Below are 45,750 nucleotides of genomic sequence, written 5' to 3'. Positions count from 1 at the left end.
CGAGATATGGTTCAGTCCAAAAGGGTAATAATTGTTGGTATCGATAATTTCAGGAACGCCTGTGCTGCTTTTGGCAAAACTTACCCTGGTATTTCCAAGATGGTCCTTATACTGGTAAATATAGCGGTTTTCCGTGAAACTGTAATAACCTTCCGCAGTCGCTGCAAAATCAAGCTTCCACTCCGGAGTAATTCCGGGATTGAAGATACCTTTATAAGCCTGTTGTTCATAGGCACTTTCTGTTCTGCACTCAAGGCAGATTCCGCCTCCTTCGGTGTAGCTGTACTGGAAGCCGTCCAGATAGTCTGTGATACGGGTGGTGACTGATCCTCTTGGCGGTGCGCTGGAATAGGTTTTACGCAGCTTGGTTCCGTCTGCACGGTAAAGATAGCTTATCGTACTGTTCAGCAGCTGCTCAAATCCGTTGGTCTGCTGCATGCTGTACCCGTTGGAAAGGTTCAGGAAATTATAAGTGATAGACTGTATTCCTTTGTCCGGCATATCTACCATGTTCCCGTTCAGGTCATAAGTAATAGTGTTATTTCCTCCTTCATAGCCGGTGTCATTCAGTGCATTCTCTGTTACTTTGGTCAAACGGTTTCCGGTATAGTCGTATACCAGATCATCTACCTGCGTAGCCGTTGTTCCGGATACAGGAAAAGCATTTCTTTTTAAGGTTTTAATATTTCCGTTCAGGTCATAGGTCAGGTACTCGTTATAATAATTGTTAAACGGGGTGGTGGAAGCAGGTTCAGAATACACCGCATCTTTCAGTCTGTTCAGCCCGTCATAGGTATAGGTATATCTTTTCTGAACGTTTTCCGAAGCATTCTGCCAGTCTATTTCGGCAATACTACCGTTGTATTTTCCTGAACCGACATTGCTATATTCCGGATTGTTATATTTAATTCCGTATCCGAATAATTTTCCATTCAGATTAACAGGGTCATTAATCTTAATAAGGGAACCTCTGATGTTATAAGCATAATCTATACTTTGTAGAGAGTTGGCTAACTCTGTTCCGCCTACCTTTTTTCTCTTCAGCTGAGATAATTCATTGTATTCATTCTGGGACAGAATTTCAATTGGATTATTATCAACCTGATGCCTGTGTACCAGCAGCCTGTTTTGATTGTCGTACTCATATGATTGATTGATAACTCTTTCTGCATCAGTTGCTAATCTTTTGTGATAGACTTTACTCTGAATTCTAATGCCTGCAAAATCCAATTTTGTTTCTGTTTTCGTATATCCTCCCAAATGATTGATCGTATGGCTTCCTATAATTCTTGATTTAGCATCATACCAGGTCCAGTTATAGGTCCAGTTATCATCATCAATATTCTTCACATAAGATGCCGTAGGAAGATTTTTGGTATTTTGGGAAGCGCTCATATTATCCCCAATGACATCCTGTTCGAAAATAGCAGTGGGTTTTGCAGGACTGCCCGGAGGGTAAGTATCATAGTAATTGACGCTGAGAATTACCGGTGTTTCACCATTGAAATAGTTTTCCGTATAATAAACTGTAGTGCCACTTCTGGAAAAACCCGTTGTATTCCTTTGTTCTGTGATTATCAGGTTTTTCAGATTATTTTGTCTTGCAGCCCTGTCTCCTCCGGTTAAAAACCCGGTGTAAATTGGTCTTCCAAGCTCATCATACTTGGTCATTAGCCATTGATTGTTTTGCTCCATCTTGGTATCACGGGAAAGAATAAGCCTGTCGGCTTTATCATACACCATGTATTCCCAATCTTTGCCGGGAAGTTTCTTTTCTACGAGTCTACCCAAACTGTCATAACGATACTGGTAGCAAAGGTTATCCAATGCACTCTGATCTACTGTGGTTTTTGCGGCCAATGGCGTAATGACAAAAACCTGCATCCCCAAATCATTGTAAACATAGTAAGTATCAACATTCTGTGTACCATCGTTTTTTCGTAAAAGAACAGTTTGCCCGGCTGTGTTCTTAAATTCAATGGTCGTATTATTATCATTATCTACCGATGTGGTTTTCATCAGTTGATTAGCTCCGTAGGTTCCACTTTCAACCAGTTCCGAATAAGTAGCTTCATTACTCCAGGCATTAGTAGCCATATATTTTTTCACCTCACCGGCACTATTTGCACTATACGCTATCTGTACAGGATGCTGTGCCCAGTCATTTCCTAAAGGAGTAATCTTGTCAACCCTGCTTAAGGGAGAATTTTCAAACTTTTTTTCGGAATAGATTTTCTCCTGCCCGAATACAGCAGGGGCATTGGCCAGCGGATTTGAATAAAAAGCCCCATTCTGTGTGCTGTTTTGCGGAATCGGAAGATATTCTTTTGCGAGCCTTCCAAATTCATCATATTCTATATAATTAACGATATCTTTTCCGGATGGGGTAGCTTTAATAGCTATGGTTTGTTTTGTTCTTCCCAATCCGTCAAAATATTGTATGGCTTCAGATTTTTTTATACAGTCAGCGTCCAGACAGGTTTTGGTATATACATAGTTTTCAGCTGTCGTAGCATTCAGGGTCTGTGCATAAGAGTACCCCGTTATCCATAGAAGGCTGAATATGTTTAAAATTCTTTTCATTGGTATTAGTGTTTGTAGTTATACTGGTATTCCTGAAGCGTTTTCCCTTCAGGATCCATTGTTTTTATTAATCTGTTGACAGTATCATATACATATGTGATTTTTGCTCCATTGCCAGAAATTGACTGTGTGATTCCAATTAAAGGATCATAAGTATAAACGGAAATTGGTTTAGACTGTAATGCCGGATCTTTGCGTAGATTCTCCAATGCCTGCAACAGTGAGGCTTCATTTGCCGGATTATCGGCATCGTTATTAGAGGCTGTTATAGCAGTAAGTACTGATGGCAGAGCAGATATTTGATTGTAAGTAACTCCTGTAATTTGTGCAATAGGCTGGGTCTGGTAATATCCCCAGATTGTAGTGGTAGGAATACCATTTTTTCCTGTTATTTCCACCAGATTGCCTTTATTGTCATATTTATTAAATGTCATTATCGTAACAGGAGCCAGGTTTTTCAAGTCATAGGTAACCACAGAGGAAGGATTGAGGTGATCAGCAGAATCATATTTCGTTTCTCCTTTGCTGGTGATGCTTCCGTTTATTTTGGTTTCTAAGAGAAGGGGAACAGAAAGCATATTGGCATTGATCAAACGGGTATTTGATAGATCAGAAGGGTATTTTATACTTTTTTCAGTAATTTTTCCTTCGGGAGAAATATTCTTTGTATAAGCCGGTTGAAAATTGGAAGCGTTAAAAACTGTTTCAGAATGATCTTCCAAACTGCTTCCGTTGGCATAAAATGTTTTAGATGTTGTTGTAGTTGATTTTAGCCATGCACTTTTAGATTTGTAAACCCCACAGATCATATATTCCTGTACCCCATTAATTTCATCAATCACGTAGTCTGTACTTTCACTGAAAAGCATCTGATTCTGCTGATTATACATCTCTTTTTTCGTCAAAAGGCCTGTGGAAGTAATATTATAGTAGGGTTTATAGAAGTTGACAGTACTTGTATAGTCATCCGGAGTCTTAAAATAATACCGGCTGTAGCCCAGATTCCCCGAGGTTCCCTCATATATTTCTCTAACATTTCTATATAATATTGTTTCATTGAGATTTCCTGCTTCTTCATTGCATACTTCACCGAAAAACAAATTACCACCCGACCCGCTGTTATCAAATAAATCATATTGATAAGACATCGCTTTTTTAACCGTATTATCTGCATCATAATATTTTATTTTGGCAATGCGGGCTCCTGTTTTTGACTGAGCAGTATTCTTGTATGGAGCAGATAAGTTTGTGATTATATAATTCTGAATACTTCCATTACCGTTTCCACTGATCTGGAAGGTATAGGTTCCCGGAATCAAATCAAAATATTTCACATTTTCTGAACAGCCATTGGTAACTCCTACAACCTCGCTTCCTGATGATCTTAATAATTTATAGGTTGGCGGAATAATGATATTGCCATGGATATTGATGATTTCGTAAACCTCATCAATCAAAAGCTTTACAAAAAATCTTTTTGTTGCTGAAACCTGGAATGTGTAGCTTCTGCTGTTATTTGTATTATAACTGACTGTATTGGCAATACTTAAATACTGTAAAGCCGGATCGGAAATCTGGTTTGTATTAAGTTGGAGATTACTTTTATTCTCATACACTTCACTGGCTTCAAAGTTATAAACGACATATCCGCCTTCTGGTAAAGTCATTTTCTTGAGTAATCCTAATGTGTAGGTTTTGGGATTAGTTTTTGAATTGTCAGGACACAGAAAGTTTCCATATTCATTAGGGTTTGGAGATGCCCCATAGTTCGTTTCTGAGCCCACGTCATCATATGTGAATTGTCTCCTTTCAATTGGGGCTTCATTTCTGTCTAGTTTTAAAACTGATTGCAGAGTTCTTTTTCCCTGATTGACATTGGTTGGATAAGCAGAACTGGAAAAACTCTCATAATCTAATATATATTTCGTAATAAGATGAGAGGATATATCCCATAGACTAAGACTTCTGATAACGTAAGGATCGTCATCAGTAATTCCTTTATATATATTTTCAAAGGCGATTTTTCCATAAGATGTAGTAATACTTTCCATTTTACAGTTCTGATACAGAAGTATATTGCTGGTATCGCTTACATTTTTGCTGTTTTTCTGATAGCTGAAAGTGGCTATTGTAATATTATTTTCATCAATAATCTTTGTTAAGTAGAATGCAGATTTATAATTAAAGCCCTTAGAGCTTGTATCATACCTTGCTATACTGTAATCCTCAAATACATATTTAAATCCTTTGCTGTCAGTTATTTTAAAAGAGTTTAGAATAAGCGTTGCTGTATTGGAATCTCTTGTATATTCTATTTTAACATTTGTTCCTGATATATTGCTTAAGGTAAAAGTATTGTTAATGGTATCTCTGACAAATTTGAACTTTCCTGAATTACCAGGTAAATCATAGTAATAAATATCATCAAATAAATTCTTTTTATAACTTGATTTTGAAGCGTCATAATTAAACTCATCTATTGAACCATTAATTATTCTTGAAATAACTGCACCACCTTTAAACAAAGACCAGCCAAGACCCACTTCACTGGCTGGTTTATCTTGCCCTGTATTGTAAGGATGATAACTTAGTGAGGTAGTAATTTCAAAGTCCTTATTTCCTGTTGGCAATGACAATAAAGGGATTCCAATGCTGGGAACTCCAGTAGACAAAGAGACAGGGGTATTTACATACGATGAGAAGGATGAAGCTGAAGGCACAGGTTGGGCGGTATCCCCGTAGTTCCTTTCTATCTGAGATTTTCCCAAATTAAAAATCAGGAAAATAAAAATTAAAATAATTTTCTTAAACATGGTTTTTATTTCTTAATTAACTTAGCATTCGCCGTTTTATTGTTATCCGTTTTTACAGTCACCAGATAAGCTCCCTGAACCAATGCCTGGGTATTAATCTTTGTCACTTTGTTCTTAGTTTTAATACTCTGAAGCTGTCTTCCGCTCATATCATACAAACGAATATCTGCTTCTTTGAAACCCTGTCCTGAGCCTGTCGAAGGATCAAAACCTATTTCCACATAAGCATAATCTGACACAGGATTCGGATAGATCTTGATATCGTATTTTTCAATCAGCTGATCAATCTGCTTGTCTCCCAGTTTTACAATCTTCCAGTTTTCTTTACCCAGTTCTTCAGCGCTGGTTCCAGCCAGAATAATTGATCCGTCTCTGTTCAGTTTTAAATCGGAAAGTCTTTCTTCCTTCTTTCTGGATTCACCTTTGACATGTTTTCCCCACTGCTCGTTTCCATTTGGATCAAGATAGAGCATCCAGAAGGTTTCATCATCAGTTTCTATTCTTCCTTCTGCCTGCGTATAGCCACCCAATAAAATTCCTTTGGATGATTTGTCATCTGCAGAGTGGAGAACACTCATTCCCATTAAAATGTCTCTGTTTTTGAAATTGTAAGATTTCTGCCACTGTTCATCGCCTCTTTCGTTTAAAGCAATCAGCCAAAGGTCTGTTCCTTCCTCTAATCCGACGGTTTTGTTTCCTGATCTTTCCGATCTGGATTCCCCACCAACTATAAATCCATTGGAAGTTAAGGCCAGCGTTCTGATATGATCATCTCCTTTACCTCCAAAGTTCTTTTCCCATTCTATTTTTCCGTTTTTGTCCAGCTTAACAATCCAGTAATCGCCTTCACCGAAATTTTCAGTTTGTTTCGAGGTACGGGATACGGGGTTCGGGCTTTGAACTTCTGATACAGAACCCGCATCTTGCACCCCGGAACCTTTGTCAGATCCCGAAACACGGACCTCGGAACTTCTGGAATAGATTCCCAGTAATGCTCCACCGTCTCTCGTTGGAATCATCTTCTCTACTTCGTCTAACCCTTTTCCTCCTAAAATTAATTGGGAGAGTTCTTTTCCGTCTTTATCCAGTTTTGTGATTAAAACATCTTTGGAACCATAGCCTTTGGATGAGTTTTGAACATTACCGGCCACAAAGAATCCTAAATCAGTAGTTTGGATAACAGCTCTTGCTTCTTCATCATAAGAACTTCCCAAGGTCTTCTGCCATAATTCATCCCCAAATTCATTGATTCTGATCAGCCAGATATCTGAGCCTCCTTTGGAATCTTCTTTTTTATCCAGTCCTTTTCCTGAATAAGAAGTTCCTGTCAAAAGAAATCCGCCATCCTGAGTGGTAACAGTGGCTGACAGATAATCGTGGTTTTGCCCTGAGAAATATTTTTCCCAAACTTCCTGCCCCTGCTGGTTTAGTTTTACCAAATGAAAATCGTAACCGTTGTTTTGCTTACTGCCTGAAGCCTGTTGCTTATTGCTTTGAATAGAACTTCCTGTGATCAAATACTGCTGATCAATGGTTGTGGTAACCTGACTTAGAAAATCCTGAGTAGAGGATTGGATGTCTTTCTGCCATACCACTTCCTGCGCAGATGCGCCCAATGCTGTGCATAGAATGAATGCACTGAGAGAGATTTTTTTCATTCCTGTGTTTATTTAAGTTGACATTGTTATTATGATAGATCATGGTTAGATCCTGTTCTTTTTAATCCTTATCCGTTTCTGAGAATCAGCTCCCTTTATAGGATAAAGAATATTTCAAATATAATATTCTTTGATGCAAAAAATAGTGTATTTCATATGCATAAAAATTCATCTGAATTTGTACATACGAAATTGATTTTTAAATATTTAGAAATAATTGAAGAATATACACCGAATGGATATAATCGAATAAAAATTTCATAGTTATTGTTTTTTAGCTATAATGGACCTGTTTATAAAAACCTAGCAAATTTAACATTTTTTAACATTATTATGTGAATATTGCTTTAACTTAATACAAAAATATTCTCTCAAAGCGACAGAACATGTCGTATTACAAATACATTTTCACCACCGCAAAAAAATATAGTATTGAAACATGACTGTGTGTGATAAAAAGTATCAATACATTGAAAATTTTAATATTTTCGGTATGAATTAACAGGTCGCTCCTCCGGAACTTTATGGGTTACAGGGCTTCATTTTTTCTATTAACAGCAGATCCCGATGGAAGCTAACGGTCTACAGGACTTATCTGTTTTAAAATTATAGTTCCGAAGTAGCGACCTGCCAATTATGCGTTACATTGAAATGCTGAAAAAGGAAATCCGGCAAAAAGATGCAGCAATAGAAGCTCTGAAAAAAGAATTGAAGAGTTAGGGAAATAGTAAATCCTTCGACAGGCTCAGGATGACATCGATAATACTAACGGTTTACAGAGGTGAGAAATCGGGTTTATAATTAGCTGAATTAGCCTATTAATTCTTTAGCCTGTGCCAGCGCAGCTTCCGTAATTTTACTTCCGGAAAGAAGCTGGGCAATCTCGTTCAGTTTTTCTTCACTGCTCAAAGGAATAATAGTAGATTGTGTTCTGCCGGAAATATCCTGTTTTACAACTTTGTAATTATCATTTCCTTTAGCTGCGACCTGTGCAAGGTGGGAAATAACAATCAATTGCATGTCTTCGGACATTTCGCGCATCAGATTTCCGATCTCTTCAGCTACTTTTCCTGAAACCCCGGTGTCTATTTCGTCAAGAATCAAGGTTGGAAGTTCATCGCTTTCTGCAATAATCTTCTTTACGGCAAGCATTACTCTTGATCTTTCTCCTCCGGAAATGGCCGTTTGGATCGGCTTTAAAGGGAAACCTGAATTGGCCTGAAACAACAGCTGGATATTTTCTTTTCCAAACGGGTTGAATTCATCTGCATCGTGTAATTCTATATCCACTTTTGCCTTTTCGAGACCTAGCTTTTTAAGAAGTCCTTCTGCTTTTTTAATAAAAACAGGAACATTCTTATGTCTGTTCTTTGAAAGTTTTGCAGCAAGGCTCTGAAGTGTTTTTTCTTTTTGAGAGATATTTTCTTCTGTTTCTTCAATCTGTAATTCCAGATCTGAAGCTCCTTTCTGATCTCCAGCCAGCTGATTTCTGATCTCAATCAGTTCATTAAGATCTGAAACATTATGTTTAAGGAATAAGGCGTTGATTTTATTATTAAGATCGGTAAGGTAGACCAGGTTTTCAGGATTAATTTCCACTCTTTCCGCTTCATGTTCCAGTTCGGAAATGATGTCTTTAAGCTCTACAAAAGTGGTTTCCAGCCTTTCATCCAGCTCTGCGAAACTCGTAGAAACTTCGGAAATTTTTGACAGTTTGTTGGTCGCTTCGTTAAAGAATGACAGAATTCCTATTTCCTCCTGATGAAATCTGGATAGAATCTGCCCTACATTCTCGGAGATCATTCCCGCATTTTCCTGAATGGAAAGCTGGTTCTGAACATCTTCAAAATCAACATCATCAAGCTTCAGCTCTTCAAGTTCGTTCAGTAAAAATTCTTTATAATCACTTTCTTTATTAGATTCTGAAAGTTGGGTCTTTAATTTTTTCAACAACAATTTCAGCGTTTGAAACTCAGAAAATTCCTGTTGATACTCTTCAATGATTTTTTTATTTTCAGAAAGTCCGTCTATAATTTTAAACTGATATTCTGAAGTAAAAAGATTGGATGTTTCGAATTGGGAATGGATATCGATCAGTTGTGAGGAAAGCTCTCTAAGAATATCCAGCGTTACCGGCACATCGTTGATAAATGCCCGCGATTTCCCCGAAGGAAGTATTTCTCTCCGGATAATAGTCTGAAGTTCGTAGTCCAGGTCGTTCTCAATAAAGAATTTTTTAAACTGGTTATTGAGGGAAAACTCGGTTTCCACCACACTTTTTTCTTCAGCTTTGGCGATCGATTTTACATCTGCTCTTTCACCTAAAATAAGCCTGAGAGCACCTAAGATGATCGATTTACCCGCCCCCGTTTCTCCGGTAATGACCTGTAAACCATTCTTCAATGATACTTCAAGGGTATCAATCAGGGCAAAGTTTTTAATGTAAATTCTCGAAAGCATTGATAATCCGGGTTATAATCCAATTTGAGTTTGAACTGTAAAAATAAGTTTTTTTTCCATTCTTCTCCGATTAAATTAAAGCATAATTAACAGGCAGTAATGGTTGTTAGTGAAGGAACAAAATGTTTTTTTGTTGACTCTTGAATAATCAACCGCCCATCCTCAATGTATCCACCACTTTTTAGACCTTCCATTTATTCCACTTATTATCTATATTCTTCGGTGAGAGGATGATCATTGTTTGCTTAAGATCATTAAGAATCAGCCCTCCATTATTTCCTGAATTGAAAATATTGAAAATTTCATCGCTTTTGGTGTCCATGAAAAGATTAAAGAAGAAAGCCTGCTGGAAGTTATTCTCATACATTTTTAATTGCATCAGTGCATCGAAAATGACTTTTTTCCCGGCAGTCTGATCCTGGTTGAAAAGATTATCCAATCCTGCTCTGTGATAGGTATAAATAGTGGAACGTAACTGATTCCAGTTAGGGTTCATAATTTCGTTGATTAAAATAGAACGGCTTCTCGGCTCGTTGATAGTATTCCAGCCTTCATAGTTCCTGTTTTGGGAATTCTGGGCAATCTGCTGCGCTTTCGCATACCATTGTGATCCTCCCATAGACTGGAAGCTATCTGCATCCAGACCCAAAACAACATAAATATAGAAACTGATCACATCCGTAAGATTCTTACCGGAGAACTGTCTTTCATTAAAAATAAGACTCTCATTCTCAATATATTCAAAACCAAATCTCTGATCCTGAAGATTAATTAAAGGAGATTCGTAGGTTGTATTGTACACAGGTCTTACTGCCTGAATCACAATCGTTCCTTTGAATTTATTCACATCTCTTTCCGTAATAACAATAGAAAAAGCACATTTTATTTTTTCAAAATTCTGAAGTCTTTTACCGGTCCAGCTGGTGTTATTGATAAAATCCCTGAGACTTTTCTCCAACGCTTTATAGGCCTGCTGGTTACTTCCTCCCAGCTGATTGGCGTTTACCTGCACCGTCGCCAGAAGCTCCTGAGAAAAACTTTGGGTGTATAGAAATAACAGAAAAAATAAACTTATAATTTTTTTCATTGTCTATTAAAAATTGAGAACGGAAATTTATTAAAATTATTTTAAAAGTTGAGTCTCAACAAAATTGAGAATATCTTTCGCTACATCATCCTTGGATTTCAGATTGAATTCCTTCTTCTCTGTTCTGGTAAATATTTTGATTTTATTGGTATCATTTTTAAAACCGGCTCCTTCATCACGCAGAGAGTTCAGAACAATCATATCCAGGTTTTTCTTTTCAAGTTTTCCTTTGGCATTTTCTTCTTCATTTTGAGTTTCCAGCGCAAATCCTACCAAAAACTGATGGGTTTTCTTTTCACCCATTGTTTTAAGAATATCGGGATTCTTAACCAGCTCTATCGTCAGGTTTTCATCGTTTTTCTTGATTTTCTCCTTAGCCACTTCTTTGGGAGCATAATCCGCTACTGCCGCACTAGCAATTCCGATGTCTATTGTGTCGTAAAATTCAAATACTTTGGCCAGCATTTCTTTTGCTGAAGTCACCTTATGAAGTTCAACATGAGGATCGTTGAGGGTTTGCACGCTTGGCCCTGAAATCAGGATTACTTTTGCTCCTCTTTTTGAAGCTTCTTCAGCCAGAGAAAATCCCATTTTACCGGATGAATGGTTTCCGATGAATCTTACAGGATCTATTGCTTCATAGGTAGGTCCTGCAGTGATTAAAACTGTTTTTCCTTCAAGGCTTCGGGATTGGATATCCGAATTAAAATAATGCTCAACAGCATTAAAAATTGTTGCCGGCTCTGCCATTCTCCCCTGCCCGATCAGTCCACTGGCAAGCTCTCCGTTTTCCGCAGGAATAATAATATGTCCGAAGCTTTCCGCCTGCTCCAGATTTTTTTGGGTAGAAGGGTGTGCATACATATCAAGGTCCATCGCAGGAGCAATGAATACCGGACATTTTGCAGACATATAGGTTGCAATAACGAGATTATCACACATCCCGTGAACCATTTTAGACAATGTATTGGCCGTACATGGGGCAACAATCATAACATCTGCCCAAAGAGCCATTTCCACATGGCTGTTCCATGTTCCGTTATCACTGTAAAAATCCGAATACACCGGTTTTTTGGATAATGTAGACAGACTTAGTTTCGTCACAAAGTTTTCTGCATCAGGAGTCATAATAACCTGTACTTCGGCACCTTTTTTCACAAAATCCCTGATCAGAAAATGGATTTTATATGCCGCAATTCCTCCGGAGACAGCGATAAGTATTTTTTTACCGGAAACACTCATTAAGTTCTAATTTTTTGAAACACTAAAGTACTTATTTTTTCCCACACAATGAGGTTTTAAAACAACAAAGGTCATAAAAGAAGTGAATTCCTTTATGACCTTGATTTATTAAAATACAGAAGATTACTTTCTTTCTTCTGTTTTTCTGAAATAAACATCTCCGTTTAACCATTCTTCAATAGCAATTGAAGTTGGCTTTGGAAGCTTTTCGTAATGTTTAGAGATCTCAATTTGTTCTCTGTTTTCGAAAACCTCTTCTAATGTAGAATTGTGAACGGCAAATTCATCCAATTTGTTGTGAAGTTCCGTACGGATCTCCGCATTAATCTGCTCTGCTCTCTTTCCCATGATAACAATAGCTTCATAGATTGAACCTACTTTATCTTCAATCTTATCTTTATCGTAAGTAATTGTATTTACTTCTGCTTTTGTATCTTTTACACTCATTTTGAGAAAATTATTTTTATTTTAAGATGGCAAATTTACGAATTATCTTTGAATTTTGAAAGTCGCTGCCGGCGGAGGTGTTTTAAGTGCTGCACTGTCCCTCTGTAACTGCATTGCTTTCTTTTCATTACTGATCTGATCTTTGATCTGCTGGTCAGCTTTATCCTTATCAGCCAGTTTTTCAGCTTCTTTTTTCTGTCTTGCTGTTAAAGCCGCCATTCTGGCTTCAGTTTGTTTTTTAACAACTGCGAAGTTTTGTTTTTCTTTTTCCAGTTTTTCTCTGAGATCTGATGCCGTTTTAGAATATTCTGTATTTGGAAGCTCTTTCTCTACAAGTTTTGTATACGTAAGCGCGCTTTCAATTCGTTCATCTTTAAGGTTATAAACAGACTTCATCGCCAGTTCATAACGTGCTTTCATGATATAATCATAAATTTTTGAACGAAGCTTTGTACTTGGAAAATCTTCCAGAACATTATCAAATGCTACGTTTGCTGCTTTATACTCACCCATTTTGTAGTATTGTCTTGCATTTTCATAAGCTTTAAATTCCAGCTTATAAGACAATTCATCAATTAACTGGCTGATATTCTTAGATCTTTCAGAGTTGGGATAATTGTTCAGGAATTCCTGAAGCTCATTAATAGCCAATTCTGTACTCGACTGATCCAGGTTATAGTCCATAGAACCTTCATAGTAGCATAAAGCAGACATATATGCTGCTTCTTCTGCTCTCGGGTCTTTTGGAAAACTTACTGCAAAATTCTTAAACTGGTGTCCTGCCAGCTTATAACTTTTGTCGTAATAGTTGGCATAAGCTGTATTGAAACCTACGTTAGGAAAATCATCTGTTCCCGCCACAAGATTGGCAAGTCTGTCGTAAAGAGCCAATGCATTTTTCCATTTTTTCTTGGCAAAATTTTCATTAGCTGCCTTTAAGATAAATTCTTTATCAGCACTTCTCATTGCTCTCTCCTGCTGACTTACACAAGATGTAATCACCGCTACAGCAAAAAGACCTAAAATATATTTTTTCATATATAAAATTCAACAGTTTTCGGATTATACAGCCGATTTACTAATTTGCAAAAATATAACTTTTTTGCCAATAGATTTTTTTTTATGAATATTTAACGTAATTTTAGTCTGCAGCGTATCCCAAAATCGCAAAAACACTTAATAAAAGATTCATTCTCACCTTTTTCTCAGCTTCTTTGGCATAGGTTTCCTCATTTTTGCTCGGAACATAGAGCTCATAGAAATTTTTATTCCTGATGACAAATAAAGTGGATCCGATAATCATGGTAAGAATATCTTCAGGTTTGGGTGTAAAAGTAAAAACACCTGATGCAACACCTTTCTTAATAACTTCATCCAGTTTTTTCACAAATAGCTGATAGAAATCCAGCAGTTCATCTTTAAGATTCTCCGTATGACGAAGCTCCTGGGTTACAAAACCATGGAAATAATTATACTTGAAAAGCTGAGAAACGATGTACTTGATCATTTCCCGCAGCTGCATCTCAGGTTTACCTTCTTTGATGGTATCCGCAAATTCTGAAAAATTCTCTCTTGTTTTCAATACTCTGTACTGATAGAGATAAGACATCATTTTCTCTTTAGAACCGAAGTAATAAGAGATCATGGCGACGTTGATATTCGCTTTAGAACAAATATCTCTTACAGAAGTTCCCTCATATCCTTTCTTCGCGATAAGCTCTTCTGCAATATCCAGTATGTGAATCTGTTTTTCTGTAAATTTTTTTTTCATGAAGTGTACTTTGAGTAAAGTTAAGAAATTTTTAACACATTTATAAACGATCGTTTAATAATTTTAGATTAAATCTGAAATTGCTTACTTTTGAATATGGAATTTTTTGATTTTCATCATCATAAGAAATATATCAGAAACGGAATTTACAATCTGAACATAGAACAAATTCCTCCTGATTCTCCTTATTCTATCGGAATTCATCCCCAGGATATTGATGTTACCCATCTCGAACAACAGTTTTCATGGATGGAAAACACGATGTTTCAAAACTGTTTTGCTATTGGTGAGTGTGGTTTGGATTCTTTGGTTTCTATTGATCAGAAAATCCAGGAAGAAGTTTTTTTAAGACAGATAAAGATAGCCAATGAAGTCAAAAAACCTATGATCATTCATTGTGTCAGAAAATTTTATGAGGTTATTTCTTTGGGGAAGAAGGCCGAACAGCCCATGATCATTCATGGTTTTAATAAAAAACGTCAAATTGCAGAAGATCTTCTTGCCAATAATTTTTACCTGAGTTTTGGAAAAGCTGTTTTGGATAATTTATCTTTGCAGGATATTTTGAAAAACACTCCACTCAACAAAATCTTTTTAGAAACTGACAATGAAGACTTTAAGATCGGAGAATTGTACCTTAAAGTTTCGGAAATAAAAGAAATTTCTCTGGAGCAACTTAATGAACAAATTTTAGAAAATTTACATACAATAAAAAATGGATAAATACTGGCTGGAAAGGACTGAACTTTTGATAAAGGAAGATGGATTGGATAAGCTCATCAAGGCCAATGTGCTTGTGGTAGGCTTAGGAGGAGTAGGTTCTTTTGCCGCAGAATTTCTTGCCAGAGCCGGCGTAGGAAATATGACCATCGTGGATGGAGACACCGTAGATATTACAAATATCAACAGACAGCTTCCTGCCTTACATTCTACTGTTGGCAAACATAAAGTAGAGGTTGTAGCTGAAAGGCTCCTTGATATCAATCCACAACTTAATTTAATCAGGATCAATGAGTTCCTGAATCCTGAGAGAATGGATGAAATCCTTGATTCCGGAAAGTTTGATTATGTACTTGACTGTATTGACAGTGTAACCCCGAAAATCTGTTTAATAAAAGCTGCCAGAAGAAGAAAGATCAAGATTGTAAGTTCTATGGGAGCCGGAGGAAAAACAGATCCGAGCATGGTGATGGTAAGGGATATCAGTAAAACCCACAACTGTTTCCTTGCAAAGCAGGTAAGAAAAAGGCTTAAGAAAGAAAAAATCAATAAAGGAATCAGATGTGTATTCTCCAATGAAATTCAAAAGGAGGAAAGCTTAAAAATGACTGACGGAAGCAATTTCAAAAAATCATTTTATGGCACCATCAGCTTTATTCCTGCAATTTTCGGATTGTATGCAGCCGCTGAAGTGATTAATCATTTAGTGAAAAAGATGAAAGATTAATGCAGAACTTCAAATATCCCAGAGCAGAAAAGCTCAAAAAAAACACGGAAATCAGTTTGCTTTTTGAAAAAGGTAAATGGAGAACGAGTGGAAATCTGAGAATTATTATTCTGAAAGACAAACCCACCCTTCCTGTAGAAGCTCCAAGATTTGGCGTTTCCGTTTCTAAAAGATATTTCAAAAGAGCTGTCCACAGAAATCGTATCAAAAGGCTATTGAGAGAATGCTATCGTCTGAACAAAGATCTGTTTAGGCAAGCCTTTGGAGAAAAAACCATGGCGATGCTGTTTTGGGTTTCTCCTGAGATGCCTCCTAAATTCCAGGATGTGGAGGCACAGTTTATCAAGCTTTGTGAAGCTCAGAAAAAGTAATCATCTATTCCCATGAAATAATATAGAACTGTGAGGCATTTTCTTACAGTTCTTTTTATTTCCTACAGATCGCATAGATTTTCACAGATAAAATCTTCTTCTTACTTTCTGGCAAATCACAAATAGTAAAGCTCAAAACCTCGTTCCCCGCATCCCGTATCTGGAACTCTAAAATCAACAACGCTCCAAATATCATATAGTTTTTGTATTTTTAGGGAAAACAATAAATCTGAAAATTAATATGTTAGACAATGTTCCCTATTTTTCTTATATAATCAGTGCTTTTATCGGTATTGGACTGGCGGCAGCTACAGGCTTCCGGGTATTTCTCCCTATGTTTGTTGTAAGCCTTGCCTCTTATTTTAACTGGATTCCGATGAGTGAGCATTTTGAATGGCTTGCGGGTCTCCCTACGCTTATTACAACAGGAATAGCTACTGTTATTGAGATCCTCGCTTACTATATCCCTTTTGTTGATCATTTACTGGATACTGTTTCCATACCTATGGCAACTGTTGCTGGTTCCATATTATTTGCCAGTCAGTTTGCTGAACTTGGAACTTTTCCACAATGGGCACTGGCATTGATTGCCGGAGGAGGTACGGCTGCTACGATCAGTTCCGGATTTGCAGGAATAAGGGCTGCTTCCACTGCTACTACCGGAGGTTTGGGAAATTCCATGGTAGGCACAACGGAGACGGCAGGTGCCGGTATAATGTCTGTTCTTGCGATGGCAGCACCGGTTATCGCCGCAATATTTGCCATCATTACATTAATTGTTGTTATCGTATTTGGACGAAAGGCCTGGAAAAAAATAAGAAGCAGTAAAAGTAGTTCTCAGAAATTATAAAATAAAAAGGTACTGTTTTTATCAGTACCTTTTTATTTTTAGTTTTTACTTCTGAAGTCCTTGATATCCTGAATTTTGGATTCAAAATATTCTTTTTTCTCAGGACTCTTTTTGATTAATATTTCAAACGCCTTTATTGCCTTTGTATAGAGTTTCTGTTCAAAATAAAGATTAGCTAATGTCTCCGTCATCAAATGCGAGATATCATCATTCTTTTCTTTTACAACATAGGTACTTTCTTCCTTTAGCTGACTGATTCTGGGATTGTTCTCGATAAAGGTTTCTATAGCCTTTTCTTTGATTTCGGCTTTGTCCTTTACGATTTCTTCTGTTCTGTCAATCTTAAGCCAGCTCTGCCATGTATTGATAAAACCCGGAACATTACTGTCTATTGATGATTGAGTGGTATTTTTCATAGTAACCTCCTGTACTTTTTCTACAGGTTCCTGTTTCTTTTCTTCAACCTTAAGGGTAGAAATATCGGTTCCAAAGAAAGAAACATTCATTACAGGAACATCTTCTTTTACTGTTTCTGTTTCCGTTTTTTCTTCCTGAGCTGATTCAACCGGAGCAGAATGATCTTTTTCAACTTCAGAATTTTCTGCTATTGGTAAAGCTTCTTCCTGAGCAGTTTCTTCAATAATTTCATTTGTCTCACCTGATTTTGACTCCCCGGTAGTCACTTCCGGCTCTGCAACAGTTGCAGCTTCTGTTTCCTGAGTTTTAATTTCAGGGGTTGATGCTTTTTCTGCTTTACTGATCAATGAATCGGGTAAATGGGATTCCACACTCATTGGCTTCCATGCAGTCTGCACTTGAGGTATTTCCTGTATTTCTTCTTCTTCTTCTGCAATTTCTGATGTAATATTCTCGACTACAGACGGTTGAGCTTCAACAATTTCTTCCTTTACAGGCTCTTTTTTTATTTCTTCAGGTTTTTCTTCACTGGTTGACCAGAAATGGAAACTTTGGGTATCAGCGAAGCTAATTTCATGATCTTCAGAAGCTTCCGGCTCTACTTTTTCTTCCTGAACAACAGGCTTAGCCTCCTTCATTTTCTTTTCAACTTCTTCAATAAGGCGTCTCATCTCCTCCTCATGCTTATTTACACTGGATTGAGATACTTCAGCTGTTTCAGAAATCTCCTCGTTGTTGGCCTGGATTTTAACTTCCGGCATAAAAGATTCTGTTCCATGGAAACTTACTTCCGCATCAGACAATTCCGCTGAAGGTGCCTTTTCATTACCATTTTCTTCTTTTTCAAGAGAAATCTGATCTTCATCAATGATGGCTTCCGGTGTAAAGTTTTCTCCGGCGTTCTCTTCTGCTACAACTTGTATTTCTTCTTGCTGAACAGGTTCTTCCTCAGAAACAGTTTCCGTTTCATGTGCTGTTGATTCAGCTTTTACAGGTTCTTCTGCTACAGCCTCTTCAATATGTACTTCCGGTGCTAAAGGGGCTACTTCATGGAAGCTGACATTCTCTTCTTCCCCGATCTTTTCTTCCTCTTTTTCTGAAGAAATCTGCTCTTCGTGAATAATGGTTTCCGGTGTAAAGTTCTCTCCACCATTTTTATCACCCTGAGTCTGTATGGATGCTGCTTCCTCCTGAACCGGTTCTTCAACTACAGTATCTATCTTTTGTGTTACCAGAGTACCTGATTCAAGGGTAGATTCAATATCAATGGTCTCAGAATTTACTTCATCCAGGAAGTTTTCTTCTCCTTCAAATAAAATTCTGTTTCGTTCACCTTTTACATAAATAGGCTTAGCTTCCTGTGAGGTTGGTAATACACAAGTATTTTCCTTTTCTTCCGATGGTTTTTCCAAAGAAATATCCTCTTCTCTTTTAATAGGGAAAGATTTTGCCTTTGGAGCTAATTGAGCTGGCTTTTCGATTGTTGCAGAAGTTTTTTTCTCTTCAACAATTTCCGGTTTGGGCTCTTGTTTGATCTTCCCGTTAATCAACTGATACAGAATTTTCTTATCAGTAGTATACGCAGCTGTTGTAGAAAGCTCTTTCTGATAGTTTTCTTTTTCGTACAGATGCACGCCATACAGGTGAAGTGCCCTGATATTCTGAATATAAGGAAAAGTGTGAATCTCTTCTTTCAAAAGACCAAGGTCTTCAGACTGAATATTTTTCGGATTTTTTATTAATTCTAAAACTCTCGGATTCATCTTACCAGTTCGCTACAATGTCGTTAAATATCTTGTTAATAATTCTATCTGTTACCAGTTTTACCTGCTGGTCTTCGATCTGACTTAAGGATACATCACTGTTGAAAGCGGCTTCATCAGAATACGTTCTGTCAAAACTTGCATCCGGATGGATTTTATTTTCATAATGTACCTTTACCGTAATCGTAAGTTTATTCTGTGCCTGTTGAATCACTCCACCAGAAGGGTTGGTCTGGGTATTGGAGCTGATGGTGGTAGGCGTAATGGAATAGTCTGTAATTTCTCCTTCAATCAGGATATCCGGATTTTCTTTCGTTCCCTTCAAAGTTGTTCTTTGAAGGAATCTGTTTTGTATTGCTGTAGAAAACTGTTGTGATAATGCAGGATTTACCAGCGGTGCATTATTGGGAAATTCATTGATCTGAACTGTTTTCTCATCTGTAAGAGACGATCCCGTAAAGCTGTAGCATGAATTTAAAACTCCCAGCAACGCAAAGAGCATTCCCGTGAGTAATGATTGTTTCAGGCTTATATTTTTAATTTTAAAATCCATCTTTAAATCCGATTTCCGTAATTTCATCATACTCAATTTGTTGAATAGCATCTTCATAAGCAAAATAATTTGCTGTATATAGGAATGGTAAGGTAAGAAAAATTCCTATCCCGCAGGCAATAATACCAATCTGAGCCAAAATACTTACTACCACCGAGAAAAGGAAGATTGACAATAGATTTCCTTTGGTCATTATTTTTGAAATAATCCAGGCTTCTTTTACTTCTCTGATTCCTTTAAGGCTTATTAATGGTATGATATAAAAACCCTTTAATACAAAGTAATATATCGCTCCAATCAATAAAAACATATAGGGAAACACAAAAAATGCTACCATTGGATTGGGTTCATTACCCTCAGATAATGCACCTGATATACCCAGCACAGCAAATAAGGGAATGTAAAGCAGTAAAACACCTCCGAAAACAATTAACTGCAGCATAAAATAAGGCATAAAATCTTTAAAATCAAAGATATCTCCGGGACTTGCCGGCTGGTTTCTGTTCAGCCTTTGAAGGTATTTGTATAAATTACCCATCGCTAATATTCCGCAGAACGGAATGATCGACATGATAAAGCACATTAAAAATGCTACAAAAATATTTCCGAAATCTTTCTTTAAAAGTTCGAAACCTCTATTAATATATTCTCCGAGTTTAAAATTGATCGGCTTAGGTGTTAAATTGACTTTCATTATTTATGTTGTGCTAATCTTCCAGGTTATATTGTTTTATTTTTCTGTATAAAGTTCTTTGTGAGATTCCCAGCTCATCTGCAGCTCTGTTTCTACGTCCTTTATGCTTCTCCAAAGCCTTGATAATCAAATCTTTTTCATTATTCTGAAGAGAAAGTGATTCCGATCTGTTTTCTTCAATTTCGATATCTTCAATATCTTCATAGCTGTCATCAGGGTTCGAAATAATCGTAGGAGTCTGAACGGCCGGCGTATCATTATTATCTTCAAAATATAACATCGATCCGGAATTCACTTGTGGCTGACTATCAGAAGTATAAATTCTGTTGATCAGGTTTTTCTCATGATTGCTCAGATCTGCTGTACCTCTGTTCTTGATCAGTTCCGAAGTTAAGGATTTTAAATCATTAATATCATTCCTCATATCGAACAGGATTTTATACATAATTTCCCTTTCGCTTCCGAAATCATTTTGCTTGGGAGTACTTTGAGTATTTACGACCATTGGGAGATGCGTTTCCATCGGAATATACTCAGCAAGTTTTTCTGCAGTGATATTTCTGTTTCTTTCCACAACGGTCATCTGCTCTACTAAGTTTCTTAGCTGGCGGACGTTCCCCGGGAAAGAATAACTTTCTATATAATGAACAGCACTCTGCTCCAGCTCCAGCTCCGGCATTCTGTATTTTTCAGCAAAATCTATTGCAAATTTTCTGAATAACAAATGGATATCTCCTTTTCTTTCTCTCAAAGGCGGCATATCAATCTGAACGGTATTCAAACGGTAATACAAATCCTCACGGAACCTTCCGTCATGGATGGCTTTCATCATATTAACGTTGGTAGCTGCCACAATTCTCACATTGGTTTTCTGTACCTGTGAAGAACCTACTTTCATAAATTCACCACTTTCCAGCACTCTTAAAAGACGTACCTGAGTCTGCAGGGGAAGTTCTCCTACCTCATCCAAAAAGATGGTTCCGCCGTCTGCCACTTCAAAATATCCTTTTCTTGTAGCTGTAGCTCCTGTAAAAGCTCCTTTTTCGTGCCCGAATAGCTCAGAGTCTATGGTTCCTTCCGGAATTGCTCCACAGTTTACCACGATATAAGGCTGATGTTTTCTTCTGGATTCTGAATGAATGATTTTCGGAATAAATTCTTTTCCCACCCCACTTTCTCCAATCACAAGTACAGAGATATCTGTGGGTGCAACCTGGATAGATTTTTCCAGGGCACGATTGAGTGCAGGAAAGTTTCCGATAATTCCGAAACGGTTTTTTATGTTTTGTAGCTCGTTGCTCATAAGTAAATTTTTGATTATTGATTGAATGTTAATCTTCTACAGCACTTCAACCTGTTGTGTGTAGACCTTGTTAAATTGATGAGTGCAGACAGCTTTCATGGCCTTTCCTTCATCATACGTTTGCAGGGCTAACATGTTTAAATCCAAATAATCTTTGTTTCTGATCTTAGAAACTTTACTTTTAAAGTATGTATTCTCAGCAAAGTCGTACCCTTTGCTTTGTTTTTCAAAATTTTCCAGGGCTTTGTCATATCTTCCCAGCTCAAGATAGGTAACACCCAGCTGATAATGATCAAACAGTCCCTTCGCATAACCTCTGGCAGCCAGAAACCTTTCTATAATCCCAGATGCTTTTTCTTTCTGTCCTGAAGCAGCGTAGGACACCGCTCTTACTACGTCCAGATTATAGTCTCCGTTCTGAGATCTTCCTAAGTCTCCGGGCTTATATTTTTTTAAACCTTCTAAATCCTGAATTGCACTTCTATAGCCTCTCAGAAACTGAAACTTTGTCCAGCCTCTGTAACCAGGGTGCATCCCGGGATCTAAGGCAACGGCTTTATCAATTAAAATCTTCCAGGTTACAAAATCTCCGTTTTTAAGATATGGAACGGCTTTTTCCATATAAGCATGGGAGAAATCCGGACACAGTTCAATGGCTTTATCAAAACCTTCCTGAGATTCTGCGAAACTTTGTAAATCTGAAGCCCAGTTGTATAACTCACACGCTTTTTTGCAGTTCTCACCCTCTACTGCATTACAGTTGACCTGTGCAATAGTATTGGTGTAAACGATAAGTAACAAAAAGCTAAGGTAATACCTCTGAAACTTTTCCATTTTCAATTTATAGGTTAAATCCTGATAATCATCTACTTTTAAACCTTTTATCTCTTCCGGCATCCAGCCTTCGAGTGATTTTGTAAACTGCGTAACAATTTACTAAAAATCTTACGGTAATATACCCGTTGATTTTTTCAGAATATATATTTTTCTTTTAAGTTTTTCAGGGATAGCATCTTTTCGCTTGTCTGGCCAAATTCTTTTGAACCCTGAAACTTAATTTTATTCTGCTGTTCTCCCTAAAAGTGTGCCTTGCGTATTGTCATACACAAAAACGTTCACAATGTCACCTATTTTCTGTCCTTCCAGTTTATCGAAGACACATACGGCATTCTGAGAGTTTCTTCCTTTCCACTGGTTTTTATTTTTCTTGGAAATTCCTTCAATCAGAATCTGGTGCTCTCTTCCAACATACGATTTCATTCTTTGTTTTGAAAGCTCTCCCTGAAGGGCAATAACCTCAGCAAGACGTCTCTGCTTCACATCAGCCGGAATATTGTCTTCCATTTTCTTGTGAGCAGGAGTTCCCGGTCTTTCTGAGTACGCAAACATATAACCGTAGTCATATTCCACTTCTCTCATCAGACTTAACGTATCCTGGTGGTCTTCTTCTGTTTCATTACAGAATCCTACGATCATATCCTGTGAAAATGCTACTTCCGGAACAATTTCTTTCGCTTTTCTGATCAGATCAAGATATTCTTCACGGGTATGCTGTCTGTTCATCGCTTCCAGCATATTATTGCTTCCGCTTTGTACAGGAAGATGTACATATTTACAGATATTGTCATGTTTTGCCATCATTCTGAATACGTCCAGACTCATATCCTGAGGATTGGAAGTAGAGAATCTGATTCTCAATTCAGGAACAGCTTTAGCCACTAAATCAAGAAGTTGCGCAAAATTTACAGCCGTTGCTTTCTGTATTTCAGATGCCTTGGCAAAATCTTTTTTAGGACCACCACCATACCAAAGGTAAGAGTCTACGTTTTGTCCTAAAAGGGTAATTTCTTTATATCCGTTATTGGCAAGATCTTTACATTCTTCAATAATAGAGTGCGGGTCACGGCTTCTTTCTCGTCCTCTGGTAAATGGAACCACACAGAATGTACACATGTTATCACAACCTCTTGTAATGGTCACAAAAGCGGTAACACCGTTTCCTCCTAAACGGACAGGATTGATATCGGCATACGTCTCTTCTTTGGAAAGAATAACGTTGATGGCATCTCTCCCGTCATCGGTTTCTTTCAAAAGGTTCGGTAAGTCTCTGTAGGCATCCGGACCTACAACAAGATCCACCAACTGTTCTTCTTCCAAGAACTTGGTTTTCAGTCTTTCCGCCATACATCCCAGAACACCAACCGTCATATTCGGTCTTTCCTTTTTAAGATTTTTAAACTGAGAAAGACGCATTCTTACGGTCTGTTCCGCTTTTTCGCGGATGGAGCATGTATTTAAAAGAATCAGGTCGGCTTCTTCAACTTTCATCGTTGTATTATAGCCCTGTTCATTAAGAATGGATGCAACAATCTCAGAGTCAGAGAAATTCATCTGACAGCCATAGCTTTCTAAAAACAGTTTTTTAGAGTTCTCCGGTCTTTCTGCAATAGCAAAAGCTTCGCCCTGTTTTGTTTCGTCTATATATTTTTCCTGCACGATAATCGATTTAAGGTTCGTAATTTTAAATTACGAACGAATAAGTTTGCAAAGATACAAAATATTGTGACAGAATGTCAGGATTATCTTTCAGTAAATGTTATTGAAAACTGTACCGGAAATGAAATCCTCTCCACAATCGGAATATCTTTATAAAAAGCTGGTATCCAGGTCTTTTTCATTCTTGCAAGAGTCCGCATAAAATCAGTATTAAAATTTTGATTGTAAACTTCAGGATAAACTCTTGGATTAATAATATGACCGTCTTTGCTGATATAAAATTCCAGATTTACCTTTCCGTTAAGCTGATAATCTGAAAAAATCGTCATAAAATTATCATGAAATAAAGTATGAAAAGCTTTCGATCCTTCAGGGTATTTGGTATGCGCTACAAATTTATTGGCATCATAACCCGGCTGGTAATTACTCATTACATCTTTTGGATATAAAATAAACTCAGTAATAGCCCCAATTTTCCAGCCTTTGGCTTCAGCCGGCTTCCATTTTTTAAGGTTTTTAAGAAGCTCCCTGGACATATTGTATGCACATTTGTTTCTTGCAATATTAGCCGTATCAGAATCTTTGATGAATTTAACTTCAGCTTTTTCTGTTACAATAATTCTTGGCTGATAAATCTCTTTTTCATCACACTCCTTAAATTTATTATTAATAAGATATTCGTGAACATCTTTGTAAAAATTAACCATTCCTCCTTCATAAAAGCTTTGTTTCTCCGGATATTCATCAAGTATCTGCGCTTTATACAGAGATACAAAAGCCAGAAAAAACATAATAAAAGTCTTTTTCATTATTGTGTTTATATTATTTAATCAATATCCACGGACATTGAAGAGAAGTTCATTTTAACTTTAATCTGTGAGGCTACTGGCTTCCCGTTACAAGACGCCGGAATCCAGTTTTTCTTTATCCTTCTTACAACGTACTGCATATCATCAAAGAAAACTTCGCTGTTGGCCACCTTAGGCATTCCTTTCACATCCGTTACTTTTCCTTTGTCATCAAGCACTAAGGTAAAGGTAAAATCTCCCGTCAAAGCATAGAAATCAGAATTCAGGTACGCATACATATATCGGTTCAGGATATCTTTGTAGGCTGCAACACCTCCTTCAAAAGCAGCGGGTTTAAAAGCATTACATTTTACAGCAACCTGCATAAAGGGTTCTCTAATATCTATTTTTAAAAGATTTTTGTTGCTTTCTCTGATGAAGGAATCATCCCTTTCTTCCTGATCCTGTGCCCATGAAAAATTCATCACACATAATGCCAAAAATAAAAATATAGCTCTCATGATTGTTTTCTAATAATAAACAAAGGTAAATATTTAGCTTATGTATAAAAAAGAAAAACTTCACGCCAAGCATGAAGTTTTACATATGGGTTCTGATTTCAGATAACTTTCTTTTTTTCTTTTCTTCTTAAAGCAGGCCTTTGATATGTTTATAATTGGTCTTCACCGTTTCAAAAACCTCATCCATTTTCCCTCCAAGCATGAGCTGAGCCATAGATTTGCTCATTCCCATGATCTGGTCAAATTCAATCTTGGGAGGAAGAGCCAGCGCATTGGGATTGGTGAAAATATTCAGAAGATAAGGTCCTTCATAATTCAGGCATTCTTTGATAGCACTTTCCACATCTTCGGGAAGATGAACGTTTTTTCCCGGATAGCCCATTGCATGTGCTACCATGGCAAAATCCGGATTGATCATATCTGTTTCATTATCTGGCATTCCGCCAACTTCCATCTCCAGCTTTACCATTCCCAGGGTTCTGTTATTGAAAACAATTAATTTGATTGGTAATTTATACTGAAAAATAGTAGCCATATCTCCTAAAAGCATAGATAATCCTCCATCTCCACAAAGGGCAATCACTTGTTTTTCGGGATGTGCCAATGCAGCACCTATCGCCATTGGCATCGCATTAGCCATTGATCCATGATTAAATGATCCCAGCATTTTCCTTTCGCCTGTTCCTGTAATAAAGCGGGCTCCCCAAACGCAGCACATTCCGGTATCTACGGTAAAAATAGCATCATGTTTAGCAAGTTTATCTAAAGTGTAAGCCACATATTCCGGCTGAATAGCATTCTCTTTTCCAGAATCTTTAACATACTCCAACTGGTTTTCTTTTACTTCATCGTAAAACGCCAGCTGTTCATTCAGAAAATGAACATCCGTTTTTTCTTCGAGTAAGGGAAGCAGTGCTTTAATGGTTTCTTTGACGTCTCCGGAAAGCCCCAGCTCCAGTTTTGCTCTTCTTCCTAATCTTTCAGGACTTTCATCAATCTGGACGATTTTATTTTTTACAGGCATGAATTTCTGATAAGGGAAATCCGTTCCCAGGAGAATAACAAGATCAGCTTCGTGCATGGCATGATAGGCCGAAGGAAATCCTAACAGACCTGTAAGCCCTACCTCATTGGGATTATTGGGCTGAATAGCCATTTTCCCGCGGAATGAATATCCTACAGGTGCTTTTAACAAATTGGACAAAGCAATCACTTCATCGCGTGCTTCAGCAGCACCAATTCCGCAATAGATTGTTACTTTGTTACTATTATTTATCAGTGTTGACAGGCTTTTCAACTCGTCATCCGAAGGTCTTATGACAGGATTGGTTTTAAAGATTTGGGTGGAAGTAGAGCCTTCTTCGGCATCCAGCTCAGAAACATCTCCCGGTAGACCTATCACCGCAACTCCTTTTTTGGATATAGCATGCTGAATGGCGGTCTGCAAGGTTCTCTGTACCTGTTCAGGTCTTGTAATCATTTGATTATAATAGCTGCAGTCATCAAACAGCTTTATCGTATTGGTTTCCTGAAAGTAATCCATGCCCATTTCATCACTGGGAATGGTGGAAGCAATCACCAGCATAGGAACATGAGAGCGATGAGCTTCATACACTCCATTGATCAAATGAACGTGTCCTGGCCCGCAGCTTCCGGCACAAACTGCCAAACCATCAAGCTCAGCCTCCGCAGCGGCGGCATAAGCCCCTACTTCTTCGTGTCTTACATGAATCCATTGGATGCTGCTTTTTTTAACGGCAATATTCAGATGATTGAGACTGTCGCCGGTTACTGCATAAATTCTTTTCACATTGGCATTTTCGAGCATTTCAACAATCTGCTCTGCTATGTTTTTTGCCATAATTAGTCTGTTTTGGTGGTTATTTTTTGGTGAAAATAGTATTTGAGAAGAAGAAAATCTTCCTATCTCTATCAAATTTAACTAATAAAATTGAGACTCCATCCCTAACTCGATGTTAAAAAATTGTAATGTAAATTTTGATTCTATTGAAACCTCACGGGTTTTGAAAACCCGTGAGGTTTCATTTCATGTAAAACAAAACAGCCACCAAAAAGGTGGCTGTTCATATCGTATGTTTCGGATTTTACATCACTATTTCAATCTGATTTCTCAAAAGGTCTTCAAACTCGTCTCTTTTACGGATCAAATGAGCTTTTCCGTCCAAGAATAATACTTCAGCAGGCTTTAATCTTGAATTGAAGTTAGAACTCATTTCAAAACCGTAAGCTCCTGCATTATGGAAAGCAAGAATATCTCCTTCTCTTACCTCGTTCAGTTTTCTGTCCCATGCGAACGTATCTGTTTCGCAGATATTTCCTACTACCGTATAAATTCTTTCGGCACCTTTTGGATTGGACAGGTTTTCAATCATATGGTAAGAATCATAGAACATTGGCCGGATCAGGTGATTAAATCCGGAATTCACTCCAACAAAAACAGTAGCTGTTGTCTGCTTGATTACATTAGCTTTCACTAATAAATACCCGCTTTTTCCTACTAAGAATTTTCCAGGTTCAAACCATAATTCGAATTTTTTTCCTGTAGATTTTGAAAATTCAGAAATTACTTTTTCCACTTTTTTTCCTAATGTTTTCACATCAGTTTCTTCTTCACTGTCCTGGTAAGGGATTTTGAACCCGCTTCCCATATCCAGATATTTCAGGTTCGGGAAATGCTCAGAAAGTTCCAGCATAATCTCCAAAGCCTGAAGAAATACATCAGGATCTTTAATTTCGCTTCCCGTATGCATGTGAAGACCTTCAACATTCAGGTTGGTACTCTTCATCACTCTTTCGATGTGACGAACCTGGTGAATAGAAATCCCGAATTTACTGTCGATGTGCCCAGTTGAAATCTTATAGTTACCCCCTGCAAAAATATGCGGATTGATTCTTACTAAAATCGGATAGGTATTTCCGTATTTATTCCCGAATTGCTCAAGAATAGAAATGTTATCAATGTTAATATGAACTCCAAAAGTCATTGCTTCCTCTATTTCCGCCAGGTCAACACAGTTGGGTGTAAATAATATTTTTTCTTTCGAAAATCCTGCCTTTAATCCCAGCTTAACTTCGTTGATAGATACACAATCCAAAGATGCACCCAGATTCTTGACATACTTAAGAATATTGATATTGGTCAAGGCCTTCGCTGCGTAGAAGAACTTAGTATGTTTTAAAAATGAAGAGGTAAGTTTTTCGTATTGAATTTTGATGGATTCAGCATCATAAACATACACCGGTGTGCCAAACTCATTGGCAATCTTTAATAATTCTTTTGAATTCATAATTTCATTTTAACATAAAAAAAGGCAGATTCTTCGAAAAAGAGCCTGCCACATTGATTATTTTTTATGCAAGACAACTCTTTTAAATATTCCAAACCTTAGAGAACTTTACAGTTCCCTTTTTTCCAGTTTTATTTTGTTTAAAATTTTGCATTGCTTCTATTTATTTTTTGCAAAAATACTATTTATTTTTTGATTTCAGGAAAATTGATTTGAATTGTATTCTCCTCAGAATAAACTTATAACATGTAAATACTCTGTCACTTCGGCAGTGGTAATGTCTCAAAATCCGCACGAAGAAGTGCCAGCTGCAACTCGTTATTCAGATCCGTGGAAGACAACGGAAGGTCAATTTTCAGCTTAGCCAGCTTACTCAGCGTCTGAATCTGCGTAAACAATTCATAGAAGCCAAATGAAACTACTTTTCCGTTTTCTATAATTAAAAACAGTTTTTCTCCTAATTTCCTTCCCGGCCCGAGCCATAGTTCATTTCTTTTTCTGAATTCAATTTTTTGTTTCAAGACAGCAAAATCCTTAAATTCTTCCTGAGATCCTATGAACTGAACCGCTTTTGCACCCTGTGTAAATGATCTGAATTTTAAGACCGGCTTCTCAGTTTTATTAAGCTTATTTTTCTCAACTACATATTTATTATTCCTGAAATATAATCCGAAAGGTAACACTTCTTTCTTTTTAATATTCTTGGAATTAAGGATCAGTTTGGCAATAATATCTGTTCCTGTAAGCTCAAAATTAATCTGTTCAACATCTTTCTGGATCTGTTCCCATTTTTTTGATTTGGAATTGAAAACCTTTTTGGAAAATTTGTTGATATCCTGAACATAATCAGAAAACATAATACGTCCTGCTTCATCCTGAAAATACACAAAACCTTTGTCATTAGGAAGATCCTGAGTCAGTTCTTTGATTTTGTTGATATACGTTTTGGCATTAGACTCATCATGCTGCTTCTGAATAATCTCATTTTCAATATCTTTTGAGATCAGAAGTTTGAAAAGTTCTAATGTAGCTCTTGCATCGCCTTCCGCCCTGTGATGGTTGGTCAATGGAATACCCAATGATTTCACCAGTTTTCCCAACGAATAACTTACTTCATCAGGAATCAGTTTTTTTGCTAACGGAATTGTATCTAACGTATTGATTTTAAAATCATAACCAAGCCTTTTGAATGACTGGCGAAGCATCCTGTAATCAAAATCAATATTATGACCTACCAAAGTTGTATTCTGAGTAATTTCTATCACTCTTTTGGCAATTTCATGAAATTTCGGAGCAGTCTTGACCATTTTTGGGGTAATACTGGTCAGCTTTTGTACAAAAGGAGTAATATCACCTTCGGGGTTTACAAGGGATATAAACTGATCTATAATTTTCTGACCGTCATATCTGTAGATGGCGATATCTATAATGCATTCATTTCTATAACCTGCACCATTACTTTCTATATCTATAATTGAATACATGAATGTGTGTTAACTGCTGTTTTTCTAGTTTACTATTTAGACCTGCTTTTATTCCCCAATAAAATAAGGCTCTGTTTTTACTGTTATGTAAAGATAACCTGCTAAAATAACAAAAAATATATCAAAATACAGCAGGTTAGCTTTCAAAATTATCTTCTTCTGCCTCCCAGCCCGAACATTCCGAGAATAGCTTTTGCTCCTTCCCTCATTAAAGTAGAGGTAAAGGTACGGCCAGCCTTACTCTGTAAAACCTGTTCGAACATTCCGGGTTCTTCTTTTACGGGTTTTGCCTTCTGTGTAGGTGCGGGGTTTTGTGCTGCCTGTTCCATTCTGGTGGTCAGCATTTCATAAGCAGACTCTCTGTCTAATGCCTGCTCATATTTTGCTACCATTGCTGATCTGGAAGTAAGATCGGAGATTTCTGCTTCATTCAGAACATCCATTCTCGATTCGGGAGAAATCAGGTAAGTATGCACTAATGGTGTCGGTATTCCTTTTTCATCCAGAGCTGTCACAAATGCTTCTCCAATTCCCAGATTCTGGATCAGGCTGGAAGCTTCGTAATATTCTGTGGTAGGATAATTTTCTACCGCTTTGGTAATTTCTTTTTTATCTTTTGCGGTAAATCCTCTTAAAGCGTGCTGTATTTTTAACCCTAATTGGGAAAGAACATTTTCTGGAACATCCCCGGGAATCTGGGTAATAAAATAAATTCCTACTCCTTTGGAACGGATCAGTTTCACCATTGTTTCGATCTGTGAAAGAAGCGCTTTGGAAGCTTCATCAAAAATCAGATGGGCTTCATCAATGAATAGTACCAGCTTTGGTTTCCCACTGTCTCCTTCTTCCGGAAATGTCATATAAATTTCAGCAAAAAGCGAAAGCATAAACGTTGAGAAAAGCTGTGGCTTATTCTGAATATCTGCGACTCTTAAAATATTAACCACTCCTTTTCCATCTCTTGTTTCCAGTAAATCATGAACGTCAAAGCTTAATTCACCGAAAAATCCTGCTGCGCCCTGCTGCTCCAAAGCTACAATAGATCTTAAAATAGCTCCCAAAGATGCTGATGCAATGGATCCGTAATTGGCAGCAAGCTCCGCTTTTCCCTGTGCATTATCGGTCACATACTGCAGCACTTTCTTCAGATCATTAAGGTCAATTAAGGGAAGTCCTTTATCATCACAGTATTTGAAGACAATAGACATGATGCTTTGCTGGGTATCATTCAATTCAAGGATTTTGCTTAATAAAACAGGTCCGAATTCTGTAACAGTAGCCCTCAGTTTCACTCCTTTTCCTCCTGAAATGCTCATCAATTCTACCGGAAAGCCTTGGGGATTATATGGAAGCTGTGTCTTCGCATATCTTTCCTCAATGATGGGATTCATTTGTCCTGCTTCTGCAATCCCGGAAAAGTCCCCTTTAATATCCAGAACGAGAGACGGAATTCCTGCGTGAGAAAGCTGTTCTGCGAATACCTGTAATGTTTTTGTCTTACCGGTTCCGGTAGCTCCGGCAATAAGACCGTGGCGGTTAATCGTTTTCAGAGGAATGGTTACGTTTACTTCCGTAACAACTTCGCCATCCAACATCCCTTTTCCTAATATTATATGTTCTCCTTTAGGAGTATATCTAGCGTTAAGTTCTTCAATAAATTGTGTTTTGTCTGCCATTTGATTGCTTTTTTAAACTTATAAATATAAAATTTTTTAGAAAAATTTGAGTAAATAAAATAATATTAATGATTAAATTATATTCTAAGTTCCCTAAATTTATTTTCTAATTTAGCCTTGAGAACAACATATATACCACACATGATTTCATTAAAAAAAATTCTACTCGTTATTTTTGCTTTTTCCTCCACCTTTTTTCTTGCTCAGAAAAGAAATGAACCTGTTAATTTACAGATTAAAGGCGATTACACCCACTTACCGACATCAGCCGTTTTCCCAGTTTTATGGTCTGGCTTTCAAAGAGAAGAAATAGTATCTTATGATCTACAGAATAAGCATATTGTGGTAAGCTATGTACAACAACACCGTAAAAAAAGTAAAACGGTCCTGACCTTCTATATTTATCCTAAAAAATTAGTTGATAACCAGCTTTTGAGAGATGAATTTTCCATATATGAAACGGTTCTGAATCAGAATTCCAATAAAAGTGTAGACTTAAAACCTATGTTTGGAAATATATCCAATGATAAGGTAAAAGTAAACTATATCTATTCAATTTTTGATCATTCAATGGGTGAACGTGATTTTTTCAAAGGTGTAAAATATACTGATAAGAAGTCACTCCTTTCTATTTATGAATGTGGAGGATGGGGCTTTAAAATCAGAGGATCAAGCGATGAAATGACCCATGATCAACTGTCTGAACTCAAAAACAAAGCTGAGACATATTTTGGTGTATTGGATATCGCTGCTAAAAAAACTCTTCCTATTAGCCATACTCCGGATATCATCTTATCTCCTGTTATCAAAAGAGATTCTATGATGACTAATGCTGTGCTTGCTTCGGTGTATGCAAAAATAAAATGGCTGGGAGAAAATGCAGACAAAAAAGAACTTCTGACAGGCTTCAATGATATGAATATCGAGTCTGAAGTATATGCTATAGACAAAATGATAGAATTCTATAAAACTCATGAAACAAAGTGGCCGATGCACGAAGACACTAAAAAATATTTTGGTGAAATAATTAGATTAGCAGACAACGGAAAAATTAAAGATTACCTCTATGATAAGTACAAAAGACTGATCCGTTATGATGAAGGAGAAGCTAATAAAGAGGAATATCTCCAATTCAAAACAAAGAAGAACATTACAGAAAGCACCAATGAAATTCTGTACAAAATATATTATCAGATAGAGTAAAATGAATGCTTTAAAGACATTGTTCCAGAAGCAGGACATGATATAAAACAGCATTTGCCAATTGACATTATGTAAGGCATTCTTTTTGCTAAAAAAACAGCAGATACCAAACGTACGTTTAAGAAAGTATTGAAAGAAACTATCAATGGAATTTAACATTTCGTTTAGAATTGATCTAATACTTCGTATCTTTAACTCATTAAAAAAAAGACCCAATGAAAATTGAACAAATATATACGGGCTGTCTGGCTCAGGGTGCCTATTATATTGTATCAGAGAATGAAGCTGTCATTATTGATCCTTTAAGAGAAGTAAAACCTTATCTGGATCGCCTGGAAAAAGATAATGTCACTTTAAAATATATTTTTGAAACTCATTTCCATGCTGATTTCGTATCCGGACATTTGGATTTAAGCAAGAAGACAGGTGCTCCGATTGTATACGGACCTACTGCTGTTCCGGAATTTGACGCTATTATTGCTGAAGATAATCAGATTTTTGAGATCGGAAAAGTTAAGATAAAGGTACTGCACACACCGGGACACACCATGGAAAGTAGTACTTACCTTTTAATAGACGAAAATGGTGTTGAAACTGCAATTTTCACAGGTGATACATTGTTTCTGGGAGATGTAGGAAGACCGGATCTTGCCCAAAAGGCGACTAATCTTACCCAGGAGGATCTTGCGGGAATTCTATATGATAGCCTTCAGAGCAAAATTATGCCATTGGATGACAGCATCACAGTTTATCCAGCTCACGGAGCCGGATCTGCGTGCGGAAAGAATATGCAGAAGGAAACGGTAGACATTTTAGGAAATCAAAAGAAGACCAACTATGCACTTAATCAACCGAATAAAGAGTCTTTCGTCAGAGAAGTTCTGGATGGTTTAACAGCTCCACCGAAATACTTCGGGATGAATGTCGCTTTAAATAAAGGTGGCTATGAAAGCCTTGATGTTGTAATGAACAAGGGACTACAGCCTGTTGAAGCTGAGGACTTTGAAGCTTTGGCGGAAGAAACTGGAGCATTAATTTTAGACACAAGAGGAGCTGCGGACTTCCATAAAGGATTTGTTCCGAACTCTATCAATATAGGACTGAAAGGAGATTTCGCCCCATGGGTAGGAACGCTTATCGTTGACGTAAAACATCCTTTATTATTAGTTACTGATGAAGGGACTGAAGAGGAAGTGATCACCAGACTGAGCAGAGTAGGCTTTGATAATGTGATAGGATACCTGAAAGGCAGTTTTGAAGCATGGAAAAATGCAGGTAAGGAAACGGATGAGATCAAAAGAATTACTCCGGCTGAATTTGCAGAACAGTTTACAGCAGATGCTACCGTAATTGATGTAAGAAAACTCACCGAGTATTCTGCAGAACACATTGACAATGCTTATAATAAGCCACTAGACACTATCAGTGACTGGGCACGCACTATTGATGATTCTGAACATTTTTTCCTTCACTGTGCCGGCGGATATAGAAGTATGATTGCAGCAAGCATACTTAACTCACACGGAATCAGGAATTTTACCGAAATAGAAGGTGGTTTTAACGGGATCAAAAAAACAGAAAAACTGCCAACTACAGATTTCGTATGCCAATCTAAGACCCTGTAAGATCATGAAAATTCAGTTTTCCGGATTAATTTTAGTGTTGACTTTTATGCTAAGTAGCTGTAAGACATCGTCTACAACAGCAATTCCTACTGCCAGCATTAAAGAAGTAGTCAACAGTTCTGAGGTAACATTGGTAGATGTCAGGATTCCTGAGCAGTATGCTGCAGGAACAGCAAAAAATGCAATCAATATTCCTTTGGCAGAGATTCAAAACAACATAGAAACTTTAAAAGGAAAAAAAGTTGTTGTATTTTGCAATAAAGGAATTCAGGCAGATCAGGCGATGGAAATTCTGAAGAAAAATGGTGTGGAGGCTTATGATGGTACAACCTGGAAACATGTAAAAGCGATTCAGGACGAAACAAACAAAAAAGCAAACTAATAAAACCAAAACTATGTCACAAAAATTTCAGGAAATTATAGATTCCGAAAGACCTGTTCTGATAGATTTTTTCGCAACATGGTGCCAGCCTTGTAAAGTACAGTCTTCGGTATTAAATACGGTAAAGGAAAACATTGGCGAAAGGGCCAGAATTATAAAGGTAGATGTAGATCAATATCCCGCATTGGCCGCTCAATACGGAGTGCGCGGGGTTCCTACACTAGCCATTTTCAAAAAAGGAGAAATGCTATGGAAAGAAAGTGGTGTTCATGATGTGAATACCCTCACCCAACTTTTACAACAATACGCTTAAAACTGTGATTTTTCACAGTTTTTTGCTTTTTATAATTCCCGATGATCGCACAGATTTCCACAGATAATTACGATTGTTTTTCTTTATATAAAAATTAAAAACCTGTGAAGATCTGCGAGACCTGTGGGGGAAAATCTAAAACTCAATAGAAAAAGAATCACGGTCATTCAAAAACTGAAAATGCTTTCTAAAATCGTTCAATTCTTCCATATATAATTCTGCAGATACGAGATTTCCCTGTTTCTGAGAAATTTCTTTTCCATCACCAAAGAAGCAGTGAGAACTTTCCTGATACAACAGATCATTTCCATCAGTTCCAATTCTGTTGAGACCAAATACAAAAGATAAATTTTCAATAGCTCTGGCTTTCAACAGATGCTCCCAGGCTCCTACTCTCTTCTCGGGCCAGTTGGCAACATATAAAATGGCATCATAATCATCATTATTGCGGGCAAAAACAGGAAAACGAAGATCATAACATACCTGAAGCAGGAAACGTATTCCTTTGTATTCAACGATTACTCTTTCTTTTCCCGGTGTGTAGACCTTATCTTCTCCGGAAAAAGAGAACAGGTGTCTTTTATCATAAAAGGAGATTTCGCCATCCGGCTTCACAAAATACATTCTGTTGTAGAAATTACAGTTTTGTTCTACCGGAGCACTCCCGCAGAATGCTGCATTTTTCTCTTTTGAGATCTTTTTCAAAAATTCCAGTGATTCATTATTCCTGTCTGATACTTCGGAAGCATCCATACAGAAACCTGTTGAAAACATTTCAGGAAGAAGAAACAGATCTGCCTCCACATTCAGCAGTTCACTTTCTATCCGTGCAAAATTCTCAGCTTTATTTTTCCAGATGATATCTAAATTAAGCCCTGCAACTTTCATCTTTTATTCTTTTAAATTATTTCAAATATGAAGTATAAAAATACAGCTTTTATCTTTACAAAAGGAGAATTAAATGGTTGAAAAAGTAGTTTTCCACACAAAAATCGGGCACTATTTCTTAATAATGTATTAAAGTCAACCGTTTTTATCATATTGCCGTTCTTTCGGTTTCATTTTTGATAGAAATATTTTTTATTATTATCCTTAAAATTAAAAATTTATGAAGAAATTGTTTTTTATGGTGGTGATCTTCTTTTTTGGTGCTATGGCTAATGCTCAGGCCTGGACAGGAAAGGGAGATCAGAAAATACAACTGGGGCTGAGCGCCTGGGGATATGGAACCGGAATTACGGGAACTTACGACTATGGACTCAACAAACTTATTTCAGTGGGTGCCGGGATCAATGGGTATTTTGACAATTACAAAGACAACGATAAGGATAATCGTGTTTTTGTTTTCGGAAGACTGAACTTTCATTTGCAGGAAGCCCTGAATCTTCCTTCAAAATGGGATATTTATCCTGGCGTAGACCTTGGAGTGCTTGGAAGAGACTTTGGAGTAGGCGCTCACATCGGAGCCCGTTATTTCTTCACAGAGAAAATTGGGGTTTTTGCAGAAGTAGGTAACAATGGCAGTCTTGGCGTTTCTTTCAATTTATAATCAAATCGTCTTTAAATATGACAAAGCTTCTCGTTTCGGGGAGCTTTTTTATTTGGCATAGTTTTGATAATTGTTACCTTTGCAATTTAAAATCTAAAATTTATTAATGGAAATAGCAATCAAACTTTTTCAGTTCATTCTGAGCATCTCTATACTTGTGCTTCTTCATGAGCTTGGGCATTTTTTACCGGCAATATGGTTCAAGACCAGAGCAGAGAAGTTTTTCCTGTTTTTTGATCCTTACTTCTCCATATTCTCCATGAAGAAAATCAACGGAAAATGGCAGTATAAATTTTTATCCAAGAATCTGCCGGATTCTGAAGTAATAGAGGTTAACGGAAAGAAGGAAGAAGTTCCTATCGATATATCAAAACTTCCGGACAACGACTGGAGAAAACACCCTGAACAAACAAAATACGGAATCGGATGGCTTCCTTTTGGAGGATACGTGAAGATTGCAGGAATGGTGGACGAAAGTATGGATACTGCCCAGATGAAAAAACCGGCAGAACCTTGGGAGTTCAGATCAAAACCAGCGTGGCAGAGACTTATCATTATGCTGGGGGGAGTTACCGTTAACTTTTTTCTTGCGTGGTTAATCTACAGCTGTTTATCATTCTTCAACGGAGAAACTTATACAGATATTACAAAATTTAAAAATGGTATTGAAGCCACTTCTGCAGGAAAGAAAATGGGTTTCCAGAATGGTGACAAAATCATTAGTGTAGACGGAAAACCGGCAGAAAGACTTGAAAATACTTCCATCAATATTCTTTTGGGAGATCATGTTACCGTAAACAGAAACGGACAGGAAGTTACTTTCCCTGTCAATGCAGACGGTGTTGCAGATGTTCTTAAGCAGAAAGAAGCAAAACTATACATCTCTCCAAGGGTATCTATGGTTATTGATTCGTTGGCTACTCCTTCTTCCCAGGCATCCGGACTGGCAAAAGGTGATAAAATTGTAGGAATCAACGGTAAGAAAGCGGCATTCTTTGATGAAGTAAGCACTCTTTTAAGTGAAAATAAAGGAAAAACAGTTTCTGTGGATGTTGAAAGAAACGGAGCTGTACAGACATTACCTGCTGTTTCTGTGGACAAAAACGGAAAACTGGGGATCGCCATCGATACCAAAAGCATAGCAAAAGATATTGTAACGAATAAAAAATATTCTTTCGGAGAAGCTATTCCAAGAGGATTTACAAGAACAATCGAAGCATTGACTACTCAGGTAAAGCAGTTCAAAATCATGTTTAACTCTAAAGTTCAGGGGTATAAGAACGTCGGAGGGCCTATTGCTATTGTAAAAAATATGCCTGTGGATAAAGATGCGGATGGAAGCGTTAAAATCAACTGGGTGGCTTTCTGGAGCTTTACAGCGATGTTCTCTGTATGGCTGGCATTCCTGAACCTTATTCCTATTCCTGGACTTGATGGTGGCCACGTTTTATTTACTTTATATGAAATTATTGTAGGAAAACCTGTTCCGCAGAAAGTTTTGGAAAACGCCCAGATGATCGGAGTTATCTTCCTGTTAGGATTGATGTTACTGATCTTTGGAAGCGACATCTTCAAAGTATTTATGGGTAAATTATAATTTTTTTAAAATTTTTCTTAAAAATATTTGTAGGGTATAAATATTCGTCCTATATTTGCACCACTTAAAACAAAGGACATTCCTCCTTAGCTCAGTTGGTTAGAGCATCTGACTGTTAATCAGAGGGTCGCTGGTTCGAGCCCAGCAGGAGGAGCAGAAAGACTTACAGAAATGTAGGTCTTTTTTTGTGCCTTAAACTGAACCAATTCTTAACTACACCTAATCCTGCTTTTCTTCAACTTATATTTAACACAAAGGCTTAGTATCTGACAGTTCACTTTTAAGAAAGCAAAGACAGGAATCAACAAAGTTGATTCTTTCGAAGCGTACGCATAACCGCTTAGCTTCATCAGCGACATTAGCTTTCTTAACAATAAGATAAATGAATATAATCTTTGCGTTTTTACCATAATTAAGATTAATACCTAAAAAAGATCGATATTTTCAAATTACCTTCCGTTTTCATGAAATATTGATCTATTTCATTGAATTTTATCAGCCTTCAAAGCATTTTACCTGTAACTATTTCGCCAATACTCCGACTATTCTTTTTTAGAGTAATTTATATTGAGAAAATTCTCAGAATACAACTACTTCTCTACAACAACAAAGAATAATAAAATCAATATACCGTATTGTATAAATACCTAATTGTACCATGAAGAAAACTATTATTTCGTTATTAACAGCATTTTCTATTACCGGAATTTCGGCACAGGAAAAGTCTTATTTTTTATCAGGTCCCTCATTAAGTCCGGATGGAAAAACAGCTTACTTTGCATATGACGGCGATATCTGGAAAGCAGATTCCAATGGAGGAAACGCTTCAAGAATTACCGCTCTGGACGGAGAGGAAATTAATCCCCGCCTTTCCCCGGATGGAAAATGGCTTGCATTCAGTTCTAATCAATATGGAAATTATGATGTGTATGTAATGCCCGCAGGAGGAGGAACTATCAAGCAGTTAACCTTCCATACCGGAAGGGATGAAATGGAAAGCTGGGCGTGGGACAGCAAAACGATTTATTTTACTTCCAACAGAAATAATAATTTCGGCAGCTTTAAAACTACAATTGAGGGAAAAACCCCACAAAAGCTTTTCAACAATTATTTTAACAACACCAATGGTCTTGTAGAAACTCCTTCAGGAGAATATCTTTTCACAAGTTCTTCGGAAAGCGCCCAGCAGGTACAGCGTAAGCGTTATAAAGGAGAAAATAATCCTGATATTCTGGGGTACAACCCCAAAAACAATTCTTTCAAACAGTACACCAACTATGAAGGGAAAGATTTTAACCCAAGTGTAGATAAAAATGGTATTATCTATTTTATTTCTGATGAGAATAATGGAGAATACAATCTTTATAAAATCGAAAATGGTAAAAAGAATGCCTTAACAAAATTTGAGACTTCCATTAAAAAACCGTTTGTTTCAGCAGATGGCTCCAAAGTTATTTTTGAAAAGGATTACCAGCTTTATACTTATGATGTAGCCTCAAAAAACACAACTCCTCTCAACATCAGCCTGAATACCAACAAAACATTGGAAAAAGCTCAGAATTTCAATGTGGAAAATAATATTTCCTATTATGATGTATCTCCTGACGGTAAAAAAATGGCATTCATAAGCCGTGGTATCATATTCGTTTCTGATATTGAAGGAAAATTTGCCCAGCAGGTATCTGATGGAAAAGAACGCGCCATGGAAGTGAAATGGCTGAAAGATAACCGCACCCTTCTTTACAACCAGACTTACAACGGATATCAAAATTGGTTTACGATTCCGGCAGACGGAAAAGGCCAGCCAAAGCAATTAACAGAAGATTCAAGGAATAACCGCAGCATTACGCTGAATAGCGACCTTTCAAAAGCAGTATATTTAAGCGGAAGAGATGAAGTACGATTATTGGATTTAAAAAGTTTTACATCTACAACTATTGTAAAAGATGAGATCTGGGCATTCCAAAACTCAAGACCTTCTTTCTCTCCTAATAACGAATATGTATTATTCTCGGCAAAAAGAAACTTCGAGCTCGACATTTTCATCTATAACATCAAAAAAGGACAGACTTTAAACCTTACCAATACAGGCGTTTCTGAAGAAGATCCCGTGTGGTCTCCGAACGGAAAATATATTTATTTCGCCAGCGACAGGACTAATCCGTCTTATCCTTTAGGCATGCAGAAATCTAACATTTACCGTATGGCTTTAGATTGGTTTGACGAACCTTTTAAGTCTGAAAAATTCGACAATCTCTTCACTGAAGAAAAGAAGGAAGAAAAATCTTCAGATAAAGAAAAAGACAAGAAGGATAAGAAAGACCAAGACAAGGATAAAAAGGAAGAAAAAGAGCCGGTAATCAAAGAACTGAAGGTTAATCCTGATGACACTCTGGACAGAATTGAACTGGTTACCGACCGATACGGATACCAGGATGATCCAGCTGTTTTCGCTGATGATAAAAAAGAAATTCTTCTTTTCAATTCTAATCAGGATAACGGAAAAAGACAGTTGTTCAAAAAGGTATTCACAGATTTTGAGCCTGCCAAATCTGAAAAAGTTTTCGATAAAGCAGCTTATTATATCACCAAAAATGATAAAAACCTGTTTGCCCTGATAGAAGGTAATATTTACAAAACAACTGTAGCGGCATTAAAGCCTGAAAAAATCAATATCCAATACAGTTTTGATAAAGATCTGGCCTCAGAATTTACCCAGATGTACGCTGAAGCATGGACAGGTGTGGAAGAAAATTTCTACGATGAAAAATTCCATGGTATCGACTGGAAAGCCAAAAGGGAGCAATACGCCAAGTATCTTCCGTATGTACATAACAGGAATGATCTCAGAATATTGTTGAATGATCTTTTAGGAGAACTTAATTCTTCACACACCGGATTTTCTTCTACAGGAAAGGAAGAAACCATGTTCCTGAACTATTTTACGAACGAAACAGGAATTATCTTTAAAAAAGACCAGCCCTACACGGTAGAGAGCATTCTGAGAAAATCTCCGGCCTACCGCTCAGGAGTTGATATCAAACCTGGAGATCAGCTTACTTCTGTAAACGGCAAAAAGATTGATCTGAATGAAAATATCGAAACGTATTTCACAAGCCCTAAAAAACAGGAAGAGCTGGTTCTTACCTTTAATCGTGATGGTAAAACGATAACTACCAAAGTACATCCGATTTCTAATGGAGAATTAAAAGGGTTGCTTTACGAAGATTGGATCTACAATAATCATCAGCGTGTAGATAAGCTTAGCAACAACCGTATTGCCTACTCCTGCATGAAAAATATGTCTACTGATGAGCTGGATCGTTTTCTTCTGGACATGGTAGAACAGGAAAACAGAAAAGATGCTGTTATTCTTGACTTACGTTACAATACCGGTGGAAATGTGCATGATAAAGTATTGAATTTCCTTTCTCAAAGACCTTATTTACAATGGAAATACCGTGAAGGAAAAATAACAACCCAACCCAACTTTGCTCCTTCCGGAAAACCTATCATCCTTTTGATTAATGAAGCTTCATTGAGTGATGCCGAAATGACTGCAGCCGGGTTCAAAGCACTGAAACTGGGGAAAATCATCGGTCAGGATACTTACAGATGGATTATTTTCACTTCAGCCAAAGGATTGGTAGACGGATCTTCTTACAGACTTCCTGCATGGGGAACCTACACCTTGGACGGACAGAATCTTGAAAAAACAGGGGTAAAACCAGATATTTATGTTAAAAACACTTTTATGGACCGTCTTCAGAATAACGATCCTCAGTTGGAAAGGGCTGTTCAGGAAATTCTTAAAGATTTAAAGAAGTAAAAATTTCAGAACCATAAAAAGTAAAAAGACTTACATTTCTGTAGGTCTTTTTTATTTCTTTAAAAAAAACAGGTCTAAAAATTCCATTGCTTACAGCTTAGAATTTATACCATTCCGAATAACGTCTGTTCATCACAAAAAATATTTAAAATTTAATTTATTGAAAAATAAACCAATAGCTTTTTTCATTCAATATTCAAGAATAAAAACTTGCTTGGTACAGATATTCCTATTATATTTGCACCACTTAAAACAAAGGAAATTCCTCCTTAGCTCAGTTGGTTAGAGCATCTGACTGTTAATCAGAGGGTCGCTGGTTCGAGCCCAGCAGGAGGAGCAAAAGACTTACAGAAATGTAGGTCTTTTTTCATTTGATAGGCTTCACAAAAAGCACCGAAATGATCTTTAAAAATTTTCACTTTCACTTTCTTTTAATCCTCTGATTATTATATTTTAAGCATAAAAAATTCGCGGTTAATTTTTAATCAATACATATATTATTTTCGCTACTTTTGTCGTTTTATAGGATAGAATAAAAATATTTTATTTTTTTACCTGTTTTTTAATTAAACTGCATGCTTTTTGTTTATGCTAAATGCCTGAAGAAACAAATGATGTTAAACAATAACTCCCAAAAACACTATCTTTTATTTTTTTTCCTGATTCTCGCCGGTTCCGTATGTGCTCAAAACAAGGCCAGCGGCAAGGTGGTTGACGAAAAGAACAATAAAGAACTGAATAACGTTGATATTTTTATCAACAATGATAAAACACCTGCCTTGACGACAACTTCGGGCAGTTTCATTGTTCAGTCAGACAGCATCATTCATCAGTTAAGATTTTCCAGAAAAAATTATACCACAGAAACCCTTGATATCACCCCTGAAAATGCTGACAATATTTTCGTACAGCTATCACAGGCTAAAGTAAGCGATATTCAGGAGATTGTTCTTCAAAGCGGAAAAACAAAATATAAAAACAAGAAAGAAAATCCGGCTTATGCAATTATGCAGAAAGTGTGGGCGCAAAAAAGAAATAACGGACTGGAAAAATTCGATACTTATTCATATAAAGAATACGAAAAAACACAGTTTGACCTGAATAATCTTGACAGTGCCTTCATGAAGAAAAAGATTTTCAATAAACTGGATTTCATTTTCAGTTATGCAGATTCTACTGCGAGCGGAAGACTTGGCCTTCCTATCTTCCTGAATGAAGCCGTTTATGAAAATTATGGTAAAAACAGGCCGGACAAGGACAGTAAAAGAACACTGGTTGCCCAAAAGACCTCAGGTTTCCAGGACAATCAGGTCATAACGGTTTCTGCTAAAAACTTATACCGTGATATCAATATCTACGACAATACACTGAATTATTTCGATATCGGATTCCAGAGTCCTGTTGGAAGTGACGGCTTCAATACTTACGATTATAGTCTTATGGACACCATTACGATTCGTGGGGAAAAAGCCTTCCAGATAAGATACCAGCCAAAGAGAAAAGATGTCCTTGCATTTCAGGGAAACCTTTACATTGATACAGATACTTATGCCGTTTTAGGAGCAACATTAAAGTCAACACAGAAGATTAACGTCAACTTTGTCAACAGTGTGTATACTCAGGTAGAATATGACAATCCTGATGATGCTACGTTTCTTCCCAAAAAACTGGTGACAGAATTTGAAATGAGCCCTTTCTCAAAGAAGAAAGGCGCCAAAAGTATCATCGCCAAAAGATCGGTAGATTACTCCGATTATCAGTTCAATAAACCTCTTGATCCGAAAGTATTCAAACGTACCGAAGAAGAATACGAAGATAAATTTACCAATAAAGATGATGCTTACTGGACAAAAGTCAGACCTGACACCTTATCCAAAGCAGAACAGGGCGTTTATAACATGCTTGATCAGCTTCAGCAGACGCCGAAATTCAACCGGATGGTAAAACTGTTTGAAACGCTTGGCTCACGTTATTATAATGCCTTCAAAGGGATTGATATTGGTCCTATTTTCTCAATTTACGGAAGAAATGAAGTAGAAGGAGACAGAATAAGATTGGGAGCAAGAACCTATTTCGGATTGAATGATACCTGGAGAGCGCAGTTTTATACAGCTTATGGTTTCAAGGATCAACAGTTTAAATATGGCGTAGAAGCAAGATATATGTTCAATAAGCTTAACCGCTTTATGATTGGAGCCGGAACCAGCAGGGATATTGTTCAGCTTGGGGGACAGCTTACATCAGGTGATGGAGTTACGCCGCAATCCTCATCTACCAGTACCTTTTTTGCAAGAGGAGAAAATATTTCCTTAAGTTCTGTAAATAAAACAAGTGTTTTTGCAGCTATCGAGCCATGGAAAAACTTTCAGATAAGAATAGATGGAGTGATGCAGAGTATTAAATCTGCTATTCCTGAGAAATTCAATCTGATGTATTATAAAGACGGGCAGTTAAGACAGACAGTTAATGACTCACACGTTACCATCAGTTTAATTGCCAAACCTGGTGCAAAATTCTCACAAACCGGAATTGACCGTTATCAGGCGAGAAACCTGGCACCAACCATCGTTTTAAGATACACGCGAGGTATTGAAGGATTATTCAATGCTGACTTCAATTATGACAAGCTTCAATTCATGCTATACAAGCCGTTTTTGATTGGAAGTATGGGAAAACTAGTGGTTAATTTTGAAGCTGGAAAGAATTTCAATACAGTTCCATTGGCACTGCAAAATATTATTCCAGCCAACCTTTCTTATGGTTTAGTACCAAACACATTCTCTCAGCTTAATTATTATGAGTTTGTGACGGATGCCTACACTACACTTCAGCTTGAGCATCATTTTAACGGTAAAATACTTTCTTATATTCCATTGATTAAAAAGCTGAAATTGAGAGAAGTTGCATTTATCAGAGGAGCATATGGTACATTAAGTGACGCCTCCAAAGCGATCAATGTAGAAGGTTTTAAATATTCTGCACCAAGCGAACATATCTATTATGAATATGGATTCGGAATTGAAAATATAGGAATCGGAAACCTGAGAATCTTCAGAGTAGATTTCAACTGGAGAGGAAATTATCTGGACAGACCGGATATTTCTAAATTCGGGGTTAAAGCAGGATTCCAGGTAGGATTTTAAACAGAATATTATATAAAACAGATTCGGCGGCTTCTTTGAAGCCGCCGAACTTTATTGTAAAGCTTTATAGTCAGAAATGATTAAAAACATTCGCAAGGTTCTTCTACATTAAGCAGGCAACGCATTTTCTGCTCCTTTGTCAAGCCACACCATGTACTACATGAAGTAATTGGTTTTGGTGGACACCATACTGTACCCACACCTCCGTTAATTTCTTTCAGATTCTTTCTGGTTAATTTTCTTACATTTTTCATGATTGTTTAGTTTTATTTACTGCCTACTCTATTTGCTTTTCGGCTTCCGCAACTGTTTTAAAGCATGTCAGTTATCAAATATAAACATATTTCACAAACAAATGAATTTTATGAAAACCAGTA

At 37.1% G+C, this 45,750-nt stretch carries 35 protein-coding genes and 2 tRNA genes; 14 read left to right on the top strand and 23 right to left on the bottom strand.

What is annotated here, in order from left to right:
- The 9 genes from AC5YGI_RS21320 to AC5YGI_RS21280 form a co-directional block, all read right to left on the bottom strand.
- Positions 1 to 2,583: DUF6443 domain-containing protein (locus tag AC5YGI_RS21320; RefSeq protein WP_496169738.1), on the bottom strand; the 2,583-nt coding region annotated here is incomplete at its 3' end.
- Between the two features lie 5 nt (positions 2,584 to 2,588).
- Entirely contained in the window at positions 2,589 to 5,396 is a 2,808-nt protein-coding gene (locus tag AC5YGI_RS21315) for a hypothetical protein (RefSeq protein ID WP_330744419.1), read from the bottom strand.
- Positions 5,397 to 5,401: 5 nt separating this feature from the next.
- Positions 5,402 to 7,054: a T9SS type A sorting domain-containing protein gene (locus AC5YGI_RS21310; RefSeq protein WP_330744421.1), complete on the bottom strand. Its 1,653-nt coding sequence runs from the start codon at positions 7,052 to 7,054 to the stop codon at positions 5,402 to 5,404.
- Between the two features lie 810 nt (positions 7,055 to 7,864).
- Positions 7,865 to 9,514 (bottom strand): DNA repair protein RecN, encoded by a 1,650-nt coding sequence (locus AC5YGI_RS21305; protein WP_330744423.1) that lies wholly within the window; start codon positions 9,512 to 9,514, stop codon positions 7,865 to 7,867.
- A 181-nt stretch (positions 9,515 to 9,695) separates the two neighbouring features.
- Positions 9,696 to 10,601, bottom strand: a complete 906-nt coding sequence (gene porD, locus AC5YGI_RS21300; protein ID WP_330744425.1) for a type IX secretion system protein PorD — start codon at positions 10,599 to 10,601, stop codon at positions 9,696 to 9,698.
- Between the two features lie 36 nt (positions 10,602 to 10,637).
- Positions 10,638 to 11,843, bottom strand: coding sequence for a bifunctional phosphopantothenoylcysteine decarboxylase/phosphopantothenate--cysteine ligase CoaBC (gene coaBC, locus AC5YGI_RS21295; RefSeq protein WP_496169735.1), 1,206 nt, complete (start codon positions 11,841 to 11,843; stop codon positions 10,638 to 10,640).
- Positions 11,844 to 11,966: 123 nt separating this feature from the next.
- Complete coding sequence (locus tag AC5YGI_RS21290) at positions 11,967 to 12,290, bottom strand: DNA-directed RNA polymerase subunit omega (RefSeq protein WP_029298198.1); 324 nt, start codon at positions 12,288 to 12,290, stop codon at positions 11,967 to 11,969.
- Between the two features lie 42 nt (positions 12,291 to 12,332).
- Positions 12,333 to 13,328, bottom strand: a complete 996-nt coding sequence (locus AC5YGI_RS21285; RefSeq protein ID WP_330744437.1) for an outer membrane protein assembly factor BamD — start codon at positions 13,326 to 13,328, stop codon at positions 12,333 to 12,335.
- A gap of 103 nt (positions 13,329 to 13,431) precedes the next feature.
- A complete protein-coding gene (locus AC5YGI_RS21280) occupies positions 13,432 to 14,061 on the bottom strand; it encodes a TetR/AcrR family transcriptional regulator (RefSeq protein WP_034692722.1) in 630 nt (209 codons plus the stop codon).
- 96 nt (positions 14,062 to 14,157) lie between these two features.
- On the opposite strand from AC5YGI_RS21280, the gene AC5YGI_RS21275 reads away from it, so the two are divergent.
- The 4 genes from AC5YGI_RS21275 (at position 14,158) to AC5YGI_RS21260 (ending at position 16,729) form a co-directional block, all read left to right on the top strand.
- Positions 14,158 to 14,784, top strand: coding sequence for a TatD family hydrolase (locus AC5YGI_RS21275; RefSeq protein WP_496169731.1), 627 nt, complete (start codon positions 14,158 to 14,160; stop codon positions 14,782 to 14,784).
- Positions 14,777 to 15,508: a tRNA threonylcarbamoyladenosine dehydratase gene (locus tag AC5YGI_RS21270; RefSeq protein ID WP_110011532.1), complete on the top strand. Its 732-nt coding sequence runs from the start codon at positions 14,777 to 14,779 to the stop codon at positions 15,506 to 15,508. The genes AC5YGI_RS21275 and AC5YGI_RS21270 overlap by 8 nt, the downstream gene beginning before the upstream one ends.
- Positions 15,508 to 15,879, top strand: coding sequence for a ribonuclease P protein component (rnpA, locus tag AC5YGI_RS21265; protein WP_496169727.1), 372 nt, complete (start codon positions 15,508 to 15,510; stop codon positions 15,877 to 15,879). Before AC5YGI_RS21270 ends, rnpA begins: the two co-directional genes overlap by 1 nt.
- Positions 15,880 to 16,120: 241 nt before the next feature.
- Positions 16,121 to 16,729 carry a DUF4126 domain-containing protein gene (locus tag AC5YGI_RS21260; protein WP_496169724.1) on the top strand — a complete coding sequence of 203 codons (609 nt, stop codon included), beginning with the start codon at positions 16,121 to 16,123 and terminating at the stop codon, positions 16,727 to 16,729.
- Positions 16,730 to 16,767: 38 nt separating this feature from the next.
- On the opposite strand, the gene AC5YGI_RS21255 is transcribed toward AC5YGI_RS21260, so the two are convergent.
- The 12 genes from AC5YGI_RS21255 to AC5YGI_RS21200 all read right to left on the bottom strand — a co-directional run bounded on the left by AC5YGI_RS21255 (position 16,768) and on the right by AC5YGI_RS21200 (position 31,732).
- Positions 16,768 to 18,909 (bottom strand): DUF8458 domain-containing protein, encoded by a 2,142-nt coding sequence (locus tag AC5YGI_RS21255; RefSeq protein ID WP_496169719.1) that lies wholly within the window; start codon positions 18,907 to 18,909, stop codon positions 16,768 to 16,770.
- A gap of 1 nt (position 18,910) precedes the next feature.
- The gene (locus AC5YGI_RS21250) at positions 18,911 to 19,462 is read right to left on the bottom strand and encodes an LptE family protein (RefSeq protein WP_227944009.1); all 552 of its coding nucleotides are present in this window, start codon (positions 19,460 to 19,462) and stop codon (positions 18,911 to 18,913) included.
- Positions 19,452 to 20,156: a hypothetical protein gene (locus AC5YGI_RS21245; protein ID WP_496169716.1), complete on the bottom strand. Its 705-nt coding sequence runs from the start codon at positions 20,154 to 20,156 to the stop codon at positions 19,452 to 19,454. Before AC5YGI_RS21245 ends, AC5YGI_RS21250 begins: the two co-directional genes overlap by 11 nt.
- 13 nt (positions 20,157 to 20,169) lie before the next feature.
- On the bottom strand, positions 20,170 to 21,459 hold the full coding sequence (locus AC5YGI_RS21240; protein ID WP_496169714.1) for a sigma-54 interaction domain-containing protein: 1,290 nt from the start codon (positions 21,457 to 21,459) through the stop codon (positions 20,170 to 20,172).
- Positions 21,460 to 21,495: 36 nt separating this feature from the next.
- Positions 21,496 to 22,356, bottom strand: a complete 861-nt coding sequence (locus AC5YGI_RS21235) for a tetratricopeptide repeat protein (protein ID WP_330744453.1) — start codon at positions 22,354 to 22,356, stop codon at positions 21,496 to 21,498.
- Positions 22,357 to 22,518: 162 nt separating this feature from the next.
- A complete protein-coding gene (gene miaB, locus AC5YGI_RS21230) occupies positions 22,519 to 23,955 on the bottom strand; it encodes a tRNA (N6-isopentenyl adenosine(37)-C2)-methylthiotransferase MiaB (RefSeq protein ID WP_330744454.1) in 1,437 nt (478 codons plus the stop codon).
- An 83-nt stretch (positions 23,956 to 24,038) separates the two neighbouring features.
- Positions 24,039 to 24,764 carry an energy transducer TonB gene (locus tag AC5YGI_RS21225; protein ID WP_330744456.1) on the bottom strand — a complete coding sequence of 242 codons (726 nt, stop codon included), beginning with the start codon at positions 24,762 to 24,764 and terminating at the stop codon, positions 24,039 to 24,041.
- 17 nt (positions 24,765 to 24,781) lie between these two features.
- Entirely contained in the window at positions 24,782 to 25,264 is a 483-nt protein-coding gene (locus AC5YGI_RS21220; protein WP_330744458.1) for a hypothetical protein, read from the bottom strand.
- Between the two features lie 127 nt (positions 25,265 to 25,391).
- Entirely contained in the window at positions 25,392 to 27,125 is a 1,734-nt protein-coding gene (locus AC5YGI_RS21215) for a thiamine pyrophosphate-dependent enzyme (protein ID WP_330744459.1), read from the bottom strand.
- A 244-nt stretch (positions 27,126 to 27,369) separates the two neighbouring features.
- The gene (gene lysA, locus AC5YGI_RS21210; protein WP_170872057.1) at positions 27,370 to 28,572 is read right to left on the bottom strand and encodes a diaminopimelate decarboxylase; all 1,203 of its coding nucleotides are present in this window, start codon (positions 28,570 to 28,572) and stop codon (positions 27,370 to 27,372) included.
- A 260-nt stretch (positions 28,573 to 28,832) separates the two neighbouring features.
- Positions 28,833 to 30,056, bottom strand: coding sequence for a 3'-5' exonuclease (locus tag AC5YGI_RS21205; RefSeq protein ID WP_496169709.1), 1,224 nt, complete (start codon positions 30,054 to 30,056; stop codon positions 28,833 to 28,835).
- A gap of 149 nt (positions 30,057 to 30,205) precedes the next feature.
- Positions 30,206 to 31,732 carry a helicase HerA-like domain-containing protein gene (locus AC5YGI_RS21200; RefSeq protein WP_446107244.1) on the bottom strand — a complete coding sequence of 509 codons (1,527 nt, stop codon included), beginning with the start codon at positions 31,730 to 31,732 and terminating at the stop codon, positions 30,206 to 30,208.
- A 141-nt stretch (positions 31,733 to 31,873) separates the two neighbouring features.
- Between AC5YGI_RS21200 and AC5YGI_RS21195 the strand changes: the two genes are divergently transcribed.
- The 4 genes from AC5YGI_RS21195 to AC5YGI_RS21180 all read left to right on the top strand — a co-directional run bounded on the left by AC5YGI_RS21195 (position 31,874) and on the right by AC5YGI_RS21180 (position 35,255).
- Positions 31,874 to 32,935, top strand: coding sequence for a hypothetical protein (locus AC5YGI_RS21195; RefSeq protein WP_496169706.1), 1,062 nt, complete (start codon positions 31,874 to 31,876; stop codon positions 32,933 to 32,935).
- 215 nt (positions 32,936 to 33,150) lie between these two features.
- On the top strand, positions 33,151 to 34,560 hold the full coding sequence (locus tag AC5YGI_RS21190) for an MBL fold metallo-hydrolase (protein WP_496169704.1): 1,410 nt from the start codon (positions 33,151 to 33,153) through the stop codon (positions 34,558 to 34,560).
- A gap of 4 nt (positions 34,561 to 34,564) precedes the next feature.
- Complete coding sequence (locus AC5YGI_RS21185) at positions 34,565 to 34,942, top strand: rhodanese-like domain-containing protein (RefSeq protein ID WP_496169702.1); 378 nt, start codon at positions 34,565 to 34,567, stop codon at positions 34,940 to 34,942.
- 13 nt (positions 34,943 to 34,955) lie between these two features.
- Positions 34,956 to 35,255, top strand: coding sequence for a thioredoxin family protein (locus AC5YGI_RS21180; protein WP_496169700.1), 300 nt, complete (start codon positions 34,956 to 34,958; stop codon positions 35,253 to 35,255).
- 135 nt (positions 35,256 to 35,390) lie between these two features.
- Here the strand turns inward: AC5YGI_RS21180 and AC5YGI_RS21175 are convergent, their stop codons facing one another.
- Entirely contained in the window at positions 35,391 to 36,143 is a 753-nt protein-coding gene (locus tag AC5YGI_RS21175) for a nitrilase-related carbon-nitrogen hydrolase (RefSeq protein WP_496169698.1), read from the bottom strand.
- A gap of 220 nt (positions 36,144 to 36,363) precedes the next feature.
- Between AC5YGI_RS21175 and AC5YGI_RS21170 the strand changes: the two genes are divergently transcribed.
- The 6 genes from AC5YGI_RS21170 (at position 36,364) to AC5YGI_RS21145 (ending at position 45,373) form a co-directional block, all read left to right on the top strand.
- Positions 36,364 to 36,804: a DUF6646 family protein gene (locus AC5YGI_RS21170; protein WP_496169696.1), complete on the top strand. Its 441-nt coding sequence runs from the start codon at positions 36,364 to 36,366 to the stop codon at positions 36,802 to 36,804.
- Positions 36,805 to 36,910: 106 nt separating this feature from the next.
- Positions 36,911 to 38,401, top strand: coding sequence for an RIP metalloprotease RseP (gene rseP, locus AC5YGI_RS21165; protein ID WP_330744480.1), 1,491 nt, complete (start codon positions 36,911 to 36,913; stop codon positions 38,399 to 38,401).
- 80 nt (positions 38,402 to 38,481) lie between these two features.
- Positions 38,482 to 38,555: transfer RNA gene (locus AC5YGI_RS21160), tRNA-Asn, on the top strand.
- Positions 38,556 to 39,059: 504 nt separating this feature from the next.
- Positions 39,060 to 42,230: a S41 family peptidase gene (locus tag AC5YGI_RS21155; protein ID WP_496169694.1), complete on the top strand. Its 3,171-nt coding sequence runs from the start codon at positions 39,060 to 39,062 to the stop codon at positions 42,228 to 42,230.
- A gap of 263 nt (positions 42,231 to 42,493) precedes the next feature.
- A tRNA-Asn gene (locus AC5YGI_RS21150) sits at positions 42,494 to 42,567 on the top strand.
- A 274-nt stretch (positions 42,568 to 42,841) separates the two neighbouring features.
- The gene (locus AC5YGI_RS21145) at positions 42,842 to 45,373 is read left to right on the top strand and encodes a DUF5686 family protein (RefSeq protein WP_330744483.1); all 2,532 of its coding nucleotides are present in this window, start codon (positions 42,842 to 42,844) and stop codon (positions 45,371 to 45,373) included.
- Between the two features lie 80 nt (positions 45,374 to 45,453).
- Here AC5YGI_RS21145 and AC5YGI_RS21140 read toward each other — a convergent pair whose 3' ends face one another.
- Positions 45,454 to 45,627 (bottom strand): bacteriocin-like protein, encoded by a 174-nt coding sequence (locus tag AC5YGI_RS21140; RefSeq protein WP_496169691.1) that lies wholly within the window; start codon positions 45,625 to 45,627, stop codon positions 45,454 to 45,456.
- Between the last annotated feature and the right edge of the window lie 123 nt (positions 45,628 to 45,750).

Source organism: Chryseobacterium sp. CS3K3.1 (assembly GCF_059515165.1).
Note: the sequence above shows the minus strand (reverse complement) of the source record. Positions and strands in the feature narration are given on the sequence as shown.

Bases quoted from the DNA above. Each gene is read 5' to 3' on its own strand.
- AC5YGI_RS21170 (WP_496169696.1), top strand. From the start codon at position 36,364: ATGAAGAAATTGTTTTTTATGGTGGTGATCTTCTTTTTTGGTGCTATG.
- AC5YGI_RS21235 (WP_330744453.1), bottom strand. From the start codon at position 22,356: ATGCCGGAAGAGATAAAAGGTTTAAAAGTAGATGATTATCAGGATTTA.
- AC5YGI_RS21215 (WP_330744459.1), bottom strand. From the start codon at position 27,125: ATGGCAAAAAACATAGCAGAGCAGATTGTTGAAATGCTCGAAAATGCC.
- AC5YGI_RS21280 (WP_034692722.1), bottom strand. From the start codon at position 14,061: ATGAAAAAAAAATTTACAGAAAAACAGATTCACATACTGGATATTGCA.
- rseP (WP_330744480.1), top strand. From the start codon at position 36,911: ATGGAAATAGCAATCAAACTTTTTCAGTTCATTCTGAGCATCTCTATA.
- AC5YGI_RS21255 (WP_496169719.1), bottom strand. From the start codon at position 18,909: ATGAATCCGAGAGTTTTAGAATTAATAAAAAATCCGAAAAATATTCAG.
- rnpA (WP_496169727.1), top strand. From the start codon at position 15,508: ATGCAGAACTTCAAATATCCCAGAGCAGAAAAGCTCAAAAAAAACACG.
- AC5YGI_RS21250 (WP_227944009.1), bottom strand. From the start codon at position 19,462: ATGGATTTTAAAATTAAAAATATAAGCCTGAAACAATCATTACTCACG.
- AC5YGI_RS21195 (WP_496169706.1), top strand. From the start codon at position 31,874: ATGATTTCATTAAAAAAAATTCTACTCGTTATTTTTGCTTTTTCCTCC.
- AC5YGI_RS21220 (WP_330744458.1), bottom strand. From the start codon at position 25,264: ATGAGAGCTATATTTTTATTTTTGGCATTATGTGTGATGAATTTTTCA.
- AC5YGI_RS21245 (WP_496169716.1), bottom strand. From the start codon at position 20,156: ATGAAAGTCAATTTAACACCTAAGCCGATCAATTTTAAACTCGGAGAA.
- AC5YGI_RS21315 (WP_330744419.1), bottom strand. From the start codon at position 5,396: ATGTTTAAGAAAATTATTTTAATTTTTATTTTCCTGATTTTTAATTTG.
- AC5YGI_RS21205 (WP_496169709.1), bottom strand. From the start codon at position 30,056: ATGTATTCAATTATAGATATAGAAAGTAATGGTGCAGGTTATAGAAAT.
- coaBC (WP_496169735.1), bottom strand. From the start codon at position 11,843: ATGAGTGTTTCCGGTAAAAAAATACTTATCGCTGTCTCCGGAGGAATT.
- AC5YGI_RS21200 (WP_446107244.1), bottom strand. From the start codon at position 31,732: ATGGCAGACAAAACACAATTTATTGAAGAACTTAACGCTAGATATACT.
- AC5YGI_RS21305 (WP_330744423.1), bottom strand. From the start codon at position 9,514: ATGCTTTCGAGAATTTACATTAAAAACTTTGCCCTGATTGATACCCTT.
- AC5YGI_RS21225 (WP_330744456.1), bottom strand. From the start codon at position 24,764: ATGAAAAAGACTTTTATTATGTTTTTTCTGGCTTTTGTATCTCTGTAT.
- AC5YGI_RS21175 (WP_496169698.1), bottom strand. From the start codon at position 36,143: ATGAAAGTTGCAGGGCTTAATTTAGATATCATCTGGAAAAATAAAGCT.
- AC5YGI_RS21260 (WP_496169724.1), top strand. From the start codon at position 16,121: ATGTTAGACAATGTTCCCTATTTTTCTTATATAATCAGTGCTTTTATC.
- AC5YGI_RS21270 (WP_110011532.1), top strand. From the start codon at position 14,777: ATGGATAAATACTGGCTGGAAAGGACTGAACTTTTGATAAAGGAAGAT.
- AC5YGI_RS21240 (WP_496169714.1), bottom strand. From the start codon at position 21,459: ATGAGCAACGAGCTACAAAACATAAAAAACCGTTTCGGAATTATCGGA.
- AC5YGI_RS21190 (WP_496169704.1), top strand. From the start codon at position 33,151: ATGAAAATTGAACAAATATATACGGGCTGTCTGGCTCAGGGTGCCTAT.
- AC5YGI_RS21285 (WP_330744437.1), bottom strand. From the start codon at position 13,328: ATGAAAAAATATATTTTAGGTCTTTTTGCTGTAGCGGTGATTACATCT.
- AC5YGI_RS21275 (WP_496169731.1), top strand. From the start codon at position 14,158: ATGGAATTTTTTGATTTTCATCATCATAAGAAATATATCAGAAACGGA.
- lysA (WP_170872057.1), bottom strand. From the start codon at position 28,572: ATGAATTCAAAAGAATTATTAAAGATTGCCAATGAGTTTGGCACACCG.
- AC5YGI_RS21290 (WP_029298198.1), bottom strand. From the start codon at position 12,290: ATGAGTGTAAAAGATACAAAAGCAGAAGTAAATACAATTACTTACGAT.
- AC5YGI_RS21155 (WP_496169694.1), top strand. From the start codon at position 39,060: ATGAAGAAAACTATTATTTCGTTATTAACAGCATTTTCTATTACCGGA.
- porD (WP_330744425.1), bottom strand. From the start codon at position 10,601: ATGAAAAAAATTATAAGTTTATTTTTTCTGTTATTTCTATACACCCAA.
- AC5YGI_RS21185 (WP_496169702.1), top strand. From the start codon at position 34,565: ATGAAAATTCAGTTTTCCGGATTAATTTTAGTGTTGACTTTTATGCTA.
- AC5YGI_RS21180 (WP_496169700.1), top strand. From the start codon at position 34,956: ATGTCACAAAAATTTCAGGAAATTATAGATTCCGAAAGACCTGTTCTG.
- AC5YGI_RS21140 (WP_496169691.1), bottom strand. From the start codon at position 45,627: ATGAAAAATGTAAGAAAATTAACCAGAAAGAATCTGAAAGAAATTAAC.
- AC5YGI_RS21145 (WP_330744483.1), top strand. From the start codon at position 42,842: ATGATGTTAAACAATAACTCCCAAAAACACTATCTTTTATTTTTTTTC.
- AC5YGI_RS21310 (WP_330744421.1), bottom strand. From the start codon at position 7,054: ATGAAAAAAATCTCTCTCAGTGCATTCATTCTATGCACAGCATTGGGC.